Source organism: Streptacidiphilus cavernicola, from assembly GCF_042510955.1.
Taxonomy (GTDB): domain Bacteria; phylum Actinomycetota; class Actinomycetes; order Streptomycetales; family Streptomycetaceae; genus Streptacidiphilus; species Streptacidiphilus cavernicola.
In genome coordinates, this window is the sequence record NZ_JBHFAB010000001.1 from 1 (window position 1) to 56,541 (window position 56,541).

Here is a 56,541-nt window from a genome sequence, read left to right on the forward strand (position 1 = left end):
GACCACCGCCCACAAATCATCGTCCACGACCCACGGCTTGACGCTCACACCATCACGAACGGCTCAATCGTCATACCGGTTACGGCCGATCTGCACCGCCCCACAAGATCGTGTTACGAGCTCTACGGACTCGTCGAGGTCGTAGCGCAGCGACATTCGATTGGCGGAGTTCTTCCAGGCGTCGACACCACTGGCGAGCGCCAACCACTCCATGACCTCCACCACGACAACGGTCAGCGGCAAGACGTTGCTTCTGCCGTGGCGGCGGTCAAGAGCGGAGACGAGGGACTTCAGCCATTCCGGTGTGCCAGCGGGCCAATCGTCTCTGACGTTATAGTCGATCATCATGTCGTCGCCACCCAGCTCGCTGTCCTCGCAATGGCCGCCATCATGGCCTACAGGTACGTGACCTGGGTCAGGTACTCGAACATGCCGCCGGGGAGATCGGCAGTCTTGCTCTTGGGGTTCTCGCCCCGGTACGAGGCCCCGTCGAGGTAAAGGACCTCCGCAGCTCGCACCAACTCGTCGGCCTTCTTCTCGACTTCAGCGACGAAGGCCGGTGGCGCACCGCCAATCACGTATTCCTCGCTGGGGAGGTACTTCCAGGACCACGTCATGCGCCCAGCACCCGATATGCGGCTCGGAGAATCTCGGCCGCGGCGAGGGCGTGGCCTCGGGAGTCAGCAGGATCCTCCGCCACCTGCATGAGGTACTCGACTCGACGGAGTTTGGAGGCAGTCTCCTGATGCCGTTCGACCTCTACCACGACAGCCCACCGCAGGAGGAATCCCCGGAGGGGATCAAGGGCGTCGGCGTCGATAGCCTTGGTGATCGCTTCAGCCTGCTCGGTCTGCATCTCCAGCAGACGGTCCGGAGCCACGACCGCAAGAGCAGCCTTGAGGGCAGTAGTAATGGTCCGTTCCGGGCGCGGGATCAGCGCTTCGGCATTCTGGTGCTCCGGCTGTGCGGTCACGTGTCCTCCGTGCAGTTGGGCCAGTACCACGCTACAACGCGGTCAGCTCGCTGCGCCCCCGATTCGGGCGACACCACGCCTTCTTCGGGCCGCATCACATCGACGGCCTCGCCACACTGGCCAAGGCCCGCTTACGAAGACTTCAGAACGCCGCCCCGACCCTCAGCGGCTCCATCACCGAACCAGCCTCATCCTCGCCCCCGTAGGCGACCCCGTCACCGTGATCCTGCAGGCTCGGCGGCAATGTCAGTGGAGGGCGCACGCCGCCAGGGACCGTCCTGGGAGGGAACCGCTCCGTGGAGGCGCGTGCGCTCCATTAGCTGCGACCCTTCTCACGAGCACCCGACCGTCTTGCACAGGCTGGACAACCCGTACCTCCACGCGTCCGATTCTTGACGGAGGTCTCCCATCGGAGATGGCAGACTCCGCAGCGCCATCGAACTCGATCGTGGCTTGCTCTGCGTACAATATCTGGCCCACTCCCCGGGCGAGTGAGATTCTCCTCAAACTCGCTGGCGATTATGGGAAACAGCTCCATGAGCGATTCACCATTCTTAGCCCTTGCTCGGCCGCTACCTGATGAGAGACGACCGCACGCAGGACATCCTGTTCCACCAACTCTTGAGGCTACGGTCGTAGCCCACTCCGAGGAGCAAGAAAGACATCTCCAGCGGCATCGCTTGTTGGACATCGGCAGTAGGTCATTTGGCGTTCTCTCCTCAACCAGGCACTCCACGAACTCTGCACTGATCTTGGGGAAGAGATCCGCCAGGGAGGAGCCGGCCTCCGCAAGCGTTCGGCTGAGTCGGGTTCGTTCTGCACCGCACCGTCGGCATCCTCGGCCACTGGTGCGCGCCGCTGGGGATGCCACCCATGTGTGTTCGCAGGTTCGGCATTTCCATCTGCATCGCTTATTTGATGACGGCCGTAGAATCTGGGGGGTAAAACTAGGATCATCCAGACACTCCAGGAATTCGGGCACGAGATCGGGCGCCGAGCGAGCAAAGGAGTCATCATCGTCAGCCATGGCACGAATTCGAGCGTCCACCTTTTGTCGAATTCTCGAACAATTGGGGCAGTTTGATCCAAGGAACGCCCGCGATGTCACTGAAGATCGCCACTCATGGCCGCACTCGGAGCATTTCCATAGACACCGATCTTTCGCGGCCGGCGGGAGCCACGCCAACCCGACGCCGGGGCGCGTTGTATTTTCCACGAACTCGTCCGCCAACCGAGGTGCAGCATCGAGAGCGGATGGGCTCGGTTTACCTCCAGTCAGGTTGGCCCACCTCTGTGCAGCTCTGGCAAGAGCGGCGTTGCGCTCCGATTCGCGTGGCAGGCGCCAGGAGCAGCCCTTTGCTACGAGCAGCCCCCGCAGCAAAGAGGCCCACTTCCAGGGATCGTCACTCGCTGCGCAGAGAATGGTCCCAGGCAACGGCGGAAGGCTGGCCTCGCGAATACGCACGTAATTCAAGTGCGAGAGCTTGACGGACTTTCTCAGATCTCTTTCTGTATCCTGATGCCATTTCTTGGGATCAAGGTCAACCCACAGATCGACACTTGGAATGTGCAGGTCCACTCGGGGCTGTCGTCCCGCCTGAACAGGAGGCAGTGCGTCAACTTCGACCAGGAGGCCCGTGGCGATGGCAATGAGTTCCGCGACTTCAAACTCAAACCGAGATTTTCCCGCAGAGCCGCACCGTGCACAGCCGGCCCCAGAGAAACGGGATGCGACAGTGGTCACCCATTCGTGCCCGCGTGGACAACGCCAACGGCATGGGTCGTTAGTCCCTGGATTAATTATAGCGGGAGTCCTAGCACGCATTTTCAGGTTTTCGACAAATTGTTGCGCAAGGTCCGGGCGAACATCAGCAAGAGATCTTCCCGGCTTGGGCGTGCGCCTGGTCTTGCTAATTTTGGCTGGCGCGCAAGCCGGGCAACCAGATCCACTTCGACCCCTGCTTACAATTGTCGATTGCCATTCGTGCGTACATGTAGAGCAGCGCCATCGGCAGCGGCATGTGGAGTTTTCGGCGAGAGTGCTAAGAGTTCTCCCTGGCAGAGTTACATTGGCAATGAATTCGACCTGGAGGTGCGGCCATGCGTCGGCTGCGCTTCTCTGGTTCAAGCGAAGGCGATAGTGTGCGGCACTGCGAGCTGCATTTGCACACACTGGGCAGCCGCTCACCCTGCGCCTAGCGGGGGGCGCAATCCAGATATTGTTGCACGACGAACATCTCCAACGGCAGCGTTGGGTTGATCCAGGTCGGAGCTTTGCCGGGGAAAAATCTGGTCGGTCCAGATTCTCAATGAATTCCGCCGCGATAGCGGGAAAGAGTTCCGCGAGAGACTCACCAGGAGGTGCTGTGGCGCGCGACGTAGCACGCTTCTCCCATGCGCATTCCGGGCATCCACGGCCAGCAGTCCGGCTGGCCGCAGTGGCGTTCCACTCGTGCCCGCACCCGACGCATTGCCAACGGACAGGCAGGTTGCTGTGTGGTTTCAGCTGCGCGGGGATGAGGTTGGGTCGACCTACGACTTCGATAGCTTCTCGGGCAAGCTGTTCGAGTAGCTGCGGAGCCAAATCCATCGCTCCTGGCGCATGTCCCTCGTCCCCGTTCCTCATCTGTTTGGCCATGCCCCTCTCGCTCCCTGCGCTGCGGACTCAGCGGGGGCAGTCTGCCATCGAGGTCTGACAAGAGCTGTGCTGCACAGGCGCGACGGCGGGCTTGGCCTTTCCGGCCTCCTGGCCAGCGCACCTGGATCGCCCGGCTACTTCTGCCACCCGAGAACACCACCGGACCGAGGCTGGTGCCGGAGCGCCATGATCCCTTACACCACGTCATGGGGGCACGATCCGGAATGCGGTCAACCAGATTCATGTACGGAGCCCGTAGGCACCACCTTCCGCAGTTTGCAAGTTCACCGGTCAAGGATGCGGATGATTGGCCTCAGCCTCCCGACCAGCCAGCATCCGGCTGACCGCTGTATCGACGGCCTGACGCATGTTCACGCCAAATAGCAGCAACACGGAACGCTGGCCATCCCCAGTCCGATTCGAACACGCCTCCCTCCACCGAAGCGGTGGCCTTCCAGTTGAACCACGCTCGCCCAGAGGCCGCGCATTCGAAAACGAGCACTACCGCGGCGTCGTGGTGGCGTCCCGGAGAAGGTAGCTTTCGGCCTTCATGACACGTTCTGCTTGTGATCAATTACTCAGTGTCCGCACTCTGGGTGTGCGGTGCCCACGGGGGGCGCGTGGAGGGGGATGCATGAGTGTCGAGTTCGACGTGATGGCGTTGGCTGCCGAGGCGTCCAGCATCCTGGTGGCCGAGGCTACCAGGACCAGCTGGCAGGGCCTGCGGGGCGCCGTGGCGCACTTCTTCCGTCGTGATGGCGAGGAGTCCAGGGAGCGGCAGTTGGCCATCTTGGATCGTGCGCATGAGCCGCTGTCGTCCGAAGACGCCGACGTGCGCACTGCGGCGCATGAAGCCCTCGGCCAGCAGTGGTTGATCCAGGTGGCCGGGTACCTCCAGCGGTTCCCGGAAGCAGCGGATGAACTGCGCGCCCTGCTGACCCAGACCGGCGCCGCCGCCGAGGCAAGAGAGGAGGCCAGCTCCATCGTGGCGAAGTTCAACACCGGAAGCGTTGTCCTGCAGGCCCGGGGCAATATCGACGCTGGATCCGGCGGCATCAACTACAATACGCCGCGGCGGTCAAGCTGATCGCGGATCGCCCCCTGGTCAGCCTGCGCAAGTCGGCTGTACTGCTTCCCACGGGGGTCATGCAGGCCAACAACAACCACAACTCCGTGGTTGCGCAAGGGGGCGGGAACGTCACCGTCCATCTGCACCAGCGCCGGTTGCTCCCAGCGCGTCCAATCGACGACTTCTACCTGCAAGCGGCACGGCTGGCCTGGGCGAAGGTCGCTCCAGACGGCACAGCCATCACCGTACCCGCGCGGATACGCGATCTGATCGCCGTACAAGGCCACGGTCTGGCGGTCGTGTCCGGTGCAGCGGGGACGGGCAGGACCGCTGCGGCGGTCAAGGCCCTGGCCATGATTGCCGAAGAGCGGCACCGTGCCGATCCCGATAAGGAGATGCACCTTGAGCAACTGGTTCCCGACTGGGATCCTCCGGACACGGAACTGCTGCCGCTGCAGGAGAACTTCGGCTACGTGCTCGACGTCTCTCCCGAGATCAGCGGGTGGCACAGACGCAGTGCCCTCGCCAAGGATCTGGTCGATCACGGGAAGAAGCTCGCGGGGATGCGCTCCTGTCTGATCCTGATCGTCGACAAGGACGGCTGGCCGGCCGCTGGGGAGCCGGCCGACTTTCTGGTCCGGGCAGCACGTCCCTCACCTCGACTGCTGTGCAGGGCTCACCTCTCGGTTCTGTACCGCCGGAGCGACCTGGCCCAGCGGCTGGACCCTGCAACCGACGCCGCTCCGGGCCAGGTGGGCTTGGCCCACTTGGTCAAGGAGGGGATGCACCCGTCTGATGCCGCTGAACTGGCACGGCTGCTCGGAGTCACCGACCGCTCGGAGAGTTCGGTGGCAATCGCGGTAGGCACCTTCAACCAGTGGCTCGGCCGCATCAAGGAGGTGTTCGACGACACCCGGGACAACCCCGACGACCGGGCACTCCTGCTAGCTGCAGTCTTCCTGGAGGGCTGTTCTCCCTCCCAGGTGCAGAGAGCCGCCAGGATCTTGCTGGACGAAACCCCGGAAACGGATGTCCGCCGGGTGCTGTCCGGCATGGACCTCGCCAGCCGCCTGCAGTCCGTGGGCGCAGAGGTCGTCGACGGTGTCGTCACTTTCCGCCACCTGCCCGGGTTCGGTCCCGCGGTGCTGCGACACGTATGGACACAGCTCTCCGACGTCCAGTCACACCTCACACGCTGGATCGGAAAGATCACCGCCCACGGGAGCGTAGGCGCCGACTGCCGCGAACAGATCGCAGACCTGCTGGCAGGTCTCGCGATCAGCCAGAACGACACCAGCATCCTGCCGAGCCACCAGTCCGTGGCCCGGTCCGATCTGGCCCCGCTCGCTCGGGGCCCGGTGGCGGCGAGAATGCTCGCTACCGCAGCACAGCAGCCGGTGTTCGGCGCAAAGGTGAGAGAGCAGTTGCGCGACCGCTGGGCGATGAGCGAGGACTGCAGCGTGGCGGAGGTCGCTGCCCTGGTCTGCCAGGAGCCGTTCGCAAAGCAGTACCCCAAGCAGGCGCTGGTGCGGTTACGGTGGGTTCTGGACCGGCACCAGAACGACTCAGCGGTACAGGAGGCCGAACGCGCCCTGCTCAAGATGGCCGCAGACAGCGCCCTGCTGCCCGACGTGTGGTCCAGCGTCGTAAACTGGACCAACGTGTCAGGCTTCCGAGCCGGACGGCGGGCGTTCCTGTCCCTGGTAGATCCCAAAGCAGCCCCCGGCGTCCTGCGGGTCTTGATCACCGACGCCGAGCAGGACCCGAGGGTCGTTGACGAGCTGATCACCGCGTGGAGCCGCGTGCTGTCGGACCCCGAGCTGGAAGACCAGTGCGAGAAGGTCCTCGCCGCATGGGCCCAGGCAGTGGCCGACGGGTACGTGGCGAGCGAGACCGTGGTGAATGTGCTGCACCAGGTCGTCACCGATCACCTGTTCACCGGTCCGATGTCGTCCTTCCTGATGGGCAAGGAAGGCGTCGGCTACCCGCCGGCTGTGATCGCCATGCGCCACCGGATTCTGGAACGACAAGGGTTCGCACCCGCAGACACGAGCGGCACGTCCGAGGGAGCGCAGCCCTGATGGCCGGCACCGCAAAGTTCAGCCGTACCCAGCGCCGTGTCCTGAGGCGGGAGGTCACGGCGTTCCCCGCAGTACTGCCCACCCGCCTTCCCGGGATCCGCTTCACCGCAACCATCACCGCGACCGTGTACCCCGAATACCTCCCGACCCGGACGGTCCCGGAACTGGCGCACCTGGTCAGGACCACGCTGCGTGCGGCTACTTGCGAGATCGCCAGCCGGCTTGACCCAACCGACCTGCCCGGCGCCCGAGAAATGTGTGACGAGTATCTGGGACGTCCCCGGCTCCTGTTAGGAGCACCGACCGAGTCGGTCCAAGGCAGTGTGCGCCTCGGTCTCGACGAAGGCGCCCGATCGGCGTTACAAACAATAGCCGAAGCCCAGCAGCACCAGACCATCCAAGATCTCGTCTTTCTTCAGCACGCGCGGGCAAAGGCAGCAGCGCTGGCTGATCCTGCGGTACTGCTAGCCAGTCGAGTATCGGAAGGAGGTGACCTATCCGGTGCTCTCTCTGACATGGGGGCGCTCAAGGCCACAGCTGCCGTTTTCGCGACCCTACGCAGCGGCCCCGACGAGCCAATCGAGTACCAGGTGACAGAAATCCTCCGCTCGTTCCTAGGAAGTTTCGAACGCCATGACCAGAAGCAGTTAATGCTGACGGTCTTGGCTTCAGCCATGCGAGCCGTCAAACAGAACGAACACGCGCAAGCCGTCGAGACCCTTGCCCAGTCATCCCGCGCTCAAGATCAAGTCGCAGGAGGCCCAGTGGTCTCCAAGCAGCCGGGATCTCGATTATGAGCATCGAGATCAAACGCTGGCTCCTGGCCCCGCGAACTAGTTGGCAGGCATGGCACATGTCCCGCCGCAAAGAGAACCGTGACTTCGACGCGGCCTGGCGCAGAAGCCGCGTCCTCCTCTGCCCCGACGAAATCGAATTCCGCGACCACGGGCACCAACCCCCCTCCAACCCGACCGTGATCACCGGCGTCAATGAGAGCAGACGTCACTCTGATTGAACTCGGGGGCTCGGTCAGGGAGACCGCTCATGATCACCTCGATGCACATGACATCTGCATTGCATGTCACACTGCCCAAAGGTCGACCGGCTGCCCCCGGATCCACCGGCCAATGAGCGTGTCAGTGGGCAACGGCCAAGCGTCCGCGCCATCCTCGGCGCGAACGCCCCGGAGCGCGAGATCAGCGGGACAGCGTCGTGGCCCCACGCAGCCCCTATCGGCCGCAGAGTGACCCAGTTCGCCCCCCGGGCTCCAAGGAGAGCGAGGATGCTCGCCCACTTCTCCGCGGACCAGGTGGGCGAGAGGGCGATCCGCTCCTCCCCCCAGGCGCCGATCAGCCCGTCCTCCTGCGCCTTTCGGTCGTCGCTGCTGGTGCCCATGATGCAACCTCCCGACATCACACCAGGTCAGAGGCTCTTGCTTCTGCGCATACACTGGCACCAGTGGCACGCCGCGTAGCCGACGGAGAGCAGCACCGGCACGTCCCGCCGCCGCGCCTCGTTGAAGGCCTCCGGCGCCCAGGGCCACCAGTCGACCGGGTTGTCAGCGTGCTGAAGCAGATAAGGCGAGGTCACACCAGCCAGCCGGTTCATGCGGCCCAGCTTCTCACGCCACCCCCACCCCGGCGGCGAAGCACGCGATCCCTGCCCCCGCGCGCCCACTGCGTACCTCCAACGGCCCGCTGGAACCGAGGCCGCAGGGCGGGCGGGTGGCCGCGGTGGGCCGCGCTCTTGTGGAGCGCGGCCCACCGTCAAGCGTCAGGCCGGGTTTTCAGGCAATCGCGGTGATCTGGCTCCAGTCGATCCCTGAGGTGGCGATGGACTGCGCGGGACCGAAGCCGCCGGTCGCGGTGCCGGGGAACAGTACGAGGGTGCCGGCCCTGGTGACGGCGTACAGGTCGGGCAGTCCGTCGCCGTTGACGTCCCCGAGCGAGGTCAGCAGCGGATAGTCGGAGGCCTTGAAGTGCTTGCCGATTTCCTTCCAGGTGCTCGGGCCGCCGAAGCTGCCGTCCGCGTTGCTGGGCGCCAGGAACAGCTTGCCGTTGTTGGCCTGGCGCACCAGGAAGTCGCCGTGGCCATCGCCGTTCATGTCGCCCGGGGCGACCAGAGCGGCGTCGGTGCCGAAGCTGGGGTCGATGACGGTGGACGTGCCCTGGATGCCCATGCCTGTGCCCGGCCAGTCGAGCAGTTGCCCGTTCTCCACGCTGAGTAGGGTTCCGCCGCCGGATCCGGCACTGTCGGCGTCCGGGCCCAGAAGCGCGATCTGAGTGGCGCTCGCCCACGTGTTGCCGTCATTTCGGTACCAGCCCGTGGAGCTGCGGTTGAAGTCGCCAAGGCCGTTGTTGACCACAGTGCTGGCATACCCCGTGGGGCTGATGCGCAGGATGTCCTGGAAGCCGTCGCCGGCTGCCAGGTCACCGTTCTGAGCGATGAGGGTGGAGGCCCAGTCGGTTCCGGCGTCGGCGTAGGTGGTGGCTGGCTGCAGGGCGCCGCCGCCACGGCCGTAGAGGATGTAGAGCTTGCCGTCCTTGCCGGTGGCGACCAGGTCGGGGAGCTTGTCACCGTTGAGGTCGCTGCGGGCGTCAGGTCCGTTCCACGTCGTGAAGAACATGTAGCGAGTGGGCTGGGAGGTTTGGCCATCCGCGTTCTCGGTGCGCACGTCGATCCAGTTGTCCCACTCGGTGGGGTCCAGGGTGACGGTCGCGGTGCCGTCCGCGGCGATCGGAACCCACCCGGATCCGGAGCCTGCCATGGTCGGCGAGGGGGTGGAGCCGTCGACGCTGGGCAGTTCGCTGTTGAGGTCGTACTGGAAGCGGACGGGATCCCCGGTGGTGCCCGCGCCCACGGTGAACGTCACAGTTCCGGGGGTGCGCATGAGCGGGATGGTGCCGCCCGCTCCGACGCTGGGGAAGTAGGTGGAACTGACGCTCGGTGCAGGCAGGGTGTCACTGGCGTGTGCGGCCGAGGCCAGCGCGAAGCTGGCCGCGACCGTGACCGCGGTGGCAAACGTAAGGCGGCGTGACGTAGTGGTGCGCAACATGGTCCCCCTGGTGTCGGTGTTCGCATCCGCGAGGCTACGGGCCGGCACTGACAGAGAGCCACCGTTTTGATCACCGAGGCTGCATCAGACAGCGGGGTGGAGCTGGCAGCACTGGTCACCGGGCAGGTGGCCGTTTGGGAACGCCCCAGGAGGTCGTTGCGGTACCAGGCAGCGGACCAGGTCGCACACCACCGATTCCTCGGCCCGCAACCGCGGCGGAATCGGTGGCAGGCCCCACGCCGCGGCGTTGCCCAACCTGCCACCGCAGCCCGAGAGATCTCACCGGGGGCCTTGGCCAAGGACCGTGACTCCGCCTTGAGGACGCGCGCGGACATTGCGCGTGCATGGGGCATCGGCAGAGAAATTACTGCGCCATCAGCTCTGCACTATTCCTACGAAACAGAAGAGCAATCCGCACGCGGCGAAGACGGCCCCGCACCACATCAGGATCTTCCGCTTGATCGCACTGAAGGGGGTATGGGGGCTCAAGGACCGTCCGTCCCTCAGGGCCCGGCGATTCTGCATCGCCATGCCGATTCCTGCCACGGTCACAATAAAGCCCATGGCCAGAAGAGTGTGGCCCTGGCTACTGGTCGCGGAAGCTAGATACACGGCGGGTTTCTCTCTGTTCTAAATTCGCAAAACATTGCGGTGTTATCCAAGCAGAGGCCCGTCTTCCTACCGAAGGAATGACCCCACCGTCAAGGCAGAAGGAGAAAGGAGACCGGCGCCGCCGCGGCACCCCGGGGCACTCAGGGTGAAACTGCCGCACACCGGTTGCTACCAGCACGGATGCCCCGGGGTCGGGCCTGCGGCCGGGGACAGATCACGTGGCGTTGTCGGACTCGCTTGGGGTGGGGAGGGGCTCGTCCGTTTCGGCGGCGTTGGTTGCTGCCCAGGAGGCGAGGAGTTGGAGCGCGTCGTGGTCGGGGGTGCCGGGGGCGGCGCTGTAGGCGCTGAGGGTCAGGCCGGGTTGGGCGGGTAGTTCCATGGCGTCGAAGTCGAGGGTGATCTCGCCGACGGCGGGGTGGCGGAAGGACTTTCGTCCGGTGTAGTGCAGGCGCACATTGTGCTTGGCCCAGACGGTACGGAATTCCTCGCTGCGGGTGACGAGTTCGCCGATCAGCCCGGTCAGCTCGGTGTCGTGCGGGGCGCGGCCCGCTTCGGTGCGCAGCAGGGCGACGGTGGTGTTGACGGAGGTCTCCCACTGGGGGAAGAAGTCGCGCCCCGCGGGGGTGAGGAACTGGGCACGGGCAATGTTGGTGGTCCGGGCGGTGGGGTCGGCGAACAGGGGCGCGTACAGGGCACGGCCCAGGGTGTTGGTGGCCAGGATGTCGAGCCGGCCGTTGCGGATGAAGGCCGGGGAGTCAGTCATGGAGTGCAGTACCCGCAGCACGCTGTCCGGCAGCGGTCCGCGGAGGCGCCGGGCCTTGCGGACGGGGCGTTTGGCGGCGGCGCGGGCCAGGTCGTGCAGGTGCTCGCGTTCGGCGTCGTCCAGTTGCAGGGCACGGGCGACGGCGTCGAGGACTCCCTCGGAGGCTCCGGCGATGTGGCCGCGTTCCAGGCGCACGTAGTAGTCGATGCTGACGCCGGCAAGCAGGGCGACTTCCTCACGGCGAAGGCCCGGCACGCGCCGGTTGCCGCCGTAGGCGGGCAGTCCGGCCTGCTGCGGGGTGACCTTGGCGCGGCGGGAGGCCAGGAACTCGCGGATGTCGCTCTCGGTACTCACGCCTTCCAGGCTAGGACGGACCGCACGCGGGCGGGGGGTCCTGTCAGTACCTGGAAGGGCAGGCCCTCCCCCACCTCCGGGATCTGGGGTTTCCTCGATATCGAGGGCGTCGGGACCGAGACCGATACCGATTCCGGAATTGATGAGCCGAGGAGATGTGCCGTGCCGAAGATGTCCGCCCCGAAGGAGCTGGCCGGGATCGCGCCGAAGCTGATCGAGGTCAGCAACCAGGTCCTTTTCGATGACGTGTGGCAGCGCCCGGGGCTCTCCCCGCGGGACCGGAGCCTGGTGACCGTCAGCGCGCTGGTCGCCCTGTACCGCGGTGAGCAGTTGGGCTACCACCTGAGCCTGGCGCTGGACAACGGGGTGAGCGCGGAGGAACTGTCCGAGGCGATCACGCACCTGGCGTTCTACTCCGGATGGCCCACCGCGATGAGCGCGATCACCCAGCTGAAGGAGATCACCGACGCGCGCGCCGCGTCCTGACCGCCCGTAACCGCACCGCACCCGCGCTAGGAGAACCGCACCATGGAGCTTTTGAGCAAGCAGCCGACGCTGAAGCTGCCGGAGAAGATGTTCACCGGCGACGCCTGGGCCGATGTGATCTACCGCGGCGAGGAACCCTCCCGGGCCCGCGCCAACGCGGTGCGCTTCGCTCCCGGCGCGCGGACCGCCTGGCACTCCCACGGCCTGGGCCAGACCCTCTACATCGTCGAGGGCATCGCGCTGATCCAGTCCCGCGGCGGCGCCGTCCTCGAAGCCCACCCCGGCGACGTGGTGTGGACCCCGCCGGGCGAGGAGCACTGGCACGGCGCCGCCCCCGACCGCTTCATGGTCCACGTCGCCCTGTGGGAGACCGACGAGGTCGACTGGCTCGCCCACGTCACCGACGCCGAGTACACCGGCCCGCGGCAGAGCACCCGGGCCGCCTGACCCCCGTACCCACCACCCTGTTCAGCCCCCGGCTCCCCGCTCGCAGGGCCCAAAAGCCGGACGGGAGCCCCGCTGTCCCGCTGCCCGCTTGTCCCAGCCCGGAAGGAAAGGCATCACCATGCGCGGAACCGTCCTCTACGCCCCCGGCGACGTGCGCTTCGAGGAGCGCCCCGACCCGACGATCCTCAAGCCCACCGACGCGGTCATCCGCACCGTCGCCACCTGCGTCTGCGGCTCGGACCTGTGGAACTACCGCGGCATCAACCCCACCGACGGGCCCACCCCGTTCGGACACGAGTACGTCGGCATCGTCGAGGAGGTCGGCGGCGACGTCACCGGCATCCGGCCCGGCCAGTTCGTCGTCGGTTCGTTCTTCGCCAGCGACAACACCTGTGCGAACTGCCGCAACGGCTACCAGACCAGCTGCCTGCACCGGGAGTTCATCGGGGCCGGCGGCTGCCAGGCCGAACGCATCCGCGTCCCGCTGGCCGACGGCACCCTCGTCGCCACCCCGGGCCTGCCCGCCGATGACCTGATCCCCAGTCTGTTGGCGTGCTCCGACGTGATGGGCACCGGCTGGTACGCGGCCGTCGCCGCGCAGGTGCGGCCCGGCGACACGGTCGCCGTGGTCGGCGACGGCGCGGTGGGCCTGTGCGCGGTCATCGCCGCCAGGGAACTGGGCGCGGAACGGATCATCGCCATGTCCCGGCACCGGTCCCGCCAGGACCTGGCACGGGAGTTCGGCGCCACCGACATCGTCGCCGAGCGCGGCGAGGAGGGCGTGGCCCGATCAAGGAGATGACCGGCGGCGTCGGCGCGGACCGCGTCCTTGAGTGCGTCGGGGACGCGAACTCCATGCGGCAGGCGCTGCGCTCCACCCGCCCCGGCGGCAACGTCGGCTTCGTCGGCGTGCCGCACGGCGTCGAGATCGAGGGCACGGAGCTGTTCTACTCGCACGTCGGCCTGCGCGGCGGCCCCGCCCCCGTACGCCAGTACCTGCCCGACCTGATCGAGCTGGTTCTTGCCGGTCGCATCAACCCCGGCAAGGTCTTCGACCTGCACCTGCCGCTGTCCCAAGTGGCCGAGGGCTACCGGGCCATGGACGAGCGCCGCGCCATCAAGGCCCTCCTCAGGCCCTGAAACCGGCCTGCACGGTCCCCCGTCGGCGCTCTCGGCCGCCCGACGCCGTCACCTGCCCGGTTGCCGCAGCGACAAGGAACACAAGGAACAAGGAGTTCTCTCGTGCACACGCGCACTCTCGGCCAGGGGCTTGAGGTCTCGGCCATCGGCATGGGCTGCATGGGCATGTCCCAGAGCTACGGCCCCAACCCCGGCGACCGTGCCGACATGATCGCCGTACTGCGCGGTGCGGTTGAACGGGGTGTCACTTTCTTCGACACCGCGGAGGTCTACGGTCCCTACGTCAACGAGGAGTTGGTGGGCGAGGCGGTCGCTCCGCTCCGCGACCAGGTGGTGCTCGCAACCAAGTTCGGCTGGCGCATCGAGGACGGCACCTCCGTCGGCCTGGACAGCCGGCCCGAGCAGATCAAGCGCGTCGCCGACGCCTCCCTGCGGAGGCTGCGCACCGATGTGATCGACCTGTTCTACCAGCACCGGGTGGACCCCGACGTCCCGATCGAGGACGTCGCCGGGGCCGTCGGAGAGCTGGTGGCCGCCGGTAAGGTCCGTCACTTCGGGCTCTCGGAAGCGTCGGCAGGGACGATTCGCCGCGCCCACGCCGTGCACCCGGTCACCGCGGTCCAGAGCGAGTACTCGCTGTGGACCCGCGACCCCGAGCCCGAAGTCCTGCCCACCCTGGCCGAACTGGGCATCGGCTTCGTCCCGTTCAGCCCCCTCGGCAAGGGCTTCCTCACCGGCACCGTCGACACCACCACCACGTTTGCCGCCGGCGACGTGCGCAGCACCATCCCCCGCTTCAGCGAGGCCAACCGCGCCGCCAACCGCGCCCTGGTGGACCACGTCGCCGCCCTGGCCCAGGCGAAGGACGCCACTCCAGGGCAGGTCGCCCTGGCCTGGCTGCTGGCCCAGCACCCGGCCATCGCGCCCATCCCCGGCACCCGCCGACTCTCCCGCGTGCGGGAGAACGCCGCCGCCACCGGCGTGGCCCTGTCCGCCGACGAGAAGGCCGACCTCGACCGGGCCGCGGCCCGCCTCGGCGTCCAGGGCGACCGCTACAACGCCCACCACATGGGCCTGGTCGGCAGATGAACCGCCCCCGGCCGCCGCACCCGTACCTCTGGCCACACCCATACCTCCGGCCGCACTTGCACCCGCACCCCCACCCCCGCCTGCACTCGCGCTGGCAGCCGCCGATCGGGCCGCTCCTCGAACCGAAGATCACCCTCCTCGGCTCCGGCACACCGCCGGCACGGCCGGGAGCCGCACTCGCGGCGGCACTGCTCGGGTTCTTCGTCATCACCCTGGACGCGCTGGTCGTCAACGTCGCCCTGCCGAGCATCCGTGCCGACCTCGGAGGCGGGATCGTCGGCCTGCAATGGGTCCTGGACGGCTACACCCTGATGCTCGCGGCGCTGCTGCTGTCGGCCGGCTCCCTGTCGGACCGCGTCGGCGCGCGCCGGGCCTTCGCGCCGGGCCTGGCCGTGTTCGTCGCGGCGTCCGCTGCCTGCGGACTGGCTGGCTCGCTCCCGGTGCTCATCGCCGCGCGCCTGGTGCAGGGCAGGGCGCAGGGGCCGCAGCGGTGATGCCGACCAGCCTGGCCCTGATCCGCGGGGCGTATCCCGACCCGGTCAGGCGCGGGCGGGCCGTGGCCCTGTGGGCGGTCGGCGGCGCGGTCGCCTCCGCGGCCGGCCCCGTCGCGGGCGGCGCGGCGAGCCTGGTCAGCTGGCGCATCATCTTCTTCATCAACCTGCCCGTCGGCGCGCTCGCGCTCGCCCTGCTGGCCTTCACCGCCCGCTCACCGCGCCGCCGCACGCCCTTTGACGCCACCGGCCGGATCAGTGCGGTCGTGGCCATGGCAGCACTGACCTTCGCCGCCATCGAGGCCGGCTCCGTCGGACCGGCAGCACCGCGGGTGTGGGTGGCGGCGCTGCTGGCGCTCGGCGCGGCGGTGGTCTTCGTCCGCGCCCAGATCCACGCCGACCACCCGATGGTGCCCCTGGGACTTCTCCGCCGCCCCGCCGTGATGGTCGCCTGCAGTACCGGGTTCGCGTTCATGGTCGCGTGCTACGGGATGGTGTTCGTCTTCAGCATCTACCTCCAGCAGCAACGCGGCCTGTCCCCGCTGGCGACCGGCCTCGCGTTCGTCCCGATGACCGTGCTGTCCGCGTTCATCAACCCCCTGTTCGCCCGCGCCGCCGAACGCTACGGGCACCGGGTCCCGATCGTCACCGGCATGCTCCTGATGACCACTGGCCTGACCCTGCTGGCGGTGGCCCCGGCCCACACCCCGACCTGGGCGCTCGCCCTGCTGATGCTCCCGGTCGGCATGGGCGGCCCGCTGGCCATGCCGCCCACCACCGCGCTGCTGGTCAACAGCGTGCCCGCGCACCAGACCGGCATCGCCAGCGGCGTCTTCAACACCAGCCGCCAACTCGGCGGCGCCCTGTCCGTCGCCGTCTTCGGAGCCCTCATCGCCGACCAGCACACCTCCTGCCCGGCCTCCGCACCAGCCTGGCCCTCGCCGCCCTGACCACCCTGACGGCCGCCGCGGGCCTACGCCTGGCCGACAGCCAACCGACGCCCCCGGTTGAACACTGACGCGGGCCGCCGAACTCCAGGCCTCGCCAGACTTGCCGGGAATCCGCGCTGCTGCTTCAGCTGTTCGCGAAGTAGCAGTAGACGTCCACGATGAGTTGCACCGTGAGGAACCCGCGGAGGGTGCGGGAGTAGTTGCGGTCACCGCTGAGGCAGGCGCGGGTGCCGGGTCGGGCCCGGGCCGACTGGACGCCGGCCTGGGCCCTCCCTGGTGACGGGTCATCCGGTGGTGCAGGGGGTTCCGTTCAGGGCGAAGCCGGACGGGGTGCCGTTCGTGCCGGGGGTGGAGGTGCCGCTGAAGCCGAAGTTGACGTTGGCGCCGGGGGCGATGCTGACGTTGTAGCTGCTCGGGTTGGTCGCGGTGACCTTCTTCCCGGTCTGGACGTAGTCGGCGTTCCAGATGCTGGTGATGGCCTGGGCGCCGGGGAAGCTGAAGACCAGGGACCATCCGTTGACGGGCGTGCTTCCGGTGTTGGTGATGGTCACGCTCCCGTTGAAGCTGGTGCCCCAGTCAGAGAGGACGTAGGTGACCTTGCAGGGGCCCGCGGCGGAGGTCGCCGACGGCGTGGACGTCGGCGTGGCGGAGCTGGACGGCGACGAGGTCGGGGACTGGCTCGCGGTGGCCGAGGCGGTGGGAGTCGGCGAGGCCGACTGGGTGGGTGTGGCGGAGGCGCTCGGGGTGGGCGAAGCGCTGGTCGCCGTTCCGCTCCTGGCCTTGTCGACGGCGGAGTGCGCGGCGAACACGCTCAGCACGGGGTCGCCGTGCAGGACGCCGTAGGTTCCGTCCTTCTGGGTGTTCTCGTACCACCAGAAGGCGTCGGCGTCCGCGTTGCCCGCTTCCAGGGTGCTGTAGATGGCTGGCCAGTAGGTGGCCCGGGTGCTGGCGCTGGTGTTGAACTCGCCCAGGAAGAAGGGCTTGCCCACCGTGCTGTGGGCGTCGTTGATGTAGGCGTTCAGCAGGGTCTGGGTGGCGCCGACGGACAGGTTGGCCCAGGACTCGGTCGGGTAGATGTGGGCGGTGCAGAAGTCGATGTACGGGGACTGGCACTCGTAGCTGTAGGGGACGCCGTTGTCGCTGCCGTAGCCGTAGCCGGTGCCCTGGCCCTCGACGCCGTTGTCGATCATGTGATTCGGGTCGATGCCCTTGATGTAGGCGCCGACCTTGTCCTCCCAGGCCCGGAAGACGGTCCCGGCGGTGTTGTCCGCGGTGGAGACGTCCTGGTAGCGCGGCTCGTTCATGAGTTCCCAGGCGAAGATGGTCGGGTCGTTCCTATAGGCGACGCCGGTGTAGTGGTTGACCCGGTTCAGGGCGTAGTTGACGTTGTACTCGTAGTCGGCGAGGCAGCCCGCGCAGGTCGCCGGGTTGAAGAAGTTGCCCGAGTTGCCGGTGGAGGTGCCCTCCCAGGTGAGAACGGTGTTCACGCCGCCGTAGGCGGTCCAGTAGTTCTCCAGCGTCGGGATCACCCGCAGCCCGTGCTGGGCGGCGGAGTAGAGGATGTAGTCGAACTCGGCCCACTCCTGCTCGTTCATGGTGTTCTTGGCGGTCTCGAACCCGTGCCAGCTCTCGTGGTTGAACATCCACGTGCGCACGACGGTGACGCCGTCGGCGGCCATGTTCGCCATCTGCTGGTCGATGGCGGCCTTGTCCATGTACTGGGTCTCGGTGTCGCCCGAGCCGCTGCCGTAGGTGAACAGGTCGTAGGAGTTGGCGCCGGCGAAGTACGCCGTCCGACCGTCGACGCAGAAGTGGATCCCGCAGCGCTGGACGAAGTCCGTGGCTGCGGCGTGGGCCCGGCCGGGGCCGGCGAATGCGAGGAGCGCGCCGAGGATCGTGACGAGGGCCGCCATGACGGCGGTGGTCCCTCTCCTGCGGTGGAGCAGCATGGAGTTCTCCCGGGTGGGGGGGTGGGGATGGACGGGGGCTTCCCGGACAGGACGGGCGGTCCCCTGCCAGCAGCGTTCGCCGGTCGCGGCGGCCCGTACTTCACCGGTTAAGTAGCCATGAAATTACCGGGAGATGACGCCATGTCAAGAGGTGCTGCACGAGATCGCGCTTTCTCGTTTCCATCGCAGGGCGGGGCCTGGGTAGCAGGCGACGACAGGTGCGGTGGACGGATCTGCGAAGCAGTGCTCAAGCGGTTCATGGATTGCGGGCACAGCTGGGTCCTATGATGGTTCCCACGTCCGACTGCGCAGCCGCGCGGCAGGGAGTCGAGGAACGGGAGCGCCCGACGGTGGCCCAGTACGCGCATGGCGAGCAGTGGTTCAGGCCAGCCAACGCGAGCAGGTCGCGCGGATGAGCCGCCCCCAGGCCCAGCGCCGGGTGACGATCCGCGACGTCGCCGCCGCCGCCGGGGTGTCCACCGCCGCGGTGTCGCTGGCGCTGAACAACCGGGCCGGGGTCTCGGAGGCGACGCGGGCGCGCATTCTCGCGACGGCCGAGAAGATGGGTTGGACGCCCAACACCGCTGCCCAGTCGCTGTCGATCCACGAGACGCACACGGTGGGCCTGGTGCTGGCGCGGCCGGCCCACCTGCTGGGTCGCGAACCCTTCTACATGGAGTTCATCGCGGGTCTGGAGAAGACCCTCTCCGCGCAGCACTACTCGCTGCTGCTGCGGCTGGTGGACGACGTGGCGGAGGAGATCGAGGTGCACCGCCAGTGGTGGCAGGGCCGCCGGGTGGACGGTGCCCTCCTAGTGGACCTGCAGGTCGACGACCCGCGGATCGAGGCCCTGTCGCAGATCGGCCTTTCGGCCGTCGCCGTGGGGCACCCGTCCCTGGCGGGTCCGTTCCCCGCGGTGTGGACCGACGACGCGCAGGCAGTCACGGAGGCCGTGCGCTATCTCGCGGCACTGGGGCACCGGCGGATCGCGCGGGTGGGCGGCCCGACGGCGCTGGGCCACAGCGCGATCCGCGCGGCGGCGTTCACGGCGACGGCCGAGGAGCTGGGGCTGCCGGACGCGACCACCGTGGCGGCGGACTTTTCCGGGGACGACGGCTCGCGGGCGACCCGGTCGTTGCTGGCCGCGAAGGTGCGACCGACCGCGATCATCTACGACAACGACATCATGGCCGTGGCCGGGCTGGCCGTGGCGGCGGAGATGGGTGTGCAGGTTCCCCAGCAGCTGTCCCTGCTGGCCTGGGACGACTCGCAGTTGTGCGAGTTGGTGCGGCCCAAGCTCTCGGCGATGAGCCATGACGTGTTCGCGTTTGGGGAGCTGGCGGGCCAACGCCTGTTCGAGGTCATCCGGTCGGGCGCGACCGCCTCCGCTCCTGCGGCGGCACCGGTGCTGGTGCCGCGGGGGTCCACGGCACCGCCCGGTCCCGAGCGCTGACCGCCGGGACCCGGAGCGTCTGCCGGTCGAGCGTGTCCCGGTCGAGCGTGTCCCGATCGCGCCTCCCCCGGTCGGCGGGAGCGGTGCTGCCCCGCACCCGCAGCCGGGCGGTCGGCTCCTGGCGGGAGTCGCCGGTCCCGTCGCCGACGCTGTCCAGCAGCACCCGGGCCACGGCGGCGCCGTAGGCCTGGACGTTGCGGGAGACCGCGGTGAGGGCCGGGTAGACCATTTCGCACAGCTGGGAGTCATCACCGGCCACGATCGACAGCTCCCCCGGCACGGCGACGCCGAGCTGGCGCGCGGCGCTGAGTCCGGCCAGTGCCATCACGTCGTTGTCGAAGACGATGGCCGTGGGCCGGAGGCGTCCGGTGAGCAGGTGATGGGTGGCCAGGGCGCCCTGCTCCCAGCTGTAGTCGGTGGCCAGCACCGGCGCGCTGCGCAGGCCGTGCCGGACGGCCGCGGCCCGGAACGCGCCGGTCCGCACGTGGGTGTGCTGGAGCGCAGTCAGTCCGGCGACCCGGGCGATGTCCCGGTGGCCGAGTTCCACCAGGTGGTCCACGGCCGTGGTCACGGCAGCCGCGTCGTCGCTCCAGACCGCGGGGAACGGGCAGCCCGGCCGGGGCGCGCCGACCAGGACGGTGGGGACACCCATCCGTTCCAGTTCGGGAAGGCGCAGGTCGTGGTTCCACAGGTCGGTCACGATGACGCCGTCCACCCGCTTCTCCGCCCACCAGTCCCGCATCGTCTCCAGTGCCTCGTGGTGGTCGCCTGCCACCTGGAGCAGCAACCCCGTTCGGTGGGCCGCGAGTTCGCCCTCCATACCGGCGATGAACCGCATGAAGAAGGGCTCGATGCCGAGGGTGGCGGCGTCGCGGGTGATGGCCAGTCCCACGGTCTGGGCGCGGGCGACCTTCAGCGCTCGGGCGGCGGCGCTGGGGCGCCAACCCAACTCGTCGGCGATGCGCAGGATGCGTTCCCGGGTCTGCGCGGAGACCCCCGGGCGGTCGTTCAGCGCATAGGAGACCGTTCCGTTGGACACCCCTGCCATGGTGGCGATGTCACTGATGGTCAGGCGCTTCACCGGCCCGGACCGGGGCCGCCCGGCGCCGGGCGGTTCACTTGGTGGCCCCCTTGGTCAGCCCGCTGTAGATGAACCGCTGCAGAAACAGGAAGGCGAGCAGGCTGGGGATGATCACCAGGACGGCGCCGGCCGAGATGTCCTGCCACTGGGCGCCGAAAGGCCCCTTGAAGCGGAACAGCGAGGTGGAGACGGTGCCGAGGTTCTCGTCCGGCATGTAGAGGAAGGGGATGTAGAAGTCGTTGTAGACGGCGATGCCCTTGATGATGACGACGGTCGCGATGGCGGGCCGCAGCAGCGGCAGGATGATCGTCCAGTAGATCCGCAGCGACGAGGCGCCGTCGATCCGCGCGGCCTCGTCGAGGGAGACCGGGATGCCGCGGATGAACTGCAGGAAGATGTAGATCGAGACGATGTCGGTGCCCATGTAGAGCAGGATCGGGGCCCATCGGGTGTCGAACAGGCCGAAGCCGTTGATCACCTGGAAGGTGGCGACCTGGGTGGTGACCGCGGGGACCAGGGTGGCCACCAGGAACAGGCTCACCACCAGCTTCTTGAACCGGAACTCGAAGCGGTCGATGGCGTAGGCGGCCATGGAGCCGATCAGGACGGTGCCGACGATGGAGAACAGCAGGATGAACAGGGTGTTGCCGAAGCCCTGGAGCATGCCGCCGTCCTTGAAGGCGGTCACGTAGTTGGCGAAGTTGAACCAGTTGTGCGGCGCGGTGAGCGCACCGCTGCCCCTGGCCATCTCCCCCGAGGTCTTGAACGAGGTCATCAGCACCGAGGTCAGCGGCACCAGCACGACCAGGCAGGCCAGGACGAGCGAGAGGTACTTGGCGGCCACGGCCGACAGGGCCAGCGGGCCGGAGCCGCGGCGGGCGCGGGGTGCGCCGGGGCTGCGGCGGGCGCGGGGTGCGGTGGTGCTCATACGAGGTCGACCCTTTCGTCCGGGACCAGGCGGCGCTGGATCCAGGTCACCAGCAGGACGATCGCCAGCAGCATCACGGCCGCGGCCGACGCCAGGCCGGTCTTGTTGAACACGAAGGCCATCTTGATCGTCTGGATGACGAAGGTCTCGGTGTTGCCCGAGCCCCCGGTCATGACGTAGGGGATCTCGAACACCGACAGTGCTCCGGAGACGGCCAGGATGAGACTGAGGCCCAGGAGCGGCTTGATGCTGGGCAGGATGATGTGGCGGAACTGGTGCCAGCGGTTGGCGCCGTCCAGTTCGGCGGCCTCGTAGAGCTCGGGTGAGATCGACTGGATGCCGCCGAGGAAGAGCACGAAGTTCAGGCCCGTGTACCGCCACACCGACACCCCGGACAGCGAGATGTTGGCCAGGGCGGGGTTGCCGAGCCAGTAGTGGTGCCCGTGGACGCCCAGCCCGGACAGGACGGTGTCCAGGGTGCCGCCGGACTGGAAGAAGTAGAGGAAGACGAACCCGACCGCGACCCCGTTGATCAGGTAGGGGAAGAACAGGATGCCGCGGAACAGGTTGCTGAAACGGGTGTTGAAGCTGAGCACGGTGGCGAAATAGAGCGCGAGCGCCAGTTGCACGAAGGAGGCGACGACGTAGTACCCGCTGACGAAGAACACCTGGAACAGCTGGGGTCGGGTGAAGATGTCGATGTAGTTCTGGAAGCCGACCAGGTTCGAGTCTGGGCTGACCCCGTCCCAGTCGGTGAAGCTGTACTGGATCATCCTGGCCACCGGGACGTAGGTGAAGATGATCAGGAAGGCGAGCGGCAGCAGCAGGAACAGCCAGGGGGTCCATACGAAGCGCCGCCGCGGGCGGGGTGCCGCCGGTACGCCGGCCGCGCCGCGCACCGGGCCGTGCTGTGACGTCGGCTGCGGCTGCGGGACGCCGACGTCGTGCTCGGTCGTGGTCCGGGATACGTCCATCGGGAAATCTTCTTCCTCGGCTGCGGCGCCGCGGCCGGATAGTCTTCTGAGCAGTGCCAGGGCGACACGCGACGTCGCCCCGGCACGGAGCACCGCTCCGGTGGATCAGGAACCGGCGGTCTCCTGGCCGGTCGACCACTTCTTGGACAGGTCGGCGAGGACGCTCGCCAGGCTGCCGGGAGCCGCTCCGCGGGCGACGTCGACCAGGTGCTGACGGTAGTCGGGTGCGGTGATCCCGACCTCGGAGGCCTTGTCGATGTCGTTGACCTGCTTGGCCAGGTCCTGCCGCTCGATGATCATCTGGACGTTGTTGGTCTCGAAGTCCTTCAGCGCGCTCGGCAGCGGGGCCCCGAGGATGCTGGAGATGCCGGAGTTGTCCTGGGCGAAGCCGGACTCGTTGACGACCCAGTCGATCCAGGCCCGAGCAGCCGCCTTGTGAGCGGAGTGGATGCTGACCGCGTACTGGTAGTCGGGGTTCTCGACCGAACAGGACTTGCCGCCGACCTGGGCCGGGAAGGGCATGAAGCCGATCTCGGAGGGGTCCTGGCCGGCCTTGGTCGCAGCCGCCTGCATCTGCGGGATGGCCCAGGAGCCGAGCCACATCGAGGAGATCTTGCCGGTGGCCAGCAGGGACTTGGAGTTCTCCCAGTTGGTGGTGGTCGGGTCCGGCTCGGAGAGCTTGTCGTGGACGACGTTGAACAGCAGCGAGTCGGCGAGGTTGTAGTCCGCGCCCTGCGCCCAGGGGTCAGTGGTGGTGAGCAGGTCGTTCGCCCCGGGGTTGCACGTCGCCGAACCGATGGAGTTGGACCACTGGGTCAGCGGCCAGCCGTCCTTGTAGTTGGTGTAGTAGGGGATTGCCCCGGTCTTGCCCTTGACCGCCTTCAGGTCCGCCAGCATCTGGTCGGTGCTGGTCGGCCAGGCGGTGATCCCGGCCTGCTGCCACACCTTCTTGTTGTAGACGAAGCCGGTGGCCGAGGCGAACGAGACCAGACCGTAGGTCTTGCCGTCGACACTGCTGGTGTCGACGAACTGGTACTTCTTCGACAGGTCGGCGAAGCTTCCGAGCGGTGCGAAGAACTTCGGGTAGTCGCTGCGGCTGACCGCGTTGGGGATCAGCAGCACGTCGCCGTAGTTCGAGGTGTTCATCCGGATCTTGGTCTCGCCCTCGTAGTCGGTGAGGGCCTGGAACTTCACGTGCACCTGGGGGTAGAGCTTGGTGAACGCCGCCGCGTACTTGGCCAGCGTGCCGTCCTGCTGCAGGTCGGTCCGGTTGGTCAGGACGGTGATGTCGCCCGAGACCTTCGCTGGGTCGGCCGGGGCCGCCGCTGATCCCGCGGCACTGCCACCGCTGCTGCAGGCCGCCATGACCATCATGGCCGCCAGCGCCGTCACTGCCGCTGCCGTTCTCCGCATCGCGTCATCTCCGTTTTCGAAGGAAAGCCCGCATCACCGGGCGGGTACCGAACTGCCTTAATCGGTTCAGTAGTGCGGAACTCTGGCACGCACCAACCGGGCGGTAAAGGGCAGGACTCCCCGGCGATACGTAACCGTTACAAGCAGTTCACCTTGCATCGCTCAGACGAATACTGCTTGACCTGGGAATATGTTGGGATAAAGCGCTTCAGTTCCACCGAGTCACCGCGCCACCTCGGAAGTCGCGTCACATCAGGAGCGACGCGGCGCCGATCAGGCCGGCCGAGGTGCCGAGCTCCGCGGTCCTGATCCGCAGCCGCTGGGTGAACGGCAGCGCCAGGTATCCGCGCAGGTGGTGCCGCAGCCGCGGGAGCAGCAGGTCGGCGGCCTGCATGACGCCCCCGCCGAGCACCGCGACCTCGATCTCCACCAGGGCGGCGACCGCAGCGATGCCCGAGGCCAGGGCCTGCGCGGCCAGGTCGAACGCCTGGAGCGCGGCGGGGTGCCCCAACCTGGCGTCGACGGCCGCGGAGGAGGCCGTGGCGGCCGTTCCGGGCGGGGGCGTCCAGCCCAGGCGGGTGGCGTGGCGGGCGATGGCGGTGCCGCTGGACAGCCGTTCCAGGCACCCGTGGGAGCCGCAGGGGCAGGGTTCGCCGGCGTAGTCGACGCTGATGTGGCCCAGGTGGCCGGCGTTGCCGGTGATGCCGTAGCGGACCTGCCCGTCCAGGATCAGGCCGGCGCCGATGCCGGTGGAGACGACCAGGCACAGCGCGTCCCGGTGGCCGCGCGCCGCGCCGAAGCGGTGTTCCGCGGCGGCCATGGCCACCGCGTCGCCGACGAAGGCGCAGGGCAGTCCGGCCAGGGCCGGGTGCCCGGTGAGCCGATCAATCACCGGGAAGTCGCGCCAGGCCGGGATGTTGACCGGGCTGACCAGGCCGTTCTTCACGTCCACCGGTCCGGCGCTGCAGACGCCGAGACCCACGACCTGCGCCCAGGCGCGGTGGCGGCGCAGGTCGGTGACGGTCTCTCCGACGGTGCGCAGCACGGTCGCCGCGTCGGCGGCGGTGGGCGTGGGTCGCTCGCAGGAGGCGACGAGCGTACCCCGGGAGTCGACCAGTCCGGCGGCGATCTTGGTGCCGCCGATGTCGACGGCGACGACGAGCCGCTGGTCGACGGGGGTGGGGTCGGGGGTGGCGGCGGGGTCGGGAGTGGGGGTGGGCACGGAGGCGGAGACGGGGGCGGGGACGGATTGCGACATGACGGGTCCTCGGATCTGCTCGGCTCGGTGGCGGCGCGAAGGCGCCCTCATCACCCGGCTACCAGCCATGAGCTGGGCTTTCTCCGACAAGGACGGAATGGCCCACAAAGCCGGGTCGACCAGGCCGGACCAGAGTAGCTGCACCGGTTAATAGACAGCGGCCCGAGCGGGACGTAGATTTGCCGCTACCGCGTCGGCGGCCTGTTTGAGGAGCAGGCCGGTGGCGCGGCCCGCCTTCATGCCCGTCATGCCCGTCATGCCCGTCATGCCTGTCATGCCTTCATGCCTGTCATGCCCTTCATTGCCCCACCGCCTCACGGTCACGGTCGGCCCCGCCCGATCCCCCCAATCCGCAGGCCCGGGTGCGGTCCCTTCCTTCCCCCGGCCTCCCTAGGAGCACTCATGCTGGTCGCCCACCCGTTGACCCACCCCTGGACCCTGCGGCACGACGGCCCGGTCACTCCGTCCCAGTTGGAGGAGGGCGCGGTCTTCGCCGCCCAGGTCCCCGGGTGCGTGCACAGCGACCTGCTGGCCGTCGGCGCGATACCCGATCCCTTTCTGGACCGCAACGAGACGGAGATCGGCTGGGTGGGCCGCACCGGCTGGCGCTACGACACCACGCTGTCCGACGCCTTCGAAGGCCACGAGCGCACCGATCTGGTCTTCGAGGGCCTGGACACGTTCGCACGGGTCAGCGTCGCCGGACGGCAGGTGGGTGAGTCGCAGAACATGCACCGCGGCTACCGCTGGGACATCAGCGGCCAGGTCGGCGCGGAAGGCGTTCCGCTGACGGTGCGCTTCGCCGACGCCTACAGCGAGGCGGACAAGGTGCGCGAGGAGGTCGGCGCCCGTCCCAACGTCTACCCCGAGCCGTTCAACTACGTGCGCAAGATGGCGAGCAGCTTCGGCTGGGACTGGGGGCCGACGGTGGTGACCGCCGGCATCTGGCGCCCGGTCAGGCTGGAGTCCTGGAGTACGGCCCGGTTGGCCCAGGTCCGCCCCCAGGTCACCGTGGACGGTTCCACCGGGACCGTGCGCGTCCAGGCGGATCTGGAGCGCACCGCGACCGGCCGGTCCCGGAGCCTGCGGCTGCGCGTCAGCGCGGGAGGGCAGTCGGCGACCCTGGACCTCTCCCCGGAGCAGGACACGGCGGAACTGCGGCTACAGGTCCAGGACGTGGAGCTGTGGTGGCCGCACTCCCTCGGGGCGCAGCCCCGCTACGAGACGTTGGTCGAACTCCTCGACCCGGCCGCGGACACCGTCCTGGACACCTGGTCCCGCCGGCTCGGGTTCCGGACCGTCGCACTGGACACGACGGCGGACGAGCACGGAAGCGCCTTCACCATCAAGGTCAACGGTGTGCCGGTGTTCGCCCGCGGTGTCAACTGGATCCCCGACGACGTGCTGCCCTCCCGGATCACCCCCGAGCGCTATCGGCTGCGCCTGGAACAGGCCAAGGCCGCCAATGTCGACCTGGTGCGGATCTGGGGCGGCGGCATCTACGAGGACCGCGCCTTCTACGACGCGTGCGACGAACTGGGGCTGCTGGTCTGGCAGGACTTCCTGTTCGCCTGCGCGGCCTACCCCGAGGAGGGCCCGCTGCCGGCCGAGGTCGAGGCGGAGGCCCGCGAGAACGTGGTCCGGCTGATGCCGCACCCCAGCCTGGTGCTGTGGAACGGCAACAACGAGAACCTCTGGGGCTTCGAGGACTGGGACTGGAAGCCGGAACTCGACGGCGCCACCTGGGGTCGCGGCTACTACTTCGACCTGCTGCCGAGGGTGGTGGCCGAGCTCGACCCCAGCCGCCCCTACTGGGCCGGCAGCCCCTGGTCCGGCAGCACCAACCTGCACCCCAACGACTCCCGCCACGGCACCACCCACCTGTGGGAGGCCTGGAACCGGCGCGACTACGCCGACTACCTCACCGACGTGCCCCGGTTCGTCGCCGAGTTCGGCTGGCAGGCGCCGCCGGCCCTGGCCACGATCGAACGCTCCGTCAGCGACCGGCCGCTGGCCTCCGACTCCCCCGGCATGCTGCACCATCAGAAGGCCGAGGACGGCAACGGCAAACTCGCCCGCGGACTGGCCCCGCACTTCGCCGACCCCGCCGACTTCGACACCTGGCACTACCTCACCCAGCTCAACCAGGCCCGCGCCATCGCCACCGGGATCGAGCACTGGCGGGCGAACTGGCCCCGGTGCGCGGGAAGCATCGTGTGGCAGCTGAACGACTGCTGGCCGGTCACCTCCTGGGCGGCCATCGACGGCGACGGCCACCTGAAGCCGCTCTACTTCGAACTCCAGCGCCTCTACGCGGACCGACTGCTCACCTTCACCACCGACGGCGGCCGAATCCGGCTGGCTGCCGTCAACCAGGGCGCCCGGCCCTGGAACGCACCGGTCGAGTTGCGCCGGGTGGCCGCCGACGGCACGACGACAGCCCGGTTCACCACGACCGTCGAGGCGGCGGAGCGCTCCGTCGCACACGTCGAACTGCCCTCGGAGCTGACCTGCGACGCGGACCGGGCGAAGGAGTTCTGGGTCGCCGACGCGGACGGGCTGCGCGCCCTGCACTTCGCCGCGGCGGACCGCGACTTCGCCTACCCCCAGGCCGAGTTCGACGTCACCGTCGACACCCGCGAACACGACACGCTGATCACTGTCACCGCCCGCACCCTGTTGCGCGACCTGCTGCTGCGGGCCGACCGGCTCGATCCGGCCGCGGCCACCGACCGCGGCCGGATCACCCTGCTGCCCGGCGAACAGGCCGCCTTCACCGTCACTGGATGGGACTCACCCGGCATCCACGCGGCGCGGCGCGCGCTGCGCTGCGTCAACGGCCTCTCCCCGGAACACGCATGACCCACCCTGCTCGGCCCGGCCCGGCCCCGCGCCCTCCCGCGCCAAGCAGACGGGAGCGGGGACGGGGGACGAGGGCAGGGGACGGGGGCGCGGACGACGGCCTACCGAACCGCCCCTCGGGCGCTCAACTGCTCGGCCAGTCGCGCGAGTTCGGCCACCGCCGCGGGGGAATCGTCGCTGAGGCCGCTGCGGACGGCTGTCCGGCTGCGCAGGAAGCGCCGCAGCACGGCCACGAGCAGCCCTTCGGGCAGGGTCTGCAGGGCGGCGAACGCGCGGGGGACCGGCGGCGTCGGCATGGCGGCCAGGTTCTGCCGCATCAGCCGGAGCATGCCGCGGACCGCGGCGGGATCGTCGGCCAGCGCCACCGGGCCGCCGGCCGCGTGCACCTGCTGCCCCAGCGGCACTTCGAACGCGGCGTGCGTCGTGAGCCAGGCATCCATCCGCGGCTCGGCCTTGGCATTGATCCCGACGGGGCGGAACTCCCGGACGATCCGCTCCAGTCGCGGGGTGGTCCGGCCGTCGGGCTCGCCGATCGGCATCGGGACCCGGTTGATCATGAAGCTGGGCGCGCGGTGGCGGACCACGCCGCCGTCCATCGTGCCGCCGGCCAGCCCCGGGGGGAAGCCGAGCAGCACCCGCCCGTGGCCGATCGCCGCGCCCAACGGCTCAGCGCCGCCTGCCCAGTTGTGCAGGAACAGCACGTCGCCTTCGAGGTCGGCCAGTGACTCCAGCACCGTGTCGACCTGATGGGCGCGCACGAGGACGGCGGTCAGGTCGTACCCGCCGGTCGGATGCTCGACCACCGGCACCGGCACCCGCCTGACGGTCGGGCTGTCGTCCTCGGCGAGCTGCACGCCGTGCTGACGCAGGGAGGCCAGGCGCTCGCCCCGGGCGAGGAGCGAGATGTCGAATCCGGCCTCGTGCAGGCGGGCGGCGAACAGGCTGCCGCAGACCCCGGCACCGTAGACGAGCAGTTTCATGGCCATCCCCTCAAGTGAGTCAAACGTTCGTTTTATTCAAACGTACGTATAGTACGTCCCATGACGCCACTCGATACCCGGACCAAGATCCTCGATGCGGCCGAACGCCTCTTCGCCGAGCACGGCTACCGCGGCACCTCGGTCCGCGCGATCACCGACCTCGCCGGGGCGAACCTGGCCGCCGTCGGCTACCACTTCGGCTCGAAGGCGGACCTGCTGGCCGCGGTCGCCCGTCGCGCGTTCGAGCCCGTCACCGCCGCCCAGCGCACCGGGCTCGACGAACTGCTCGCCCGCACCCCGGACCCGCCGGTCGCCGCACTGGTGGAAGCTTTCGCGGGGCCGCTCTTCGACGGGATGCCGGCCGGCGACGAGAGCGGAGCCCGGACCTCCCGGCTGATCATGATGATCATCAGCGACCCGGCCGACGAGGCCCGCAGTTGGACCGGCCCCGACGAGGACACGGTCCGCGAGCGCTACCTAGCGGCCTTCACACGCGCACTGCCCGACCTCGCCCCGCAGGAGCTGTGGTTCCGCATCCGGGGAATCCTCGCCGTGACAGCCGTGGACCGCGTCGAGGTCTACCAACAGCCCTCCCCCGCCTGCCCGACGACAACGGCAGGCTGGGAGGCCCGAAACTGGGCGATCACCTTCCTGACGGCCGCGATGAGCGCGCCACCGACCGACCCGGGCAGCCCGGGACGGCCCACCTCCGAACCTGGCGCGGCGGATGAATGACGCGACCCGACCGCCGCTGCCCGGGTGAAGGGTGGGCTGCGGGGCCGGGTCGGGGTTGGGGCTGGGCTGCGGGGCCGGGGCGCTGCAGGGGGTCAGCCGCAGGGGGCAGCCGCCCGGGGGGGTCAGCCGCGGAGGGTCAGCCGCGGATCACTGTGGTTTCGCGGGTGAACTGGCGGTGGCCGATCAGCTTGTAGGCCAGGCGGGCCGGGGCCGGCACCACCTGCATGAACCTCTGCCGTTCCGCGTCGTCGGTCTCCTCGGCGATGTGGCCGAGGATCACCAGCCGCCGGGTGACCGGGATCGCGCTCATGCCGTGCTTGCCGAGTGCGTCCCACTCGCTCTGCGTCAGCGTGACCGAGACGATCGGGAGCAGCTTCCGCTCCTCCTCCGCCAGGTGGTCGATCAGCGTCGGCATCGTGGCGTCGATCAGGGCCGCCATCCGCTCGCCGACGGCGGCGTCCGCGCTCGCCGTCCAGGCCGGCAGGTCCGCGCCGAGGGCCGTGACGGCGGCGTCGACCTGCGCGTGCTGCGCGTCCATCCGGTCCATCAACTCCGGGTCGAGCACGGCTCTCTGACGCAGCAGCGGAAAGAGCAGTTCGTCCTCGCCGGTGTGGTGCGTGTGGAGGAAGTCCAGCATCTCCCGGGCGTGCGCGCCGATGACCTTGGACCGCGCACGGTCACCGGCCGCGGAACGGAACAGCCGGGGCAGCTGACCGAACTCGCGCCGGATGACGCGGTGGATCAGCACCATCTCGTGGGTGTCGACGCCGGATCCGGTGCTGCTCACCGTGACTCCCCGACGGCCGCGGCGGCGCTCCGGACGGCTTCGCGCGCCGTGGTGGCCGGCCGGCCGATCAGCTTGACCAGGTCGTCGCTGGCGGTGAACAGCTCTCCGCGGGCCAGGCCGGCATCGGCGTCGGCGACGGCGGCGGCCATCTCCGGCGGCAGCCCGGCACCGGTCAGAGCACTGGTGTAGTCGGCGACCGACATGTCCTGGTAGGCGATGTGGGTGCCGAGGACGTCGCTCATCGTGGCGGCGAGTTCGGTCAGGGTGAACGGCGTCCCGCCGAGCTCGTAGGTCGCTCCCAGGTGCCCGTCCTGGGTCAGCACCACGGCGGCGGCAGCAGCGAAGTCGTGCCGGCCGGCCGCGCTGACCAGGCCGTCGTGCGCGCTGCCCAGCAACGCGTGGTACTGGGTGATCATCGGGAGCTGGTCGGTGTAGTTCTCCAGGTACCACCCGTTGCGCAGGATGACGAACTCGCAGCCGCTGGCCCGCAGGTAGTCCTCGGTGCGGCGGTGCTCGTCGGCGAGCGTCATCCGCGCGGTGGAGGCGTTGACGATGCTGGTGTAGACGATCCGGGACACGTCCGCCCGGATTGCCGCGTCGATGGCCTGCCGGTGGTTGTCGAACCGCTCGCCGACCGTCGTCGTGGAGACCAGCAGCATCGCGTCGGCGCCCGCGAAGGCGCGGTCGAGGGTGCTCGGGTCGGCGAAGTCCGCGCGCCGCACGGTGACCCCGTTCTGTTCGAGGTCGGCGAGCTTGCCGACGTCCCGGCCAGTGGCCACGATCTGCGCCGGCGGCGTTCCGGCGGCGAGGAGCTGGTCCACGACGAGCCGGCCGAGGTGACCCGACGCTCCGGTGATAACGATGGACATGGTGTTTCCCTTCGACAACGTGCGTTCCAATTAGTCAGCAACATTGACTACTGTAGGCACAGGGAAGCATCGATGGCAACCGCGGAAGGAGCGGAGCCGACGAGGGGCGGCCGAGCGGCGGTCCGGCCCGGCGGCGCTGCCGTAGGGTGTGAACCTCGTGGGATCAGGCGGGCGGACGGAGCCGAGGGCGGCATGAACGACGAGCAGCGGGTTGATCTAGGGGTGTCGTTGTTCATCCCGTACCGGTACACCGAGGACCGGATTTTCCGGGCCATCCAGGACGCCGGTTTCGACGACTGGACCCTCGCCCAGTGCCGGGTGTTCCAACGCATCTCCCCGGACGGTTCGCGCCTCACCGACCTCGCTGACCAGGCACAGATGAGCAAGCAGAGCGCCGGCGTCCTGGTCGACCAACTGGAGCGGCTGGGCTATGTCCGCCGGGTCCCCGACCCCACCGACGGCCGGGCCAGGTTGATCGTGATCGAGGAGCGCGGCCGACGGGCGGTCGCGGTGGCCGCGGCGACGCTCGACGAGATCCTCGCCGAGTGGAAGGCCTACCTGGGCACCCGCAACTTCGCACTGCTGCAGCAGATCCTGGATCAGCTCCGCGAGATCACCGACCCCTACGCGCGGTAGGACCGACCGCGACGGGCCGCCCGGCATCGATGCCTCGACATAGTCAAACCAGCTGACCAGTTCATCAATGATCCTGACGACCTTCAGGGCACCGTGGCCGCCCGTGCCCCCTCAGCCCTCCCGGGCGTCCACCGCCAGGACGGCGGCGCGGACGTCGCCGAGGGCCCGCCGGGCGAGGTCACCGAAACGGTCGGTGCCGTCCGGGTCGCTCCACTGCTCGTAGGCCGTCTTCAGGGCGAGTGCGCCCAGCTCCGCGGAGACCCGGGCGGCGAGGACGGGCACGCCGCGGCCCGCCACAGCACGGGCCATCGAGGCGGTGAGGCTCACGCCCTTGAGGGCCTCGCGCTCCTGGAGGTCGGCGTGGGCCTCGATCACCGCCCGCCTGCGGGCAGCGAACGCGCGGTAGTCGGGCGTGAAGACATCCCGCCCCAGGACGTCGAGGCCGCGCGCCACCGCTTCGAGCGGGGAGTCCCCGGCAGGCGCCGCCGTGATCGCGCCGACCAGACGCCCGGTCAGCGCGTCCTCGCCGAACGGAGCCGCACGCGGGAGCAGGTGAGGTACGGGTGCGGGTGGCCGCGGTCGGCCTCAACCCGATGGACTGGATCCTGTCCTCGATGCCGGAGGTGGCACAGCAGTTCGGGATCACCCTGCCGTCCTGCTTCGGCACCGACTTCGCCGGGACCGTGGACGAGGTGGGCGACGGCGTCTCCGGCTTCGCGGTGGGCGACCGGGTCTACGGGGCCGCGACCGGCCGGGCCGCCGCCGACTTCGTGGTGGTCGACCCCGCCGGAGCGGACAGCCTCCTGCACACCCCGGCCGAGGTCACTGACGAGGTGGCCGGCACGCTGACCGTGGCCGGACTGACCGCAGCGGCGGCGCTCGCGACGGTCGGCGCGGGGGCCGGCGACACCGTCCTGGTCGGCGGCGCGGCCGGCGGGGTCGGGGTGCTGGCCGTCCAACTCGCCGGGCTCACCGGGGCCCGGGTGATCGGAACCGCCTCGGAAGGCACCTTCGACTTCGTCCGGCGCTTCGGCGCCACCCCCGTCGCCTACGGTCCCGGGCTGGAGGACCGGGTGCGCGCGGCGGCCCCCGACGGCGTGGACGCGGCGACCGACCTCTACGGCACCGAGGCAGCCGAGGCGGCCCTCGCCCTCGGCGTCCCCGCGGAGCGGATCTCCACGATCGCCGCCGGTCCCAACCCGCCCGGCGGCGTGCGGCCCACCGGCGGCATCGACGCCCGCCCCGGGGATCTGGAGCGGATCGCCGACGCCGTCGCCGCCGGTGAGATCACCGTGCCGATCGCCGCGGCCTTCCCGGTCGAACAGATCCAGGAGGCGGTGCGACTGCAGGCAGGACGCCATGTCCACGGGAAGGTCGTGGTCACCTTCCAGGCCGCGGTGCGTTCCGGGACACCGTCCAGTTCATGATCGACCGGGCTGTGCGGCCGGGCTGTGTCGACGGCCCGCACGTCCGACCCGGCCGCCCCCTCCCTTGACAGGCGGCTCGGATGCTTGGTTAGTTGGCGGCGACGGCCGCTAACCGAATGTTCGGTCGGCAGAGAGGGTGGGACCGCTGATGAACGAGGCAACCGGAGCCGAAGGCAGCCCGGCCACCAACCCCGCCACCAACCCGGCGGAGGCGATGTTCGCCGCGGACAAGGCCTCGCAGGGGCTCGGCATCGAGCTGCTGGAGGCCGGACCGGGCACCGCCCGGCTGCGCATGGCGGTGACCGCCGCCATGGTCAACGGCCATGGCACCGCCCACGGCGGCTACCTCTTCCTCTTCGCGGACACCGCCTTCGCCTGCGCCTGCAACTCCTACGGCCCCGCCACCGTCGCGGCCGGAGCCGACGTCAGCTTCGTCGCCCCCGCGCACGAGGGCGACCTGCTGACCGCCACCGCCCAGGAGCGCACCCGCTACGGCCGCAGTGGCATCTACGACGTCACCGTCCTGCGCGGCAGCGACGTCATCGCGGAGTTCCGCGGCCGTAGCCGCACGATCGCAACCGCACCGCCGGAGCCGCCCACCGCGCCGTGACCGCGGGCGCGGGCAGGCGACCGGCACGGGCAGGCGACCGGCACGGGCGGGTGACCGGGAGGTGGCGCTCCCCTTGACCCCGTGACCCGGCGGCGGCCAGGATACCGACCAGTCGGTCTGCGCACCGCGCCCACCCCGCGCCCACCCCGCTCCCACCCCGGGGCCGCCCCGCCCCCCGCCCGAAGGGCCCCCGCCGTGGACGGCTACCTCCTTGCCTTCGCCGTGCTCGGGCTGGCCGCGTTCGCCCAGACCGTGGCCGGCTTCGGCTTCGCGCTGATCGCCGTCCCGCTGCTGAGCGCGGTCGGCCCGGCGCGCACCGCGGTGGTCGCGGTGACCCTGGTCAGCCTGGCGCTCACCGCCGTGACCACGGCCGCCGAACGGCGCCAGGTGAGCTGGCCGGTGACGCTGCGCCTCTGCGTCCCGGCCGTACTCGGCATGCCGCTCGGCCTGGTCGCGCTGGCGCGGCTTCCGGACGCGCTGCTGGGCGCGGTGATCGCGGTAGTCGTCTGCGGCAGCTCGCTCGCGGTCTGGCGCGGCTGGCGGCTGCGCCCGACCGCGGGGCGGATCGGCGCGATCGGCTTCCTCAGCGGAGTGCTGCTGACCTCGACCGGCACCAACGGCCCACCACTGGTGGCCTGCCTGCAGGCCCTGCGGCTGGACCCGCGCGGGTTCCGGGCGACCTCCGCCGCGGCGCTGACGCTCAGCGGCGCGGTCGGTGTCGCCGGGTTCCTCGCGGCCGGCCAGATCAGCGCCGGAGCCTGGGCACTGAGCGGGACCGGACTAGCCGCCTGCGCGGTCGGCGGCCTGCTCGGGAACCTGGTCTTCCGCCGGATCGACGCGGCCGGTTTCCGCCGCATCGTGCTGTCCGCACTGCTGGTCAGCGCCCTGGTCGCGGTGGCCGGCGCGGCCCTCGGCTAGGTCACGAATCTATTACAGACCGACTGGTCGGTCTTGACGCCCGGCGGCCCGAGGACTCAGATTCCCTCCCATGAGCCACTTCCGCAGCAACGTCCGTGACGTGAAGTTCACCCTCTTCGATCTGCTCGGCCTGGACCACCTGCTCCCGGCCGACCTGGACCGCGACACCGTCGAGGCCATGATCGACGAGGTGGACCGGCTGTCCCGGAACGTGCTGGCCGACTCGTACGCGGACGGCGACCGCAACCCGCCCGTGTTCGACCCGGAGACGTCCAGCGTCCGGCTGCCCGAGCCCTTCCGCCAGGCGTTCCGCGCCTACCTGGACGGCGGCTGGTGGCGGCTCGACGTGCCGGAGGAGCTGGGCGGCACCGCCGCGCCGCGGGCCCTGTGGTGGGCGCTGATGGAGCTGGTCCAGGGCGCCAACGCCCCCGTGTTCATGTACAGCGCCGGCCCCTCGATGGCCGGCCTGCTGTACCGGCTGGGCACCCCGGAACAGCAGCGGACCGCCCGGACGATGATCGAGAAGAGCTGGGCCGCCACCATGGTGCTGACCGAGCCCGAGGCCGGCTCCGACGTGGGCGCCGGACGGACCGTGGCGCGTCGTCAGCCGGACGGCAGCTGGCACATCGAGGGCGTCAAGCGCTTCATCACCTCGGGCGAGCACGACCTCGCCGAGAACATCGTCCACTTCGTGCTGGCACGGCCCGAGGGCGCGGCGGCCGGGACCAAGGGCCTGTCGATGTTCGTGGTGCCCAAGTTCCTGTTCGACCGCGAGACCGGTGAGCTGCTGGACCGCAACGGCGTCCACGCCACCAACGTTGAGCGGAAGATGGGCATCAAGGTCTCCACCACCTGCGAACTGACCTTCGGCGCGAAGCAGCCCGCGGTCGGCTGGCTGGTCGGCGACCGGCACGAGGGCATCGCGCAGATGTTCAAGGTGATCGAGGGCGCCCGGATGCAGGTCGGGGTCAAGGCGATCGCCACCCTGTCCACCGGCTACCTCAACGCTCGCGCCTACGCCGCCGAGCGGGTGCAGGGCTCGGACCTGACCCGCCGGGCCGACCCCTCGGCGCCCCGGGTGACCATCGACCAGCACCCGGACGTGCGCCGGATGCTGATGCTGCAGAAGTGCTACGCCGAGGGCCTGCGCGCGCTCTACCTGTTCACCGCCGCCCAGCTCGACCTGGGCGACCCGGCACTGAACGACCTGCTGCTGCCGCTGGTCAAGGGGGTCGGCTCGGAGCGCTCCTTCGAGATGCTGACGCTGAGCCTGCAGACCCTCGGCGGCTCCGGCTTCCTCCAGGACCACCCGATGGAGCAGTACCTCCGCGACACCAAGATCGACACCCTCTACGAGGGCACCACCGGGATCCAGGGCCAGGACCTGTTCTTCCGCAAGATCGCCCGGGACCGCGGCGCGGTGCTGGACCGGCTGCTGGACCGGATCGACGACCCGGAGCTGGCCGAGGCGGTCGCCGAGGTGCGGGCCATGACCGGGATGATGCTCGGCTGGGACGACGACGCCCGGAAGGACCCGGCCGAGGTCTACCGGATCGGTGCCCACACCACCCGGCTGCTGCTGAGCCTCGGCGACCTGCTGGTCGGCTGGCTGCTGCGGTGTCAGGCCCGGCTCTGCGAGGGGCGCGAGGACGGCTTCGCCCGTGGGAAGGTCGCGGCGGCACAGTTCTTCACCGCCACCGTCCTGCCCGAGCTCGCCGCGCGTCGGCGGATCATGGAGCGGACCGGCCCCGAGCTCATGGAGGTACCCGATGACGCTTTCTGACACCGCCCCCGAGGACGTCCCGGCCCGGCCCCGTCGCGGCCGCCCCCGGCAGGGGGACATCAGGGCCCGGGTGATCGAGACCGCGGTCGACCTGTTCGCCGCCCAGGGTTACGACGCCACCTCGGTGCAGCAGATCGTCACCGCGGCCGGGACCACCAAGGGCGGCTTCTACCACCACTTCGCGGCCAAGGAGGAACTGCTCTACGCGATGTACCACGAGAGCATCGCCGGGCAGTTGGCGGACCTCCAGCGGATCCTGGCACTCGGCCAGGATCCGGAGCGGACCCTGCGCGCGGTGATCGAGTCGATCGTCTGCGAGACCGCCGCGACCATGAAGGCCAACTCGGTCTTCGCCCAGGAGATCGCCAGGATGGACCCGGAGCGCTACCAGCAGCTCCAGGTCGACTGGCGCCAGTACCAGGACTCGGTAAGGGAGTTGATCCGCTCGGCGCAGGAGTCCGGCCGGTTCGCGCTGACCGCCTCGCCGCAGGTGGTCAGCTGGGCGATCTTCGGGGTGACCAACTCGCTGCACACCTGGTTCCGCCCGGACGGCCCGATGACCGCCCAGCAGATCGCCGGCGAACTCGCCGACCTGATGATGGCCGGTCTGACCCCCAAGGAGAGCCCGTGACCTCCACCGAACTCGACGGCCTGGACGCGGTGGCGATGGGCGCCGCGGTCCGCCGCGGCGAGCTGACGCCGGCCGACCTGGTCGAGCACTGCCTGAGCCGGATCGCCCGGTTCGACGCGGCGCTCGGGGCCTTCGTCACCGTCACCGCCGAGGCGGCCAGGGCACGGGCGGCCGAGCACCCGGCCGCTCCGGCCGGGGACGCCTCGCCGCTGGCCGGGGTGCCGACCGCGGTCAAGGACCTGATCGGCACCGCGGACACGGTCACCACCTTCGGCTCGGCCGCCTTCCGCGGCTTCCGGCCGGCCGTCGACGCGCACACGGTCACCCTGCTCCGCCGGGCCGGGATGATCAGCCTGGGCAAGACCAACACCCCGGAGTTCGGCGCCTCCCCCTACACCGACAACGACGTCGCGCCCTCGGCCCGCAGCCCCTGGGACCCGGCCAGGACGGCCGGCGGCTCCAGCGGCGGCGCGGCGGTGGCGGTGGCCGCCGGCATGGTCCCGGTGGCGCACGGCAGCGACGGCGGCGGCTCGCTCCGGATCCCGGCCTCGGCCTGCGGGGTGTTCGGTTTCAAGCCGTCCCGGGGCCGGGTCAGCAACGGCCCGCTGGGCAACGACGTGACCGGCCTCTCCGTACAGGGCCCGATCTCACGGACGGTGCGGGACGCCGCGGCGATGCTGGACGCGCTGGCGGTGCCGATGCCCGGCGACCCGTTCTGGGCGCCGCCGCTGCCGCCCGGCGAGACCTTCCTCGCCGCCACCGGCCGCGAGCCGGGACGGCTGCGGATCGCCTGCTACGCGCCGCAGGCCGACCCGGACTGCCGGACCGCGTTCGACCGGGCCGCGGCACTGCTGGCGGAACTCGGCCACCGGGTCGAGCCGATCGACAGCCCGTTCGGCGAGGACCTGGTCGAGCCGTACCTGGTGACCTGGGCGATGCAGCAACTGAACGTGCCAGTGGCGGCGGCGGACGAGCACCTGCTGCGGCCGGTGTCCCGCTGGTGGCGCGAGCGGGCCCGCGGGCTGAGCGGCGAGAGCGTGTTCGGCGCGCTGACCGCGCTGCAGCTCGGCGCCCGGCGGGCGGTAGCCGCGCTGGCCCCGTACGACGCCGTACTCACCCCGACCCTGGGCACGCTGCCGCCACCGCCGGGCTGGTTCGGCGAACCGGAGGACCGGACCGGCGAGATCGAGCGCCAGTCGGCGTTCAGCCCCTACACCGCCGCGTTCAACATCACCGGCCAGCCCTCGGCCAGCCTGCCGCTGCACTGGACCGCCCAGGGCTTCCCGGTCGGCGTGATGCTGACCGGCCGTCCGGCCGGCGACGCGGCCCTGCTGAGCCTGTGCGCCCAGGTGGAGGCCGCGCACCCCTGGGCCCACCGCCGGCCGCCGCTGCCCGGCGATCCGGCCCCCGAACGTCCCGGCGCCTGACCCGGGCGAAACCGCACAGCACGTCCGCAGGAGGCGGCTCACGCCGTCCCCGGCTCCAGTCTGCCCGTTTCCTGCCTTCCGTTGGTGAACATTTCCGCACGCATCATGACAAACGCATCATGACAAAGGAGTCTCCGATGACTGACAGACGCGCCCCTGTGCGCACGATGGCGATGCTGGTCGGGGTGGGGCTGGCGGTGTCCGCCTGCACCACCGGCGGCACCGCGGGCAGCAGTGGCGGGGCGACCGGATCGGGCGGCTCCGCGGCGGCGAAGACCTCGGCGGTCTCGATCGCCCTGGCCTCCGACCCGACCACGCTGGACCCGGCCAAGGGATCCGTCGCCGCGGACTTCCTGATGGAGCGGATGATGTTCGACACCCTGGTCCGCCAGGACGACGGCGGCACCGTCATCCCCGGTCTGGCCAGCAGCTGGAAGGTCACCCCCACCAGCGCCACCTTCACCCTGCAGCACGGGGTCAGCTGCAGCGACGGCACCGCGCTGACCGCCACCGACGTGGCCAAGTCGCTCTCCCGCTTCGCCGACCCGGCCACCGCCGCGCCCGCCGTGGGGCAGGTCTTCGGCAGCAACAAGCCGGTGATCACCGGCGACGACCAGGCCGGCACGGTCACGGTGACCCTGCAGACCCCCTGGGCCAGCATGCTCAACAGCCTGACCATCCCGCAGACCAGCATCGTCTGCCCGGCGGGCCTGGCGAACCCGCAGGTGCTCAAGGACGGCCTGAAGGGCGCCGGCACCGGCCCCTACTACTCGGCCTCGGCGAGCGCCCTCAAGCCCGGCATCGGCTACGCGCTCACCGCGCGCTCCGGTTACACCTGGGGCCCGAAGTACCAGAACGCCCCGGCCGGCACCGTCCCGGCCACGGTGAACATGAACGTGTTCGCCTCCGAGAGCACCATGGCCAACGAACTGCTCTCCGGTCAGCTCGACTACGCCGGTCTGACCGGCCCCGACACCGCCAGGTTCGTCGGCAAGTCCGGCTACACCGTCAAGGGCTCACCGATCGTCACCATGTTCGCGGTGTTCAACGAGCGGGCCGGACACGCGACCGCCAAGCCCGCGGTGCGGACCGCGGTCGCCCAGGCGCTGAGCCAGAGCGCGTTCAACAGCGCGGTCACCAAGGGCACCGGCGCGCTGATCAACAGCATCGCCTCGTCCCAGGTGGCGTGCGTCAACACCGACAAGTCGCTGCTCACCCCGTACGACGCGGCGGCGGCGAAGTCAGCGCTGAAGGGCGTCAAGATCACCGTAGAGGGCACCAACGCGGTCGCCGCCGGGGCCGGGAACGAGTACGTGCAGGCCGCGCTCCAGGCCGCGGGCGCGAACGTGACGCTGAAGAACCAGGACAGCGCCACCTGGAGCAGCGACGTGCTGGCCGGCCAGGGCAACTGGGACGTCACCGTGCTGCCCAACCTCAACCTGACCAACCAGATGGTGGTCCCGGCCAGCTTCTTCATCGGCGGACCGCCGCCGGCCGGCCGCAACTTCGGTGACATCCAGAACTCCGCCTTCACCGGGGCGTTCCAGCAGGCGAACGCGACCACTGACCCGACCGCCCAGTGCGCCGCCTGGCAGTCCGCCCAGGCCGCGCTGCTGAGCAGCCACGACGTGGTGCCGCTGGCGTCGGTCGACGCGTACTCCATCTACGCCAAGCGGATCGCCCTGCTCACCCCGGACGGGCTGTTCGATCCCAGCACGGTCCGCGTCGCGGGCTGATCCACGTCCCGTCCCTGCAAGGAGAGGAAGGTGCCGGCCCCATGACGCAGTCCCGCTGGCTCCGGTTCGCGATACACAGGCTGGCCAGTCTGTGCGCCGTCCTCGGCGCCCTGGTGGTCGGCACCTTCCTGATCGTCCAGCTGATCCCCGGCGATCCGGCCCGCGTGCTGGCCGGACAGGACGCCACCGGCGCGCAGGTGGCGGTGATCCGCCACCAGTTGCGCCTCGATCAACCGCTGTGGCGTCAGTTCTGGTCCTACCTGGGCCAGTTGGCGCACGGCAATCTCGGCACCTCGTTCTCGCAGAACGGGCAGCAGGTGGCCGCGCTGATCGGTGACCGGCTCCCCTACACCGCCGAGCTGGCCTTCCTCGGGCTCGCCCTGGTGCTGCTGGTCAGCGTCCCGCTAGGACTGGCTGTGGCGGTCGGCTGCCAGGGCGGCCGCCGCGGCGCGCTGGACAGCGGCTTCACCGCGGTCACCGCGCTGTTCGGCGCGGTCCCCGAGTACGTGCTCGGCACCGTGCTGGTGGCGTTGTTCGCGCTGAAGCTGGGCTGGTTCCCGCCGGCCGGCGCGGCCACCCTGGACGCACTGGTACTGCCGGTGCTCGCGGTGGCGGTCGGCCCGATCTGCGCGCTGGCCCGGATCGTGCGCCGGGAGGCCGGGGTGGTGCTCGGCCAGGAGTACCTGCGCACCGCCCGCGGCAAGCGGCTCGGCGCGGCCCGGCTGCACCTGCGGCACGCCCTGCCGAACCTGCTGACCAGCACGCTGACCCTGGGCGGGCTGATGCTGACCGGGCTGCTCGGCGGCACGGTGGTGATCGAAACCGTGTTCGGCTGGCCCGGCCTCGGCAGCATGGTGGTTCAGGCCATCCTGGCCCGCGACTACCCGGTGATCCAGGGCATCGTGCTGGTCCTCGGGCTGATCGCCACCAGCATCAACATCCTCATCGACATCCTGCTCGGCGTCCTCGACCCGCGCAGGCTCGGCGGAGCGGAGACGCACGCATGAAGCGCATCAGCCTGATCGCCGGCCTGGCCCTGATGGCCGTCCTGGTGGTCGTCGCGGTCGTCGCACCGTGGGTCTGGGGCAACGCCGCCACCCAGCTGACCGACCAGGCCAACCTGACCGCCTCCGGCCGGCACCTGTTCGGCACCGACGCGCTGGGCCGCGACGTGTTCGCCCGGACCATGGTCGCCACCCGGATCACCCTGCTGATGTCCGTCGCCGCCGCCGCGCTCGCCTCGGTGGCCGGCATCGCGATCGGGGCCGCGATCTGGGTCTGCGGCCCCCGGGTGCGGGAGATCGGGCTGCGGGTGATCGACGTGATGATCTCCTACCCGGCGGTGATCCTGGCCCTGGTGGTGGCCGCGGTCCTGGGCCCCGGCGCGGTCACCTCGGTGGTCGCGATCGGCCTGGCCACCTGCCCGGCCTTCGCCCGGCTGACCGCGAACCTGGTCGCCTCGGTGGCCGCCCGGGACTTCGTCTGGTCGGCCCGGCTGCTCGGGGTCTCCCGGCGCCGGCTGCTGCGCCGCCATCTGCTGCCCAACATCGCCGAACCGCTGCTGGTGCTGACCTCGGTCTCGTTCACCGTGGCGCTGAAGGCGCTGTCCGGGCTGTCCTTCCTGAGCCTCGGCGTGCAGCCGCCCGGCTACGACTGGGGACGGCTGCTCGCCACCGGTCTGCAGGGCATCTACACCAACCCGGCGGCGGCGCTCGGCCCGGCCGCGGCGATCGTGCTGGCCGGGCTGGCCGGCGGCCTGGTCGGCGACGGCCTGGCCGCCTCGCTCGACCCGCGGGCGGCCCGGCTCGCCACCATGAAGCGCACCCCCAAGGCGGCGCCGGTCCCGGCGGCGGCCTCGGACGCGGTGTCCGGCACCGACCCGGCGACCGCGTCCGCCGCGGCCGTGGCCGAGGAGCTGGTGGTGTTCGGCCCCGACGGGTCGCGGCTGGTCGACGGCGTCTCGCTGGCCGTCGCCGACGGCGAGGTGGTCGGCCTGGTCGGCGAGTCCGGCTCGGGCAAGAGCCTGACCGCGATGGCGCTGGCCCGGCTGCTGCCGGAGGGGCTGACCGCCGAGGCGGAGCAGCTCCGGTCGGCCGGGCTCGACCTGCGCGGCCGTCCCGACCGGGGGCGGCTGGCCCGCCGGATCGGCATCGTCTACCAGGACCCGGCCGCCTCGTTCAACCCCACCATGAAGGTCGGCACCCAGCTCACCGAGGTGCTGCGGGTGCACGGCACCGACACCGGCGGCCGGGTGCCGGCGGCGGAGGCCCGCCGGCTCGCGGCCGAGCAGCTGGACCTGGCCAAGGTCGACGCGCCGGAGCGCCGGATGCGGCAGTACCCGCACGAGCTGTCCGGCGGAATGCGGCAGCGCGCCATGATCGCCTCGGCGCTGCTGACCGGGCCCCGGCTGCTGATCGCGGACGAGCCGACCACCGCGCTGGACGTCACCGTCCAGGCCGAGGTGCTGGAGCTGCTGCGCCGGGCGAACCAGCGGGACGGCACCGCGGTGCTGCTGATCTCGCACGACATCGGCGTGATCGCGTCGGTGTGCAGCCGGGTGCTGGTGATGTACAGCGGCCGGATCGTCGAGGAGCTGACCGTCGCCGACCTGCGCGCCGGGAACGTCCGGCACCCGTACACCAGGGCGCTGCTGGCAGCCACCCCCCGGGTGTTCGAGCAGCAGGACCCGGAGCCGCCCCGCGCCGCCGAACCGTCCGACGCCGGGGCCGACGCCGCCGGTACCGACGATGCCGCTGCCGCGGCCGAGCCGGCGCCGCTGGCCACCATCCCCGGCCGTCCGCCGGCCCCGGCGCTCCGCCCGGCCGGCTGCGCCTTCGCGCCGCGCTGCGCGCTGGCCGTGGACCGCTGCCGTACCGAGCCGCCGGCCTTCGCCGACCGGGTCGCCTGCCATGTCGCCGCGGCCGAGGCCGCCGCCACCGAAGGAGCCGACCGATGCTGACCGTCAGCGGGCTGAACGTGGGGTTCGGGCGGCACACGGTGCTGCACGACGTCGACCTCGACCTGGCCGAGGGCCGCACCCTCGGCCTGGTCGGGGAGTCGGGATCGGGCAAGTCCACGCTGGCCAAGGCGGTGGTCGGGATGGTCAAGCCGCGCTCCGGCAGCATCACCGTGGCCGCCGAGGCCCGCCGGGTCCAGCTCGTCCCGCAGGACCCGTACGGCTCGCTGAACCCCCGGATGACGGTGGGTCAGACCCTGGCCGAGGCGATCGACCCCCGGCGCGGCCGCCCGGCCGAGCACCGGGACCGGATCGCCGAGCTGCTGGAGACCGTCGCCCTCGACCCACAGGCGGCCGACCGCTACCCGCACCAGTTCTCCGGCGGCCAGCGGCAGCGGGTCGCCATCGCCAGGGCCCTGGCCGTGCGCCCGGCGCTGCTGATCGCCGACGAGATCACCTCGGCGCTCGACTGCTCGGTCCAGGCCGAGGTGCTCAACGTGCTCCGCAGCCTGCGCGTCCGGTTCGGCCTGACCATGCTCTTCATCTCGCACGACCTCGCCGTGGTGCGCCACGTCAGCGACGAGATCGCGGTGATGCGGGCCGGCGAGATCGTCGAACGGGCCCCGCGCGACCAGCTGTTCCGCTCCCCCGCGCACGCGTACACCCAGCGACTGCTCGCGAGCGCGCTGTACTGACGGTGCGTCAGCACCGGCTCCCCTCCCACACAGATCCACACAAGGGCGTGACCATGCACTTCGGATTCGACGACCGCACCGAGCAGCTCCGACGGGACCTGCTCGCCTTCATGGACGAGCGGATCCGCCCGGCCGAACGCGAGCTGTACCAGGCCGACCCGCGCCCCCCGGTGACCGGCTGGCACACCCACCCGGTGATGGAGCGGCTCAAGGCCGAGGCCCGCTCCCGCGGCCTGTGGAACCTGTTCCGCGATCTGCCCAACCTCGCCTACGCCCCGCTGGCCGAGATCACCGGGCACAGCCCCGCGCTCGCCCCCGAGGCGCTCAACTGCGGCGCCCCCGACACCGGCAACATGGGCGTGCTGGACGAGTTCGGCACCCCGGAGCAGAAGGAGCGCTGGCTGCGCCCCCTGCTCGACGGGACCATCCGCTCGGCCTTCGCGATGACCGAGCCCGACGTCGCCTCCTCCGACGCCACCAACATCACCACCCGCATCCGCCGCGACGGCGGCGACTACGTGCTCGACGGCCGCAAGTGGTTCATCTCCGGGGCGATGAACCCCAACTGCGCGGTGTTCGTCGTCATGGGCAAGACCGACCCGGACGCCCCCCGGCACCGGCAGCAGAGCATGGTCCTGGTGCCCAGGGACACCCCCGGCGTCGAAGTGGTCCGGCCGATGACGGCCTTCGGCTACCGGGACGAGTGGCACGGCGGCCACGCCGAGGTGCGCTTCACCGGCGCCCGGGTCCCGGCCGGGAACCTGATCGCCGGGGAGGGCGAGGGCTTCGCGATCTCGCAGGCCCGGCTCGGACCCGGCCGGATCCACCACTGCATGCGGCTGATCGGGATGGCCGAGCGCGGCCTCGAACTGATGTGCCGTCGGGCCGACGAACGGGTCGCCTTCGGTCGGACGCTGGCCGAACAGGGCGTGGTCAGGGAGTGGATCGCCGAGTCCCGGGTCCGGATCGAGCAGGCCCGGCTGCTGGTGCTGAAGACCGCCTGGCTGATGGACACCGTCGGCAACAAGGGCGCGCACAGCGAGATCCAGGCCATCAAGATCGTGGTCCCGTCGATGGCGGAATGGGTGCTGGACAAGGCGATCCAGACCCACGGCGGCGGCGGCGTCAGCCAGGACTTCCCGCTGGCCGAACTGTGGGTCGGAGCGCGGGCGCTGCGGTTGGCGGACGGCCCCGACGAGGTGCACCGGCACTCCCTGGCCAAGCGCGAGCTCGCCGCCCAGGCCCGGTCCCGGGCAGACCGGCCGGACCCGGAGTCCGCCCGATGAGCTTCAACCTGGCCGACATGCTCCGCGCGTCCGCGCTGGCCCACCCGGACAAGGCCTTCTGCCACAGCGCGGCGGGCACCCTGAGCTACCGTCGGCTGGACGAGCTCTCCGGCCTGGTGGCCGCCGCGCTGCGGGACAGCGGACTGCGCGACGGCGACCGGGTCACCGTGCAGCTGCCGAACGTGCCGGAGTTCGTCGTCGCCTACTTCGGCATCCTCAAGGCGGGCCTGGTCATGGTCCCGGTCAACCCGATGCTCACCCCGGCCGAGGCCGGCTACCAGCGGGAGCACTCCCGGGCCCGGCTCCACCTCGACCGCCCCGAGCAGGTGGACGCGCTGGCGGCGCGGCCCCGGGCCGCCCTGCCCGCCGCGGCCACCCGCCCGGACGACACCGCCGTCGTCATCTACACGAGCGGGACCACCGGGCGGCCCAAGGGCGCCGAACTGACGCACTTCCAGCTCTACATGACCTGCACCGCCGCCGGCGAGGCCTTCGGCGTCCGGGCGGACGACGTGACCCTCGCCGCCCTCCCGCTCTCCCACATCTACGGCCTGTCCTCGCTGGTCAACTCCAGTGTCCTGTTCGGCACCACGCTCAGCCTGGTGCCCCGCTTCGAGACCGGGGCGGTGCTGGACGCCGTGGCCAGGGACCGGGTCACGGTGATGCTCGGCGTGCCGACCATGTACCACGCGCTGCTGGCCGCCGACCTCGGCGGGCGCGACCTGGGCAGCCTGCGGATCGGCTCCAGCGGCGGGGCGTCCATGCCGGCCGTGGTCCTCGACGCCTTCGAGAAGCGGTTCGGCGCCCCGGTGCTGGAGGGCTTCGGGATGTCCGAGACCGGCGCGGCCGGACTGCTGAACCGGCCCGACGACCGCCGCGCCCTGTCGGTGGGCCGGCCGCTCCGCGGCATCGAGGCGCGGATCGCCGGCACCGACGCCTCCGGCGAGGAGCACGTCGGGGAGCTGCTGCTCAAGGGCTTCGCGGTGATGAAGGGCTACCTCGACGACCCGGCCGCGACCGCCGCCGCCGTCGTCGACGGCTGGCTGCACACTGGCGACCTGGCCTTCCGCGACGACGACGGCTTCTACTACATCGTCGACCGGATCAAGGACCTGATCATCCGCGGCGGCTACAACGTGTACCCGCGCGAGGTGGAGGAGGTCCTCGGCACCCACCCCGCGGTCCGCGAGGCCGCGGTGATCGGCCGTCAGGACGACCGGCTCGGCGAGGAGGTGGTCGCGGTGCTGTCGCTGCGCCCGGGCGCCCGGGTGACCCCGGACGAGATCACCGCCTACTGCCGGGAGCGGCTCGCCCCGTACAAGTACCCGCGCGAGGTGCGCTTCCTGCCCGAACTGCCGAAGAGCGCCTCCGGCAAATACCTCAAACGAGAGATGCGATAACCATGCCCGAAGCCGTCATCGTCGCCGCCACCCGCTCCCCGATCGGCCGCGCCCGCAAGGGCTCGCTGGCAACGCTGCGCCCCGACGAACTCACCGCCCAGGTGGTGCGGGCCGCACTGGACCAGGTCCCACAGCTGGACCCGGCCGAGATCGACGACCTGCTGCTCGGCTGCGGCGAGCCGTACGGCGAGCAGGGCCAGAACCTGGCCCGGGTGGTCGCCGTGCTGCTCGGCCAGGACCAGCTGCCGGGCTGCACCACCACCCGGTTCTGCTCCTCCAGCCTGCAGACCACCCGGATGGCGCTGCACGCCATCAGGTCCGGCGAGGGCGAGGTGTTCATCTCCGCGGGCGTCGAGGCGGTCTCCCGCTACCCCGTGCTTGAGCCGGCCCTGAACCCGCGCTTCGACCAGGCCAGGGCCCGCAGCGAGCAGTTCGCGCCGTGGCGGGACCCGCGGCTGGACGGGCTGCTGCCGGACGTCTACATCGCGATGGGCCAGACCGCGGAGAACGTTGCCGAGTCGCGCGGGATCAGCCGCCGGGAGATGGACGAGTTCGCCGTCCGCTCGCAGAACCTGGCCGAGGAGGCCGTCGCGGACGGCTTCTGGGCCCGCGAGATCACCCCGGTGACCACCCCGGACGGCACCGTGGTCAGCGCCGACGACGGCCCGCGCGCGGGCGTCACCCTGGAGGCGGTCTCCGGCCTGAAGCCGGTGTTCCGCCCGGACGGCCGGGTGACCGCGGGGAACTGCTGCTCGCTCAACGACGGAGCGGCCGCGCTGGTGGTCATGTCCGACCGCAAGGCAGCGCAGTTGGGCATCACCCCGCTCGCCCGGGTGGTCTCCACCGCGGTCTCCGGGATCTCCCCGGAGATCATGGGCCTCGGCCCGGTGGAGGCGTCCAGGCGCGCCCTGGCCCTGGCCGGGATGAGCATCGACGACATCGACCTGGTCGAAATCAACGAGGCGTTCGCAGCCCAGGTCATCCCCTCCTACCAGGACCTGGGCATCCCGCTGGAGAAGCTGAACATCAACGGCGGCGCCATCGCGGTCGGCCACCCGTTCGGGATGACCGGCGCCCGGATCGCCACCACGCTGATCAACTCGCTGCGCTGGCACGACAAGCAGTTCGGCCTGGAGACCATGTGCGTCGGCGGCGGCCAGGGCATGGCCATGGTCGTCGAGCGGCTCTCCTAGGCCGTGTGTCGAGATACGACAAGCTCGCGGTCCGCTATGAGGCGACCGTCCTCGTCGCGGCCATCAACGAGTGGCTGTGACCACACGCGCGCACCGCCTTTTCGTTAACCCGTTGCCCAGGGGTCACTCGGCCCGCTAGGTTCACCCAGCCGCCCGCATCGGTGCAGGCCGGCGCTGTCGACCAGGAGGTGTGGAGCACATGCGCACGAGTGCCCAGGAGTTGAGCTCGCGTACTGACCCTTGCCACCTCCTCTCGACGGAGACACCTTGTCCCTTCGCATCACCCCACTGACCGACCCCGCTCACGGGCCGCACGGCCGGCGTCTCGCCTGGCTGGCGTCGGACGCGGACTCCATCCCTGCCGGGACCGCCTTCCTGCGCCTGCTCGACGACGGACAGGAGGACCTCGCCGAGCTCGACCTCCACGTTCACCCCGCGGAGCGCCGCAAGGGCGTCGGCTCCCGCCTCCTCGACACCGTCGTGGCCACCGCCCGGGACAACGCCCGACGCCGCGTCGTCGCGCAGGCAGAAGCCGGATCGCCCGGCGACCACTTCCTGGCGGCGCGCGGTTTCCGGAAGGTACTCACCTTCAGGTACACCCGTCTGGCAATGGCTGAGGTGGACACCACCGTCCTCGCCGGAATCGTCGAGCGTCCTCATCCCGGCTACCGGCTGACGTCATGGCAGGGAACCGTCCCCGACGACCTCGCCCGGACGTTCGCCGCCTCACGCCGCGCCATGGACGACATGCCCATGGACGACGCCGAGTACGGCACCGTGGCCTGGGACGTGGACCGCTTGCGGGCCGCGGCGAAGGCCGTCGAACAGCGCGGCGACCACCTGTACACCGTCGTCGCCATCGACGCCTCCAATGGCTCGATCGCCGGGTTCACCGAACTCGTCATCCCCGGCAACGGCGCGGGTGACGGCCAGCACTACGGCACGGGCGTGCTGCCCGAGCACCGTGGTCACGGCCTCGGTCGATGGATGAAGGCCGAGTCGATCCGTCAAGCCCGTAGGGACTATCCGGACCTCGATGGCCTTCTGACCGACACCGCCGACAGCAACGCGCACATGAGACAGATCAACGACGGTCTCGGCTACACACCCACGCACACGACACACCAGCATCAGCTCGACCTTTAGCAGAGAGCGGACGGGCCGGACCGGGGCATCACCCCGCCCGGCCTGTCCGTGCTTTCGATACACGCCCTAGCGGGGCCCGCTCCGCCGCAGGAGTCAGTCGCCGGCGGTCACCGGGCCGACGTAGGTGCCGGGGTGGGTGGCGCCGCTCTGGTCCATGACGTCGGCGAAGCCGTCCCACTTCAGGGTGGCGGAGTGGGTCTCACCGGGCGGGGTGACCAGGATGTCCGCGGCCTTGAAGGCCACCGAGCCACCGGGGCTGCCGGAGTCGAAGGGCATGTAGGTGATTTCGAAGGAGGCCTTGGCGCCCGGTTTCAGCGTCACCGTGCGGACGCTCGCGGCCTGCCGGGCGAGTGACCAGTGAGTACCGGACTTGCTGACGATGTCGACCCCCGGGAAGCCGTACAGGGTGCAGTCGCCGCCACCCTTGTTGGTGAGCACCACGTCGATCCCGCCCTGGCTGCCCACCGCCTGGGCCCCACTGTCGGGGCCGAAGGAGAAGCCGAGGTTCGCGGTCCGGCAGCGGGTGGTGGTCGCGGCGGCGCCGGCCGCCCCCGCGGCGGCGCCGGAACCGGCGCCGGAACCGCCGCCAGTTCCACCGTTACCGCCCCCGCTGGACCCGCTCGCCGCGGCCGTCGTCGGGGCGGGAGCAGGGGCGGCCGTGGATCCGGCACCCCCCGCACCGGCGTCCCCCGCACCCGCGCTCGCCGCCGCCGAGGCGGACACCGTGGCGCCCCCGACGACCGCGCTCCCCGACGCGCCGCCCTGGCAGGCCGTGAGCGCCGCGCCCGCCGCCAGCACCATTCCGACCGTCGCCGCCATCCGCAGGTTGCCCAGGCCACGCAGCTGAACACTCATCAGAAATCCCCCAACGGGCCGGATGTGGCACTTTCGCCGCTCTGCTCCGGCCTCACATGATTTTTTACACGCGCCCAGGGAAGATCCGGTTGCCGCAGTGACATGGCTGTGACAGCGGTGACCGAACGGTCACAAACCCCCGCGTGGATCAACGGTGGGTCGCCGGTGAGTCGAACTCACCGCCCAGCCGGTCGACCGGTCTGCTGAGCGGCGGCAAGGCCCTCCTCGACGGTGGCGTGGACGGGGGCCTCGCCGAGCGGGTGCCGGGCGAGGTCGTCCCAGGCCATCGCCCGGATCCGGACCAGGCGCAGGGTGACGCCCTGGTGGTCGAGTTCGCCGCACAGGTCGAGGAGCGCGTCCAGGACCGGCAGGCCGAAGCGGTAGCTGGCGTTCAGGTCGAGCAGCACGCTGCCGGGACGCGGGTCGGCCGCGGCGACCCGGGCCAGCACGGTCAGCCGCACCCGGTCCGCGTTGCCGAAGAACAGGGCCGAGTCGGGTCGCAGCACCAGGACGCCGGGGACGGTGCGGGCGGTCGGGGCGTCGGCGGTGTCGCCCCAGCGCTCGGTGCCGGGCAGTCGCCCCAGCACCGCGACGGGCGGGCGGCTGGCGGCGCCGATGAACATGAGCAGCGAGAGCACCACCGCCAGGAGCAGGCCGGGCAGCAGGTCGAAGACCAGCACGCCGGTGATGGCGGTGAGGGCGATCCACAGGCTGGGCCGGTCGAGCCGGGCGTAACGGCGCAGTTCGCCGACCCGCAGGAAGCCGCGGACGGCGACGATGACGATCGCACCCAGGACGGGTTCGGGCAGGTCGGTGAACAGCGGGGTCAGGAACGCGCCGGTGACCAGGACCAGCACCGCGGCGATCAGCGAGACCATCGGGGTCGCGGCGCCCGCGCCCTTGGCGGCGGCCGTGCGCGAGGCGCTTCCGGATACCACGAAGCCGCGGAAGAAGCCGACCGCGATGTTGCTCGCACCGAGGGCGGCCATCTCCCGGTCGGCGTCGACCTCGTCGCCGCTCTCCCGGGCGAAGCGTCCGGCGATGCTGAACGCCTCGGCGAAGCAGACCAGCGCGACGCCGAAGGCCCCGGCGGTGAGGGTGAGCCAGTCCTCGGCCGGGATGCCGGGCAGGTGCGGGGTCGGGATCGCGGACGGGATCTTCCCGACGATCTCGACGCCGTGGTCCTTCAGTTGCGCGGCGGCGGACACCGCCAGGCCGAGGACCAGCACGATCAGTGAGGCCGGGAGCTTGGGCAGAAAGCGCTCCAGGCCGAACAGCAGCGCCATCGCCAGCACGCCCACCGCGATGGACAGCCCGCTCCAGTCGCCGATGTGGGCGAACAGGTGCCAGATCCGCTGGAAGAAGTCGCCGTCGCCGCTGGAGACGCCGAGGATCTTCGCGGCCTGCCGGACCACGATGGTCAGTGCCATCCCGAACAGGAAGCCGACCAGGGCGGGTTCGGCCAGGAAGTTGGTGATGAAGCCGAGCCGGGCGATCCCGGCCGCCAGCAGGACGCCGCCGGCCAGGATCGCCAGCGCGGCCGAGAGCCCGACCGCCTGCTTCGGGTCGGTGCTGATGCCGCTGACGGTGGCCCCGGAGAGGACGGCCGCCGCGGAGGTGGCCCCGATGATCAGGAAGCGGGAACGGCCCAGCAGCGCGTAGACCAGCAGGGCGACCGGGGCGGCGTAGAAGGCGTTCTGCGGCGGGACTCCGGCGATCTGCGCGTAGGCCACGCACTCGGGCACGATCAGCGCCCACGCCGTCAGCGCGGCGAGGCTGTCCCCGCGCAGCAGGTCGCCCGGCCGGTAGCCGCGCAGCCAGTCCGCCACCGGCCAGGCCCGACCACCACCGGTACCCGAGCCCGTACCCGAGCCCCCGCCACCGCCCGTACCCCCGGCCCGGCCCGCAGCCGCGCTACCGCTCCCGCCCCCGCTCATGCGGTGAGCGCGCTGATCGCGTCGCCGATGTACTTGGCGCCCAGGATCAGCAGCAGCACGGTCATGATCGCCCCGTTGTGCGCGGCCATCCAGGTCTTCCAGGACTGCAGGGTGTCCGCCGCGCGTTCGCCGCCCAACAGGTAGACGCCCAGCGGCAGCAGCGCACACAGTGAGCCGACCAGCACGAACAGCACGGTGGCGACCGTCTTGCCGCCGACGCCGCCGGTGCTGGCAGCGACGGACAGGGCACCGCCGACGGCCAGCACCAGGTTCTTCGGGTTCAGCCCGGCCAACGCGGCGGCCAGACCGGCGGACTTGCCCGGGGTGAAGGAGTCGACGGTCCGCATCCACCCGGGCATCTGCGCCTCCTCGCCCGCTTTCGGCCTGCCGGTCCACTGCTTGACGCCCAGCAGCAGGAACACCAGCCCGAGGACGAGCTTGGTCCAGGAGGTCCAGGTGGCCGGGCCGCCGTCACTGTGGGCGCCGCCGCCGGAGCCGAGCAGCACCACGACGGTGCTGACCAGGCCGAGGGTGAGCAGCCAGGCGAGCGTGAAGGCGATGCCGTTGGCGCGTCCGCGTTCGGTGGCGAGCATCAGCACGACGGCGATGATCGGAATCGGGCTGATCGCGATACCGACCGCCGAGGCCAGCATCTGGCCGACGGCGTTGCCCACGACGCCCTCCCCTTCTCGACGGGTCAGCTCAGCAACTCTGGACTATATGGGCGGAATATCGCTTTTGCCCCATAGCAACGCCGCAGGCGCCGCTCTTCGTCGGAGGCATTCTCACGATGGTCCTTATGGAGGAGTCATGAACACTTGCTAAGTTGCGCATCTGTGGAACCGGGGTCCGAGGGTGGTGAGTCCTCACTCCTGTGCCTTCGACACCAACCAGGGATGTGACGATGAGCGACACCAGGGGCGACGGCGGTCGCGCGGCGATACGCAAGGCCGCGAAGAAAGGCGGCCGGCGGAAACCGCTCAAGCTGATAGCCATCGGCACCGCGGGCGTGCTGGTGGTGGCCCTGGCGGGAGGGGTGTACGCGTACGAGAAGCTCAACGGCAACATCAAGAGCGACGCGCTGTTCTCCGGGACCACCGGCAACGCCGGCACCGAGAAGGTCGACGCCTTCGGCCGCAGCCCCATCAACATGCTGGTGATCGGCTCCGACGGACGGGCCGACGCCGCCGACTGCAAGCTCGGCGGCGACTGCGCCGGGGGCGTCGACCCCAGCCACGGCAACGCCGACGTCGAGATGCTGGTGCACATCTCCGCCGACCGCAGCAACGCGACGGTGATGAGCATCCCGCGCGACCTGATGACCTCGCTGCCCGCCTGCAAGGACGACAAGTCCGGCGCCAGCACCTCCGGCGGCACCGGCATGATCAACAGCGCTCTCGCCTACGGACCCGGGTGCAGCGTCGCCGCCATCCACCAGTTGACCGGCGTCCCGATCGACCACTTCGCCCTGGTCGACTTCAGCGGCGTGGTCGCCATGTCGGACGCGGTGGGCGGGGTGAACGTCTGCGTCAGCAACAACGTCTACGACCCCCAGTCGCACCTGAAGCTCGCCAAGGGCACCCACACCCTCAAGGGCGTGGCGGCGCTGGAGTTCGTCCGGACCCGGCACGGCTTCGGCGACGGCGGCGACGTCGGGCGCACCGCCGCCCAGCACATCTTCCTGACCGCGATGATCAACCAGATGAAGAGCGCGGGCACGCTCACCAGCCCGACCAGGCTCTGGGACCTGGCCAACGCCGCCACCAAGGCGCTCACCGTGGACCCCGGCCTCGACAGCATCCCCAAGCTGACCGGCCTGGCCGACGACCTCAACAAGGTCCCCACCGACCGGATCACCTTCACCACCATGCAGACCTCGCTGGACCCGGCGAACCAGAACCGCCTGGTGATCGCCGCGGGCGCGCAGACCCTCTTCTCCGGCATCGCCAACGACCAGTCGCTGACCACCGCGGCCGGGACCAGGTCCGCCGCCGGGGCCTCGGCCGCCGCCTCCGCCGCCGCGTCCCACGCGCCCGCCGCCCCGGCCAAGTCGGCGACGGCGCCCGCGGACATCGCGGTCCACGTGGCGAACGGCACCACGGTCCAGGGTCACGCCGGGGCCGTGCTGCAGTCGCTGATCAGCGACGGCTACGCCTCCAACAGCGCCATCGAGAGCCCGCCGTCCACCGACGTCAGGACCACCGCGCTCAGCTACGGTCCGGGCCGCCAGGCGGACGCCCAGGAGGTCGCGGCCAGCCTCGGCCTGCCGAGCAGCGCGCTCAAGCAGGGCAGCGCCGCGGGCATCCACCTGGTCATCGGCGCCGACTGGACCAGCGGCACCGTCTTCCCCGGCGGCAAGGCCTCGGCCGCGCCGCTCAACACCAAGGTCGCGCTCAGCAACGCCCATGTGCAGACCGGCAACCAGACCGGCTCCTGCGCCCAGGTCGGCACCCAGTACACGGTCAGCCTCCCCGGGTACGGCGGGATGACCCCGATCCGGGCCTACGCCCTCAGCCCCAAGGTCCCGAACTCCGCGCCGTGACCCGGGCGGGTCACACGGAGGCGGTCCGCCGACCGGAGCGGTCCCAGGAGCACGGGAGCACGGGAGACAGATGACACCGCATCAGCACCACGAAGGCCCCACGCCCGACGCCGGCGCCGACTGCGGCAACAGCGACAGCACTGGCGACGCCGCCGAGCACCGCGTCCCGGCCTGGCAGCCGCCGCAGGCCGAGGTCAGGCGGGTCTACCGGCCGGTCGAGATCCGCTCCCCTGACGGGGCCTGGCAGTTGGGGCGGATCACCGCCTGGTGGCAGCCCGCCGAGGGCCGCCCGTGGTGCCGGGTCACGGCCATCGGCGACGGCGGGCGCTCGCGCTGGCTTCCGGCCGACTCCGAGAGCCTGGTCCCGCTGCCCTCCGCGGGGATCTGACACCTGGTCAACCGGCGTGTGCCCCACGGCGCGCACGCCTCATGAACGCGCCCACGCCTACGCCGACACCTGGGCATTAGTTGCTATATTGCGCAACTGAGTAACCGTTGGCGGCCGGTAGAGACGAGGCAGTTCAGCCATGACCGCACGCGAGGGACGCCCGGGGCTGCCCCGGCGCAGTCGGGCCGGGCGGCAGCAGGCCGCGGGGGCGCGGAGCCGGAAGCCGCGGCGGGCCCGGCCGTTGTCACGGCCGAAGCGGATCGCCCGGGTGCTGGCCCTCGCGGTGTCCGCGCTGGTCCTGGTCACCGCGGGGGCCGGGGTGCTGCTGTACCGCCATCTGAGCGGGAACCTGCACACCGCCTCGCTGTCCGACGGCGTCGGGGGCTCGGAGAAGGCGGACGCCTTCGGCCGGACCCCGATCGACCTGCTGGTGATCGGCTCCGACGGACGGGCCAACGCCGCCGACTGCAAGCTCGGCGGCGGCTGCGGCTCGGCGAGCTCGCAGCCGGGGGCCAACGCCGACGTCGAGATGGTCGTCCACATCTCCGCGGACCGCTCCAACGCGACCGTGGTCAGCATTCCGCGCGACACCATGACCCAGGTCCCGGCCTGCGGAGACAGCAACGGCGGCGGCTCGACCCCCGGCTACTACGGGATGGTCAACAGCGCGCTGCTGTACGGCCCGGCGTGCCAGGTCGCCACGGTGCACCAGCTGACCGGCATCCCCATCGACCACTTCGTGGAGCTCGACTTCTCCGGCGTGGTGACGATGTCGGACGCGGTGGGCGGCGTCCCGGTGTGTGTGAGCGACAACGTCTACGACACCTACTCGCACCTCAAGCTCGCCAGGGGCAGCCACGTCCTCAAGGGGGCTGCGGCGCTGGAGTTCCTCCGCTCCCGGCACGGCTTCGGGGACGGCGGCGACCTCGGCCGCACCTACGCCCAGCACCTCTACCTCAGCGCGCTGATCCGGAAGCTCAAGAGCGCGGGCACGCTCACCGACCCGGCCGCGCTCTACTCGCTGGCCGACGCCGCCACCAAGGCGATGACCGTGGACACCGGCCTGGGCAGCGTCGCCAAGCTGATCGGGCTGGCCACCGACGTCAGCAAGGTGGAGCCGAAGCGGATCACCTTCACCACCATGCAGACCGAGGTCGACCCCGACAACAGCAACCGGCTGGTCATCGCCCCGTCCGCGCAGGGGCTGTTCGACTCGGTGCGCAACGACCGGCCGCTGACCACCGCGGACGGCGGGCCGGTCTCCGCGAGCACCACCGCCGCGACCGGCGCGACCGGCGCCACCAGCGCTCCGGCCACCGGCAGTTCGGCGGACCTCGCCAGGATCGCGGTACGGGTGCGGAACGGCAGCGGGATCACCGGACGCGCCTCGACCGTGGCCGCCGCCCTCGTCGCCAGGGGCCTGGGCAGCCAGAGCACCGACAGCACCGGCAACGCCCCGAGCCGGTCCGCCGGCACCACCCTCAGCTACGGCCCCGGCGACGCGGTCGCGGCCAGGGCGGTGGCGAGCGCGGTGGGCC

At 70.5% G+C, this 56,541-nt stretch carries 48 protein-coding genes and 3 pseudogenes (1 of these 51 only partly in view); 31 read left to right on the plus strand and 20 right to left on the minus strand.

The features are described from left to right. Positions 1–63: 63 nt before the first annotated feature. The 4 genes from ACEZDE_RS00005 to ACEZDE_RS00020 form a co-directional block, all read right to left on the minus strand. Complete coding sequence (locus ACEZDE_RS00005) at positions 64–348, minus strand: hypothetical protein (RefSeq protein ID WP_380530059.1); 285 nt, start codon at positions 346–348, stop codon at positions 64–66. A 47-nt stretch (positions 349–395) separates the two neighbouring features. Beyond that, the gene (locus ACEZDE_RS00010; protein WP_380530061.1) at positions 396–617 is read right to left on the minus strand and encodes a hypothetical protein; all 222 of its coding nucleotides are present in this window, start codon (positions 615–617) and stop codon (positions 396–398) included. Next, positions 614–973: a hypothetical protein gene (locus ACEZDE_RS00015; RefSeq protein WP_380530064.1), complete on the minus strand. Its 360-nt coding sequence runs from the start codon at positions 971–973 to the stop codon at positions 614–616. The genes ACEZDE_RS00010 and ACEZDE_RS00015 overlap by 4 nt, the downstream gene beginning before the upstream one ends. Positions 974–1,289: 316 nt before the next feature. Continuing rightward, a complete protein-coding gene (locus ACEZDE_RS00020; protein WP_380530067.1) occupies positions 1,290–3,611 on the minus strand; it encodes a zinc-ribbon domain-containing protein in 2,322 nt (773 codons plus the stop codon). 634 nt (positions 3,612–4,245) lie between these two features. On the opposite strand from ACEZDE_RS00020, the gene ACEZDE_RS00025 reads away from it, so the two are divergent. From ACEZDE_RS00025 to ACEZDE_RS00040, 4 genes are read left to right on the plus strand one after another with little or no spacing between them, the layout of a single operon-like run. Continuing rightward, positions 4,246–4,698 carry a hypothetical protein gene (locus ACEZDE_RS00025; protein WP_380530069.1) on the plus strand — a complete coding sequence of 151 codons (453 nt, stop codon included), beginning with the start codon at positions 4,246–4,248 and terminating at the stop codon, positions 4,696–4,698. Between the two features lie 59 nt (positions 4,699–4,757). Next, on the plus strand, positions 4,758–6,761 hold the full coding sequence (locus tag ACEZDE_RS00030) for a hypothetical protein (protein WP_380530072.1): 2,004 nt from the start codon (positions 4,758–4,760) through the stop codon (positions 6,759–6,761). Next, the gene (locus tag ACEZDE_RS00035; protein WP_380530074.1) at positions 6,761–7,558 is read left to right on the plus strand and encodes a hypothetical protein; all 798 of its coding nucleotides are present in this window, start codon (positions 6,761–6,763) and stop codon (positions 7,556–7,558) included. Before ACEZDE_RS00030 ends, ACEZDE_RS00035 begins: the two co-directional genes overlap by 1 nt. After that, positions 7,555–7,776, plus strand: a complete 222-nt coding sequence (locus tag ACEZDE_RS00040) for a hypothetical protein (protein ID WP_380530077.1) — start codon at positions 7,555–7,557, stop codon at positions 7,774–7,776. The genes ACEZDE_RS00035 and ACEZDE_RS00040 overlap by 4 nt, the downstream gene beginning before the upstream one ends. Before the next feature lie 428 nt (positions 7,777–8,204). Here the strand turns inward: ACEZDE_RS00040 and ACEZDE_RS00045 are convergent. The 3 genes and pseudogenes from ACEZDE_RS00045 to ACEZDE_RS00055 all read right to left on the minus strand — a co-directional run. Then, positions 8,205–8,369, minus strand: a pseudogene (locus ACEZDE_RS00045) (DUF255 domain-containing protein); the annotation flags it as partial. Positions 8,370–8,547: 178 nt separating this feature from the next. Further along, on the minus strand, positions 8,548–9,816 hold the full coding sequence (locus ACEZDE_RS00050) for an FG-GAP repeat domain-containing protein (protein ID WP_380530079.1): 1,269 nt from the start codon (positions 9,814–9,816) through the stop codon (positions 8,548–8,550). 826 nt (positions 9,817–10,642) lie between these two features. Further along, on the minus strand, positions 10,643–11,545 hold the full coding sequence (locus tag ACEZDE_RS00055; protein ID WP_380530082.1) for a helix-turn-helix transcriptional regulator: 903 nt from the start codon (positions 11,543–11,545) through the stop codon (positions 10,643–10,645). A 162-nt stretch (positions 11,546–11,707) separates the two neighbouring features. Here ACEZDE_RS00055 and ACEZDE_RS00060 point away from each other — a divergent pair, with 162 nt between their 5' ends. The 6 genes and pseudogenes from ACEZDE_RS00060 (at position 11,708) to ACEZDE_RS00085 (ending at position 16,148) form a co-directional block, all read left to right on the plus strand. Next, positions 11,708–12,031 (plus strand): carboxymuconolactone decarboxylase family protein, encoded by a 324-nt coding sequence (locus tag ACEZDE_RS00060; protein ID WP_380530085.1) that lies wholly within the window; start codon positions 11,708–11,710, stop codon positions 12,029–12,031. Positions 12,032–12,073: 42 nt separating this feature from the next. Beyond that, positions 12,074–12,478, plus strand: a complete 405-nt coding sequence (locus ACEZDE_RS00065) for a (R)-mandelonitrile lyase (protein WP_380530087.1) — start codon at positions 12,074–12,076, stop codon at positions 12,476–12,478. A 118-nt stretch (positions 12,479–12,596) separates the two neighbouring features. Continuing rightward, positions 12,597–13,618 (plus strand): annotated as a pseudogene (locus ACEZDE_RS00070) (zinc-dependent alcohol dehydrogenase family protein). 102 nt (positions 13,619–13,720) lie between these two features. Then, positions 13,721–14,707: an aldo/keto reductase gene (locus ACEZDE_RS00075; RefSeq protein ID WP_380530090.1), complete on the plus strand. Its 987-nt coding sequence runs from the start codon at positions 13,721–13,723 to the stop codon at positions 14,705–14,707. 56 nt (positions 14,708–14,763) lie between these two features. Then, on the plus strand, positions 14,764–15,201 hold the full coding sequence (locus ACEZDE_RS00080; protein WP_380530093.1) for an MFS transporter: 438 nt from the start codon (positions 14,764–14,766) through the stop codon (positions 15,199–15,201). Beyond that, positions 15,201–16,148 carry an MFS transporter gene (locus ACEZDE_RS00085; protein ID WP_380530096.1) on the plus strand — a complete coding sequence of 316 codons (948 nt, stop codon included), beginning with the start codon at positions 15,201–15,203 and terminating at the stop codon, positions 16,146–16,148. The genes ACEZDE_RS00080 and ACEZDE_RS00085 overlap by 1 nt, the downstream gene beginning before the upstream one ends. Before the next feature lie 284 nt (positions 16,149–16,432). Here ACEZDE_RS00085 and ACEZDE_RS00090 read toward each other — a convergent pair whose 3' ends face one another. After that, positions 16,433–18,061 (minus strand): cellulose binding domain-containing protein, encoded by a 1,629-nt coding sequence (locus tag ACEZDE_RS00090; protein WP_380530099.1) that lies wholly within the window; start codon positions 18,059–18,061, stop codon positions 16,433–16,435. A gap of 448 nt (positions 18,062–18,509) precedes the next feature. Between ACEZDE_RS00090 and ACEZDE_RS00095 the strand changes: the two genes are divergently transcribed. After that, entirely contained in the window at positions 18,510–19,550 is a 1,041-nt protein-coding gene (locus tag ACEZDE_RS00095) for a LacI family DNA-binding transcriptional regulator (protein ID WP_380530102.1), read from the plus strand. Here ACEZDE_RS00095 and ACEZDE_RS00100 read toward each other — a convergent pair. The 5 genes from ACEZDE_RS00100 to ACEZDE_RS00120 form a co-directional block, all read right to left on the minus strand. Further along, a complete protein-coding gene (locus ACEZDE_RS00100) occupies positions 19,459–20,631 on the minus strand; it encodes a LacI family DNA-binding transcriptional regulator (protein WP_380530105.1) in 1,173 nt (390 codons plus the stop codon). The two genes, ACEZDE_RS00095 and ACEZDE_RS00100, sit on opposite strands and share 92 nt — an antisense overlap. Before the next feature lie 34 nt (positions 20,632–20,665). Then, positions 20,666–21,559 carry a carbohydrate ABC transporter permease gene (locus ACEZDE_RS00105; protein ID WP_380530109.1) on the minus strand — a complete coding sequence of 298 codons (894 nt, stop codon included), beginning with the start codon at positions 21,557–21,559 and terminating at the stop codon, positions 20,666–20,668. Continuing rightward, positions 21,556–22,533 (minus strand): carbohydrate ABC transporter permease, encoded by a 978-nt coding sequence (locus ACEZDE_RS00110; RefSeq protein WP_380530112.1) that lies wholly within the window; start codon positions 22,531–22,533, stop codon positions 21,556–21,558. The genes ACEZDE_RS00105 and ACEZDE_RS00110 overlap by 4 nt, the downstream gene beginning before the upstream one ends. A gap of 105 nt (positions 22,534–22,638) precedes the next feature. Continuing rightward, entirely contained in the window at positions 22,639–23,946 is a 1,308-nt protein-coding gene (locus tag ACEZDE_RS00115) for an ABC transporter substrate-binding protein (protein WP_380530115.1), read from the minus strand. Between the two features lie 247 nt (positions 23,947–24,193). Next, positions 24,194–25,204: an ROK family protein gene (locus tag ACEZDE_RS00120; protein WP_380530118.1), complete on the minus strand. Its 1,011-nt coding sequence runs from the start codon at positions 25,202–25,204 to the stop codon at positions 24,194–24,196. Between the two features lie 402 nt (positions 25,205–25,606). Here ACEZDE_RS00120 and ACEZDE_RS00125 point away from each other — a divergent pair, with 402 nt between their 5' ends. Then, on the plus strand, positions 25,607–28,066 hold the full coding sequence (locus tag ACEZDE_RS00125; protein WP_380530121.1) for a glycoside hydrolase family 2 protein: 2,460 nt from the start codon (positions 25,607–25,609) through the stop codon (positions 28,064–28,066). Positions 28,067–28,167: 101 nt separating this feature from the next. Here ACEZDE_RS00125 and ACEZDE_RS00130 read toward each other — a convergent pair whose 3' ends face one another. Next, entirely contained in the window at positions 28,168–29,046 is an 879-nt protein-coding gene (locus tag ACEZDE_RS00130) for a ketopantoate reductase family protein (RefSeq protein WP_380530124.1), read from the minus strand. Positions 29,047–29,106: 60 nt separating this feature from the next. Between ACEZDE_RS00130 and ACEZDE_RS00135 the strand changes: the two genes are divergently transcribed. Further along, positions 29,107–29,781: a TetR/AcrR family transcriptional regulator gene (locus ACEZDE_RS00135; protein WP_380530127.1), complete on the plus strand. Its 675-nt coding sequence runs from the start codon at positions 29,107–29,109 to the stop codon at positions 29,779–29,781. 136 nt (positions 29,782–29,917) lie between these two features. On the opposite strand, the gene ACEZDE_RS00140 is transcribed toward ACEZDE_RS00135, so the two are convergent. After that, the gene (locus ACEZDE_RS00140; protein ID WP_380530130.1) at positions 29,918–30,568 is read right to left on the minus strand and encodes a hemerythrin domain-containing protein; all 651 of its coding nucleotides are present in this window, start codon (positions 30,566–30,568) and stop codon (positions 29,918–29,920) included. After that, entirely contained in the window at positions 30,565–31,437 is an 873-nt protein-coding gene (locus tag ACEZDE_RS00145) for an SDR family oxidoreductase (protein ID WP_380530133.1), read from the minus strand. The genes ACEZDE_RS00140 and ACEZDE_RS00145 overlap by 4 nt, the downstream gene beginning before the upstream one ends. Positions 31,438–31,629: 192 nt before the next feature. Here ACEZDE_RS00145 and ACEZDE_RS00150 point away from each other — a divergent pair, with 192 nt between their 5' ends. Next, positions 31,630–32,073: a MarR family winged helix-turn-helix transcriptional regulator gene (locus ACEZDE_RS00150; protein ID WP_380530136.1), complete on the plus strand. Its 444-nt coding sequence runs from the start codon at positions 31,630–31,632 to the stop codon at positions 32,071–32,073. A 111-nt stretch (positions 32,074–32,184) separates the two neighbouring features. Here the strand turns inward: ACEZDE_RS00150 and ACEZDE_RS00155 are convergent, their stop codons facing one another. Beyond that, positions 32,185–32,526, minus strand: coding sequence for a hypothetical protein (locus tag ACEZDE_RS00155; protein ID WP_380530139.1), 342 nt, complete (start codon positions 32,524–32,526; stop codon positions 32,185–32,187). An 80-nt stretch (positions 32,527–32,606) separates the two neighbouring features. On the opposite strand from ACEZDE_RS00155, the pseudogene ACEZDE_RS00160 reads away from it, so the two are divergent. The 14 genes and pseudogenes from ACEZDE_RS00160 to ACEZDE_RS00225 all read left to right on the plus strand — a co-directional run. Further along, positions 32,607–33,500, plus strand: a pseudogene (locus ACEZDE_RS00160) (alcohol dehydrogenase catalytic domain-containing protein); the annotation flags it as partial. A 148-nt stretch (positions 33,501–33,648) separates the two neighbouring features. Further along, entirely contained in the window at positions 33,649–34,110 is a 462-nt protein-coding gene (paaI, locus tag ACEZDE_RS00165; protein ID WP_380530143.1) for a hydroxyphenylacetyl-CoA thioesterase PaaI, read from the plus strand. A gap of 195 nt (positions 34,111–34,305) precedes the next feature. Further along, positions 34,306–35,028, plus strand: a complete 723-nt coding sequence (locus ACEZDE_RS00170; RefSeq protein ID WP_380530146.1) for a sulfite exporter TauE/SafE family protein — start codon at positions 34,306–34,308, stop codon at positions 35,026–35,028. 70 nt (positions 35,029–35,098) lie between these two features. Continuing rightward, the gene (locus ACEZDE_RS00175; RefSeq protein WP_380530149.1) at positions 35,099–36,811 is read left to right on the plus strand and encodes an acyl-CoA dehydrogenase; all 1,713 of its coding nucleotides are present in this window, start codon (positions 35,099–35,101) and stop codon (positions 36,809–36,811) included. After that, positions 36,798–37,442, plus strand: a complete 645-nt coding sequence (locus ACEZDE_RS00180) for a TetR/AcrR family transcriptional regulator (RefSeq protein WP_380530152.1) — start codon at positions 36,798–36,800, stop codon at positions 37,440–37,442. Before ACEZDE_RS00175 ends, ACEZDE_RS00180 begins: the two co-directional genes overlap by 14 nt. Continuing rightward, on the plus strand, positions 37,439–38,869 hold the full coding sequence (locus tag ACEZDE_RS00185; protein WP_380530155.1) for an amidase: 1,431 nt from the start codon (positions 37,439–37,441) through the stop codon (positions 38,867–38,869). Before ACEZDE_RS00180 ends, ACEZDE_RS00185 begins: the two co-directional genes overlap by 4 nt. Before the next feature lie 137 nt (positions 38,870–39,006). After that, positions 39,007–40,605 carry an ABC transporter substrate-binding protein gene (locus ACEZDE_RS00190; RefSeq protein ID WP_380530157.1) on the plus strand — a complete coding sequence of 533 codons (1,599 nt, stop codon included), beginning with the start codon at positions 39,007–39,009 and terminating at the stop codon, positions 40,603–40,605. Positions 40,606–40,646: 41 nt separating this feature from the next. After that, the gene (locus tag ACEZDE_RS00195) at positions 40,647–41,612 is read left to right on the plus strand and encodes an ABC transporter permease (protein ID WP_380530160.1); all 966 of its coding nucleotides are present in this window, start codon (positions 40,647–40,649) and stop codon (positions 41,610–41,612) included. After that, positions 41,609–43,564: a dipeptide/oligopeptide/nickel ABC transporter permease/ATP-binding protein gene (locus ACEZDE_RS00200; protein ID WP_380530163.1), complete on the plus strand. Its 1,956-nt coding sequence runs from the start codon at positions 41,609–41,611 to the stop codon at positions 43,562–43,564. The genes ACEZDE_RS00195 and ACEZDE_RS00200 overlap by 4 nt, the downstream gene beginning before the upstream one ends. Beyond that, positions 43,558–44,256 carry an ATP-binding cassette domain-containing protein gene (locus tag ACEZDE_RS00205; RefSeq protein WP_380530166.1) on the plus strand — a complete coding sequence of 233 codons (699 nt, stop codon included), beginning with the start codon at positions 43,558–43,560 and terminating at the stop codon, positions 44,254–44,256. The genes ACEZDE_RS00200 and ACEZDE_RS00205 overlap by 7 nt, the downstream gene beginning before the upstream one ends. Positions 44,257–44,309: 53 nt before the next feature. Further along, a complete protein-coding gene (locus ACEZDE_RS00210; protein ID WP_380531137.1) occupies positions 44,310–45,542 on the plus strand; it encodes an acyl-CoA dehydrogenase family protein in 1,233 nt (410 codons plus the stop codon). Then, entirely contained in the window at positions 45,539–46,942 is a 1,404-nt protein-coding gene (locus tag ACEZDE_RS00215) for a class I adenylate-forming enzyme family protein (protein WP_380530169.1), read from the plus strand. Before ACEZDE_RS00210 ends, ACEZDE_RS00215 begins: the two co-directional genes overlap by 4 nt. Positions 46,943–46,944: 2 nt before the next feature. After that, a complete protein-coding gene (locus ACEZDE_RS00220) occupies positions 46,945–48,135 on the plus strand; it encodes an acetyl-CoA C-acetyltransferase (RefSeq protein WP_380530172.1) in 1,191 nt (396 codons plus the stop codon). 267 nt (positions 48,136–48,402) lie between these two features. Next, a complete protein-coding gene (locus ACEZDE_RS00225) occupies positions 48,403–49,281 on the plus strand; it encodes a GNAT family N-acetyltransferase (protein WP_380530176.1) in 879 nt (292 codons plus the stop codon). 93 nt (positions 49,282–49,374) lie between these two features. On the opposite strand, the gene ACEZDE_RS00230 is transcribed toward ACEZDE_RS00225, so the two are convergent. The 3 genes from ACEZDE_RS00230 to ACEZDE_RS00240 all read right to left on the minus strand — a co-directional run bounded on the left by ACEZDE_RS00230 (position 49,375) and on the right by ACEZDE_RS00240 (position 52,747). Further along, complete coding sequence (locus ACEZDE_RS00230; protein ID WP_380530179.1) at positions 49,375–50,136, minus strand: DUF4232 domain-containing protein; 762 nt, start codon at positions 50,134–50,136, stop codon at positions 49,375–49,377. Positions 50,137–50,312: 176 nt separating this feature from the next. Then, positions 50,313–51,965 carry a SulP family inorganic anion transporter gene (locus ACEZDE_RS00235; protein ID WP_380530182.1) on the minus strand — a complete coding sequence of 551 codons (1,653 nt, stop codon included), beginning with the start codon at positions 51,963–51,965 and terminating at the stop codon, positions 50,313–50,315. Positions 51,966–52,069: 104 nt separating this feature from the next. Next, complete coding sequence (locus tag ACEZDE_RS00240) at positions 52,070–52,747, minus strand: GAP family protein (RefSeq protein ID WP_380530184.1); 678 nt, start codon at positions 52,745–52,747, stop codon at positions 52,070–52,072. Positions 52,748–52,977: 230 nt separating this feature from the next. On the opposite strand from ACEZDE_RS00240, the gene ACEZDE_RS00245 reads away from it, so the two are divergent. From ACEZDE_RS00245 to ACEZDE_RS00255, 3 genes are all read left to right on the plus strand, one after another. Continuing rightward, positions 52,978–54,615, plus strand: coding sequence for an LCP family protein (locus tag ACEZDE_RS00245; RefSeq protein WP_380530187.1), 1,638 nt, complete (start codon positions 52,978–52,980; stop codon positions 54,613–54,615). Positions 54,616–54,685: 70 nt separating this feature from the next. Continuing rightward, positions 54,686–55,003: a hypothetical protein gene (locus ACEZDE_RS00250; protein ID WP_380530190.1), complete on the plus strand. Its 318-nt coding sequence runs from the start codon at positions 54,686–54,688 to the stop codon at positions 55,001–55,003. Between the two features lie 139 nt (positions 55,004–55,142). Next, positions 55,143–56,541, plus strand: partial view of an LCP family protein gene (locus ACEZDE_RS00255; protein ID WP_380530193.1) — the 5' portion only. It continues 278 nt past the right edge of the window; 1,399 of the gene's 1,677 nt are visible here — the first part of the coding sequence; it begins with the start codon at positions 55,143–55,145; its stop codon lies beyond the right edge, outside the window.

Excerpts from the sequence above, each read along its gene's own strand:
- ACEZDE_RS00065 (WP_380530087.1), top strand. The coding sequence starts at position 12,074 with ATGGAGCTTTTGAGCAAGCAGCCGACGCTGAAGCTGCCGGAGAAGATG.
- ACEZDE_RS00195 (WP_380530160.1), top strand. The coding sequence starts at position 40,647 with ATGACGCAGTCCCGCTGGCTCCGGTTCGCGATACACAGGCTGGCCAGT.
- ACEZDE_RS00040 (WP_380530077.1), top strand. The coding sequence starts at position 7,555 with ATGAGCATCGAGATCAAACGCTGGCTCCTGGCCCCGCGAACTAGTTGG.
- ACEZDE_RS00220 (WP_380530172.1), top strand. The coding sequence starts at position 46,945 with ATGCCCGAAGCCGTCATCGTCGCCGCCACCCGCTCCCCGATCGGCCGC.
- ACEZDE_RS00090 (WP_380530099.1), bottom strand. The coding sequence starts at position 18,061 with ATGGCGGCCCTCGTCACGATCCTCGGCGCGCTCCTCGCATTCGCCGGC.
- ACEZDE_RS00200 (WP_380530163.1), top strand. The coding sequence starts at position 41,609 with ATGAAGCGCATCAGCCTGATCGCCGGCCTGGCCCTGATGGCCGTCCTG.
- ACEZDE_RS00180 (WP_380530152.1), top strand. The coding sequence starts at position 36,798 with ATGACGCTTTCTGACACCGCCCCCGAGGACGTCCCGGCCCGGCCCCGT.
- ACEZDE_RS00125 (WP_380530121.1), top strand. The coding sequence starts at position 25,607 with ATGCTGGTCGCCCACCCGTTGACCCACCCCTGGACCCTGCGGCACGAC.
- ACEZDE_RS00105 (WP_380530109.1), bottom strand. The coding sequence starts at position 21,559 with ATGAGCACCACCGCACCCCGCGCCCGCCGCAGCCCCGGCGCACCCCGC.
- ACEZDE_RS00050 (WP_380530079.1), bottom strand. The coding sequence starts at position 9,816 with ATGTTGCGCACCACTACGTCACGCCGCCTTACGTTTGCCACCGCGGTC.
- ACEZDE_RS00010 (WP_380530061.1), bottom strand. The coding sequence starts at position 617 with ATGACGTGGTCCTGGAAGTACCTCCCCAGCGAGGAATACGTGATTGGC.
- ACEZDE_RS00145 (WP_380530133.1), bottom strand. The coding sequence starts at position 31,437 with ATGTCCATCGTTATCACCGGAGCGTCGGGTCACCTCGGCCGGCTCGTC.
- ACEZDE_RS00205 (WP_380530166.1), top strand. The coding sequence starts at position 43,558 with ATGCTGACCGTCAGCGGGCTGAACGTGGGGTTCGGGCGGCACACGGTG.
- ACEZDE_RS00035 (WP_380530074.1), top strand. The coding sequence starts at position 6,761 with ATGGCCGGCACCGCAAAGTTCAGCCGTACCCAGCGCCGTGTCCTGAGG.
- ACEZDE_RS00250 (WP_380530190.1), top strand. The coding sequence starts at position 54,686 with ATGACACCGCATCAGCACCACGAAGGCCCCACGCCCGACGCCGGCGCC.
- ACEZDE_RS00190 (WP_380530157.1), top strand. The coding sequence starts at position 39,007 with ATGACTGACAGACGCGCCCCTGTGCGCACGATGGCGATGCTGGTCGGG.
- ACEZDE_RS00215 (WP_380530169.1), top strand. The coding sequence starts at position 45,539 with ATGAGCTTCAACCTGGCCGACATGCTCCGCGCGTCCGCGCTGGCCCAC.
- ACEZDE_RS00245 (WP_380530187.1), top strand. The coding sequence starts at position 52,978 with ATGAGCGACACCAGGGGCGACGGCGGTCGCGCGGCGATACGCAAGGCC.
- ACEZDE_RS00005 (WP_380530059.1), bottom strand. The coding sequence starts at position 348 with ATGATGATCGACTATAACGTCAGAGACGATTGGCCCGCTGGCACACCG.
- ACEZDE_RS00130 (WP_380530124.1), bottom strand. The coding sequence starts at position 29,046 with ATGAAACTGCTCGTCTACGGTGCCGGGGTCTGCGGCAGCCTGTTCGCC.
- ACEZDE_RS00110 (WP_380530112.1), bottom strand. The coding sequence starts at position 22,533 with ATGGACGTATCCCGGACCACGACCGAGCACGACGTCGGCGTCCCGCAG.
- ACEZDE_RS00150 (WP_380530136.1), top strand. The coding sequence starts at position 31,630 with ATGAACGACGAGCAGCGGGTTGATCTAGGGGTGTCGTTGTTCATCCCG.
- ACEZDE_RS00085 (WP_380530096.1), top strand. The coding sequence starts at position 15,201 with ATGCCGACCAGCCTGGCCCTGATCCGCGGGGCGTATCCCGACCCGGTC.
- ACEZDE_RS00115 (WP_380530115.1), bottom strand. The coding sequence starts at position 23,946 with ATGCGGAGAACGGCAGCGGCAGTGACGGCGCTGGCGGCCATGATGGTC.
- ACEZDE_RS00020 (WP_380530067.1), bottom strand. The coding sequence starts at position 3,611 with ATGGCCAAACAGATGAGGAACGGGGACGAGGGACATGCGCCAGGAGCG.
- ACEZDE_RS00210 (WP_380531137.1), top strand. The coding sequence starts at position 44,310 with ATGCACTTCGGATTCGACGACCGCACCGAGCAGCTCCGACGGGACCTG.
- ACEZDE_RS00120 (WP_380530118.1), bottom strand. The coding sequence starts at position 25,204 with ATGTCGCAATCCGTCCCCGCCCCCGTCTCCGCCTCCGTGCCCACCCCC.
- ACEZDE_RS00135 (WP_380530127.1), top strand. The coding sequence starts at position 29,107 with ATGACGCCACTCGATACCCGGACCAAGATCCTCGATGCGGCCGAACGC.
- ACEZDE_RS00175 (WP_380530149.1), top strand. The coding sequence starts at position 35,099 with ATGAGCCACTTCCGCAGCAACGTCCGTGACGTGAAGTTCACCCTCTTC.
- ACEZDE_RS00230 (WP_380530179.1), bottom strand. The coding sequence starts at position 50,136 with ATGAGTGTTCAGCTGCGTGGCCTGGGCAACCTGCGGATGGCGGCGACG.
- ACEZDE_RS00030 (WP_380530072.1), top strand. The coding sequence starts at position 4,758 with ATGCAGGCCAACAACAACCACAACTCCGTGGTTGCGCAAGGGGGCGGG.
- ACEZDE_RS00025 (WP_380530069.1), top strand. The coding sequence starts at position 4,246 with ATGAGTGTCGAGTTCGACGTGATGGCGTTGGCTGCCGAGGCGTCCAGC.
- paaI (WP_380530143.1), top strand. The coding sequence starts at position 33,649 with ATGAACGAGGCAACCGGAGCCGAAGGCAGCCCGGCCACCAACCCCGCC.
- ACEZDE_RS00095 (WP_380530102.1), top strand. The coding sequence starts at position 18,510 with ATGAGCCGCCCCCAGGCCCAGCGCCGGGTGACGATCCGCGACGTCGCC.